This is a genomic window from Mycobacterium sp. (genome assembly GCF_032161845.1).
Classification (GTDB): domain Bacteria; phylum Actinomycetota; class Actinomycetes; order Mycobacteriales; family Mycobacteriaceae; genus Mycobacterium.
In genome coordinates this window covers 1-49810 of sequence record NZ_JAVRQA010000114.1, presented here as the reverse complement: position 1 = coordinate 49810, position 49810 = coordinate 1, and the positions used below count along the sequence as shown (strand labels likewise).

Here is a 49810-nt window from a genome sequence, read left to right as displayed (position 1 = left end):
GCGGTCGAGAAGTTCGACTACACCAAGGGTTACAAGTTCTCGACCTACGCGACGTGGTGGATCCGTCAGGCCATCACGCGCGCCATGGCCGACCAGGCCCGCACCATCCGAATCCCGGTGCACATGGTCGAGGTCATCAACAAGCTCGGCCGCATCCAGCGTGAGCTGCTGCAGGACCTGGGCCGCGAGCCCACGCCAGAAGAGCTCGCCAAGGAAATGGACATCACGCCGGAGAAGGTGCTGGAGATCCAGCAATACGCGCGTGAGCCGATTTCCCTGGACCAGACGATCGGCGACGAGGGCGATAGTCAGCTCGGTGACTTCATCGAGGACTCCGAGGCCGTGGTGGCCGTCGATGCCGTGTCCTTCACGCTGCTGCAGGATCAGCTGCAGTCGGTACTCGAGACGCTCTCGGAGCGCGAAGCCGGCGTCGTGCGGCTGCGGTTCGGGCTCACCGACGGCCAGCCACGCACGCTCGACGAGATCGGGCAGGTGTATGGCGTGACTCGTGAGCGCATCCGTCAGATCGAGTCGAAGACGATGTCGAAGTTGCGCCACCCCAGCCGTTCTCAGGTGCTGCGCGACTACCTCGACTAGCGGCGCGCGCGAACCTTGTAGGTCGCGGGCCACGACTCACGGGACTCGTCGCCCGTCAGGGGCACTCCTGCGGTGCCGAGGCTGACGTCGTAGGCCTCGAGACCGGCACCGACTTCGCGTTCGGCCTTCTCCCTGGCCAGATAGTAGAGCTCGTCGATGGCGAGCTCCCGGAACGCGACGAACGTCGTCCGGCGTACCGCGTCGGGGCTGTTCGCCGCGGCGATCATCCGATCGGTCAGCACGCGCGAGGCGATGGCTGCGCAGCCCAGCAGCAGGAACGGCACCACCCAGTAGCAGACGAACGACAGCGGGGTTCTGGTGTCCAGAATCGTGGCGTCGCCCTGCACGATCGGGGGGATCGCCGACGACACGGTCATGCCCGCGAAGGCCCCGACCCAGATCCACGTCACCAGGGTGGTGATCCGGCCGAAGAGGTCGCTTTCGGTCACCTCGACAGGCTGATCGGCTTCGGCGAACTCGCGCACGAAGGGCCTGCCGAGCAAGACGCCGAGCAGCGCGACGAGCAGGATTCCGACGTTGCTCAGCGGCTGGATCCACCGCTCCATGACCGACTGACTCAGCGCGAACGTCAGCACCGTCAACACCGAAAACGTTCCGATGGCACCGATTTCGAGCGTCTTGCCCGGCCGCCCCCGCACGCGGCCCAGCGCGAACGACAGCACGGCGATGGCAAGCGCTGCCAGCACCGCGGCCGTGAACGGGACGTTGCCGACCAATACCCAATAGACGATCCACGGCGCGAAGCCGGCCAGAATTCCCACGATGGGCAGTTTAGGTAGGCCTTCCCGCTCGCGGGCGCGAACCCCTCCGTCCGGACAGCATTCTGACGGGTCCCGATATGGTCGATCCATGACCGGCACTGCGAAAGCGCCGCCCAGTTGGCTCATCGATGGCTTCGGCCGGGTGCGCAAGGCTCTCGACTTCGCGAGTCGCTCGGCAGTGCCGCCCAACGTCGCACTCTTCGAGATGGCTCAAGGCGCGTGGCTCACCCAGGCGCTTTACGTAGCAGTGAAACTCGGCGTCCCCGACGCACTACGGGACGGGCCGCTGACTGCCGACGAGGTTGCCCAGCGGGTCGGCGCCGATCCCGGGGCGACGTACCGCCTCATGCGCGCACTCGCCAGCATTGGGGTGTTCACACTCCGCAACCTGTTGTCCCGTACAGGTTTTCGCCTGATTCGGGTCATCCCGACCGCGGGCCCCATGTCCTTCGTCGAAGCCATCCCGGCGTCGCCATGACGGCACGTCGAATCAACGTCTCGTCGGGATCGACCTTCGAAGCCGACGTCGGATATTCGCGCGCCGTCCGCATCGGCCCCATGGTCGTCGTCGCAGGAACTACCGCACCCGGCGACGACGTCGAGACTCAGACCCGGGAGGCGTTTCGCCGCATCGAGATTGCGCTGGCCGAGGCGGGCGCCGCCCTGTCCGACGTCATCCGCACCAGGATGTACGTCACCGACATCGCCCGGTGGCGGGAAGTCGGTGCCGTGCACGCGGAGGTGTTCGGCGCCATTGCGCCCGTGGCGACGATGGTCGAGGTATCGGCGCTCATCGCTGCGGACCTGTACGTGGAGATCGAGGTCGACGCCTACGTCTCGCCATGAGTCAATTGGGCGAACCGCCCGTCGGCATCCGGCACGTATGGCGTGACACTCGTCACAGCAGCGACGGGAAGTGGCCCGTACAGATGGGGAAAGGTCATGGCCTCGGGGTCTGACGCCACGCCGGCCTCCCACCGCACCGGGGCGCCCAACAGGTCGGGGTCCAGTCGGAGCACTACCATGTCGCCGCGGCCTGCGAACAGCCGGTTGGCCGGCAGATGCACCTGCTCGGGCGCCGAAAGGTGAACGAAGCCTTCACCGTCCAACGACGGCGGTCGGCGCTCCCCCGCCTCCCTGGCCCGTTCCCACTCGGCCGCCGTGCACAGGTGGATCAGAATTCGCGGCGACGGGATCATGCAGTCAGTGTGCCCGGGCCGCAACTTCGCCCGCGCGTGAGACACGACACACCGGTGAACGACCGGGGAACAAGGCCGGAAGCCAAAACGTCTGACACAGTGGACCTACGCACGCAGCAGATATGGAGGTAGCGCCATGAACGCAACTCTGACCAGTCCTCAGCTGACTCGGGCTGACCGCTGCGACCGATGCGGTGCTGCCGCCCGTGTCGTGGCGAAGTTGCCGTCGGGTGCCGTGCTGCTCTTCTGCCAGCACCACGCCAACGAGCACGAGGCCAAGTTGGTCGAACTCGCCGCCGTGCTGGAGACCAGCTCGATCGAGTCGTAACGACACAACTGAGCGACCACTGCGCGCGCGCCGGCGCATAGTCGTGAATGCTGGTGTGGTCATGAACGACGAGCACTCGCCGGCCAAGCCATCTCGGCATCATCTTTGGCGCATCACCAAACGCACTCTCGCCAAGAGTTGGGACGACTCCATCTTCTCGGAGGCCGCCCAAGCCGCGTTCTGGTGCGCGCTGTCGCTGCCCCCGCTGCTGTTGGGGATGCTCGGCAGCTTGGCCTACATCGCACCGCTGTTCGGTCCGGACACACTGCAGACGATCGAAGACCGCCTGGTCAGCACTGCGGGCAGCTTGTTCTCGAGCAACGTGGTCAACGAGATCATTCAGCCGACGGTGTCCGACATCGTCGCAGGCGCCCGCGGCGAAGTGGTGTCACTCGGGTTCGTCATCTCGCTGTGGGCGGGTTCCTCGGCGGTCTCTGCGTTCGTGGACTCCGTCGTCGAGGCACACGACCAGACCGAACTGCGGCATCCGGTCCGCCAACGCTTCTTCGCCCTCGGCCTGTACGTCGTCGGGCTGGTGTTCGTCATCGCGACGGCTCCGCTTCTTGCGATCGGCCCGATGAAGATCGCCGAGCACATTCCGGAGAGCTGGCAGAACGTCCTGAGCTACGGCTACTACCCGGTGCTGTTCGTCAGTTTGGTGGCCGCGATCAACATCCTGTACCGGGTGGCACTGCCGAATCCGCTTCCCTCGCATCGCCTCGTGTACGGGTCGGTGCTGGCGGCCTTCGTCTTCCTGGTCGCGACCCTGGGCCTGCGGGTGTATCTGACGTGGATCACTGCGACCGGGTACACCTACGGAGCGCTGGCGACGCCGATCGCATTCCTGTTGTTCGCCTTCTTCCTCGGCTTCGCGATCATGATGGGGGCTGAACTCAACGCCGCGATCCAGGAGGAGTGGCCCGCCGCGGATACGCACGCCAAGCGGCTGCGGGGCTGGCTGGAGGACAAGGCCGAGGAACTCAACGGCGACACGGCCCGAGAAGAACCGGTCGCACACCCCGATGCGGGCATGGGCGCCGCCGACGACCGACCGGCGACTACTTCTTGAGCTGCTGGTAGATCCGCTTGCAGTCCGGGCAGACCGGCGATCCGGGCTTTGCCGACTTGGTCACCGGAAACACCTCGCCGCACAGCGCGACGACATGCGTGCCCATGACGGCACTTTGGGCGATCTTGTCCTTCTTCACGTAGTGGAAGAACTTCGGCGCATCGTCGTCGGTCCCGTCGTCGACTTGTTCGTCGGTCTCGGTGCGCTCGATGGTCTGGGTGTCCATGCCGTTCATTGTGCCTGGGATGGCGTCGGTAATAAACAGGACAGCTCCCGGCACGGTTAGACGTGGGCGAGATGTGGAACAGTGGCAAGTATGAAACACGGCCCCGAGCTGAGTTTCGACGACGATGGTCGACCGGTTCTCATCACGCGCGCGGCGCAGCCCTATGACGAGCAGCATCGTGAGCGGGTACGGAAGTACCTCAAGATCATGTCGTGGCGCATTCCTGCGCTCCTCGGAGCCGCCATCGCCTACGGCATCTGGCACAACGGGCTGATCTCGTTGGCGATCCTGGTGGCCTCCATTCCCCTGCCCTGGATCGCCGTCCTGATCGCCAATGATCGACCGCCACGACGAGCCGAAGAGCCCCGGCGATACAAGAGTCAGGGACGCATCCCGCTCTTCCCCACCGCAGAACGCCCCGCCCTGCTGGCCCCTGAGCAGCCTTCGCCGCAACCGGAATCGACGGAACCGAAGCACGACGTTCCGTGATGTGAGAGTTCTTCGCCTATTCTCAGGAGAATCTCAGGTCACGGGCAAATAAGTGCAGGTCAGAAGGTGTGAAACCGGCACCCCGCGGGAACTCTTGGAACAACGCGAGCGTTATAGCTCATGACAGTTCCGCCCACGCAGGAGGCCGTAATGGCAAACGCCACCGCAAGCCGCATCGATTCTGATCTGGACTCCCAGAGCCCAGCCGCAGACCTGGTGCGGGTGTATTTGAACGGCATCGGCAAAACTGCCTTGCTCAATGCGGCAGACGAAGTAGAACTCGCGAAGCGCATCGAAGCTGGGCTTTATGCGCAGCATCTGCTGGCGACGAAGAAGCGACTCGGCGAAAGCCGCAAACACGAACTCGCGGCCGTGGCCCGCGACGGCGAGGCGGCCCGCCGCCACCTGCTCGAGGCCAATCTGCGACTCGTCGTGTCCCTCGCGAAGCGCTACACCGGCCGCGGCATGCCGTTGCTCGACCTGATCCAGGAAGGCAACCTCGGGCTGATTCGCGCGATGGAGAAGTTCGACTACGCCAAGGGATTCAAGTTCTCCACCTACGCCACCTGGTGGATCCGCCAAGCCATCACGCGCGGCATGGCCGATCAGAGCCGTACCATCCGGCTGCCCGTCCACCTCGTCGAGCAGGTCAACAAGCTCGCCAGGATCAAGCGGGAGATGCATCAGAACCTCGGGCGGGACGCCAGCGACGAGGAACTGGCGGAGGAGTCCGGCATCCCCGCCGAGAAGATCGCCGATCTGCTGTCGCACAGCCGCGACCCGGTAAGCCTGGACATGCCGGTCGGCAGCGACGAGGAAGCCCCCCTCGGCGACTTCATCGAGGATGCCGAGGCGATGTCCGCCGAGAACGCGGTGATCTCCGAGCTGCTGCACACCGACATCCGGCACGTGCTGGCCACCCTCGACGAGCGCGAGCAGCAGGTGATCAGACTGCGGTTCGGCCTCGATGACGGCCAGCCCCGCACCCTCGACCAGATCGGCAAGCTCTTCGGGCTGTCGCGGGAACGGGTACGTCAGATCGAGCGCGAGGTGATGGCGAAGCTGCGCCAGGGCGAGCGCGCCGAGCGGCTTCGCTCGTACGCCAGCTAGACCTTCTCCGACCCGCCTCCGAGTGATGCCCGCCGCGACCTGCGGCGGGCATCACCTTTTGGCGGGGCCCGGGCCCATTTGAGCTGAACGGAGCGCCCAGGCAGGATCACACTGCGTCGCCGCGATGTTGCAGCCCAGTTCAAGCGCACTCACCGGTAGACTCGAAACGCAACGGAGGGCTGCGAATGAACGATTTGATCGACACCACCGAGATGTACCTGCGGACGATCTACGACCTTGAAGAAGAGGGCGTCGTACCCCTGCGTGCCCGAATCGCCGAACGCCTCGAGCAGAGCGGCCCGACGGTGAGCCAGACGGTGTCCCGCATGGAGCGGGACGGACTGCTGCACGTGGCGGGCGATCGGCACCTCGAATTGACCGACAAGGGCCGGGCCCTTGCCGTGTCGGTGATGCGCAAGCACCGGTTGGCCGAACGACTCCTCGTCGACGTCATCGGGTTGCCATGGGAAGAGGTCCACGCCGAGGCGTGCCGCTGGGAACACGTCATGAGCGAAGACGTCGAACGACGCCTCGTTCAGGTGCTCGACAATCCGACGACCTCCCCGTTCGGCAATCCCATTCCCGGACTGTCCGACCTCGGCGTCACGCTGTCCGACTCCGATGACGTCAGCCTGGTGCGGCTCACCGAATTGCCGTCCGGCTTCCCCGTCGCCGTCCGCGTGCGTCAGCTCACCGAACACGTCCAGGGCGACGTCGAGCTGATCGCCCGGCTCAAGGACGCGGGCGTGGTGCCCAATGCCCGGGTGACCGTACAGGTCAGCGAGCATGGCGGCGTGATGATCGTGATTCCCGGCCACGAACAGGTCGAGCTTCCCCACCACATGGCGCACGCGGTTCGGGTCGAGAAGGTCTAACCCGCCCGCCGGCCCATACCTTGACGAGGCGGTAGGCGCACCCCGAGGCGTTTGGCCAACCGGTAGCCGGTCTGCGCCAGCTCCCGGATCTGCTCGGGCCGCATGCCGGACTGCAACGCCTGATCCAACATGCGCGCCATGCGATGACCCTGGTCGCCGAGCAACGCCGCTTCCAGCGACACCCCCGCTAGCGGGCCATCACCACGCGCGTAGGCCGAAAACGCAAGCAGCACAAGTGCTTCGGTTCGCCACGGATCTGGCAACGTCCGCGCCAACGACGCCCACAGAGCTTCAGCACGGTCTGCCTCGCTCCCGACCGCGAGCGCGTACAGCGTGTCGCGGACGCGAGGGTCGGTGAAACCGCAACCCAGCCTGGCCAGATCGTCGTCGTCGGGGACCAGCCCCTCGGAGAGTCCGCGGCCCATCGCCAGCGCATGCTCCACGTCGCGCCGGGCATCAGCATCGGGTCGCAGCTCCCCGTCGTGCTCAGCGCGCAGCATCGCTCCGCGCAAGGCCTCCGCGCGCACCGGATCGACCGGCGTGATTACCTCCTGCAGCTCGGCGCGCTTTGCGTACAGCGGGCGCCCGTCGAGTACCGCGGCGGCGGCCAAGGGCGACGACATGGGGTCCTCGATCGTTCCCTCGCCCGGTCGTCCGTCAGCACGGTGCCACCGCCCCCCTGCCACCAATCTGTCGACGACGTAGGCGGCGAGCAGCTCGACGCCCCGTCCATCCAGCTGCTGCTCCAAGACGGCGGCCAGAAATTGATGCTCTTCGAGGCACATGAGGCACGAGGCGCCGTCGTTGTCGACGATCACGGCGACAGCGGCATCGGGCCCGTTCCCCGCGGCGACGTCGGCCATGTGGGCCAGTGAGCCGACGAGCCCCGCCGAGAGGTCCACGCGCATGACACAGCCCAGTTCCCCGTCCTCGAACGTGACGAGCACCAGTGACTTCTCCGGTATGAAACCGAGTACGGCAGGCAGTGCGGCGATCAGCGCGGCGGGCGAGTTCAGGTGGAAGTCGGATGTTCCGAAAGGCGTCATGGGCCGAACTTCGCAGCACCCGCTCACTGAATTGGTCACCACGCGTCGGTGAAACGGCCAGTTGTGGATGAAGCGCGATCTGGGGATGACGGTCGTTGTTCACGCGCTTTTGACGTAGTCGCCATGCACGATGGCGCCAGGCGGCGTACACCTGTTCATCATGGGTTCCATGCAGGAATACGACCTCGTCGTGATCGGCTCCGGTCCCGGCGGCCAGAAGGCTGCCATCGCCGCGGCCAAGCTCGGCAAGTCCGTCGCCGTCATCGAACGCGGGCTCATGCTCGGCGGTGTCTGCGTGAACACCGGCACCATCCCGTCCAAGACGCTCCGCGAGGCAGTCGTCTACCTCACCGGCATGAGCCAGCGTGAGCTCTACGGGGCCAGCTACCGCGTCAAGGACAAGATCACCCCCGCCGACCTCCTGGCCCGCACCCAGCATGTGATCGGCAAGGAGATCGACGTCGTCCGCTCACAGCTGATGCGCAACCGCGTCGAGCTCTACGTCGGCCACGCCCGCTTCATCGACGCACACACCCTGCAGGTGGAGGATCCCAACCGGGCCGAGAGCATCTCCGTCAGCGGCCACAACGTCGTAATCGCAACGGGCACAAAACCGTTGCGACCGGAGGGCGTCGAATTCGACGAGTCGCGGGTACTCGACTCGGACGGCATCCTGGACCTCAAGACCATTCCGACGTCAATGGTGGTCGTCGGGGCGGGGGTGATCGGCATCGAGTACGCGTCGATGTTCGCCGCGCTCGGCACCAAGGTGACCGTCGTCGAGAAGCGCCCCACGATGTTGGACTTCTGCGATCCCGAGATCGTCGAGGCGCTGCGCTTCCATCTCCGCGATCTGGCTGTCACGTTCCGCTTCGGCGAGGAGGTCACGGCCGTCGACGTCGGCGCCTCGGGCACCGTCACCACCCTCGCCAGCGGCAAGCAGATTCCCGCGGACACCGTGATGTACTCCGCAGGCCGCCAGGGCCAGACCGAGAAACTCGACCTCGAAGCGGCTGGACTGGAGGCCGACAACCGCGGTCGGATCTTCGTCGACGACAACTATCAGACCAAGGTCGACCACATCTACGCCGTCGGTGACGTCATTGGATTCCCAGCACTGGCCGCCACGTCGATGGACCAGGGCAGGCTGGCGGCCTATCACGCATTCGGCGAACCCTGTAAGGGCATGACCGAATTGCAGCCGATCGGCATCTACTCGATCCCCGAGGTGTCCTACGTCGGAGCGAGCGAGGTCGACCTCACCAAGGATTCGATTCCCTACGAGGTGGGAGTGTCACGCTACCGAGAGCTGGCGCGGGGCCAGATCGCCGGCGACTCCTACGGAATGCTCAAGCTTCTCGTTTCCACCGAGGATCTGAAGCTGCTTGGCGTCCACATCTTCGGCACGAACGCCACCGAGATGGTGCACATCGGCCAGGCCGTGATGGGCTGCGGTGGCACGGTTGAATACCTCGTCGACGCGGTCTTCAACTACCCGACGTTCTCCGAGGCCTACAAGGTCGCGGCACTGGACGTGATGAACAAGTTGCGCGCGCTGAGCCAGTTCAAGGCGTGATCAGCAGTCGTCCTCGAAGGCGGACGGTGCGTCGTCACCCGGCCCGCGTGCCTCGGCCCGCTCGATCAACTGCTTGATTGCGTCGCCGAAGGGCGGCGTATAGGAGACGTTCTCCTCGCAGCCACCGCCCTCCAGTCCGCCTGTGATCCCGACCACCGTCGAGGCGGACAGCCACGGCGCCCCGCTGGTGCCGTCGACGAGGCCGGCACACCGAATCGAGGGATACCCGCGCTCGAGAGCGGCCATGTGCGCCGTACATCCGACGGGCGGTCCCCCCACGCCAAGGGCATAACCCGTCACGACGACGTCCGTCCCGACCGGTGGACTCGATCCGATCGTCAATCCCCCGCCCACCGCGGCCTCGACCGAGCCACCGTCGGGACGACTGACCCTGGCGACGGCGAAGTCGGCAAGCGGACTTTGGGTCGCCACCCAGCGAGGATCCAAATACACCGCGTCGATGTGCCAAAAGTCCTGCGGCTCAGCACTTTCGGCGAACGCCGGCACGAATGATGCGTCGATGCCGTCAGCCATGCAGTGCGCCGCGGTGAGGATGAGATCGCCCGTCGTCGAATGAAGCACCGAACCGGTGCACGCATGCAACGACTGCCCGCCGAGAAAGATCGCACCGACCCGAGGATCCGGGGCCACCGGGACTGCCGTCACCGTTGCCGTTGCGGTCACCTTGGCCGCCGCGGTCACCGATGAGGATGACGAGGACGGGGCCACGGACTTCTGTCCCGACCCAGCGGGCCCGGTGCACGACGGTGCGACGGCCGCGCAGGCGGCGAGCAGAAGGTACCCGGCGCGGCGCATGAGCACCGATCTTGCCCGAAGAATCCGGGTGCGGCAGCGTGCGGCGGAATGCACCGGTGGCGGCGGGTTGTTCCAACGATGCGTGGGGCCGTGCTGGCAGGAACCTCGAAGTGCGGGACACTAGACGTCAAGAGGAGGTGAGGCAGCATGGCTGATTACCCAGAGAACCCGGGGCAGCACTACCAACCCGAACAGACCGGGATCTACGAGCTGGAGTTCCCCGCACCCCAGTTGTCGTCGGAGGACGGCCGCGGCCCGGTGATGATTCATGCCCTTGAGGGGTTCTCCGACGCGGGGCACGTCATCAAGATCGCCGCCACGCATCTGAAGGACACGCTGGACACCGAACTGGTGGCATCCTTCGCGATCGACGAGCTGCTCGACTACCGGTCCCGGCGACCCCTGATGACCTTCAAGACCGACCACTTCACGCATTACGACGATCCCGTACTCAACCTGTACGCGCTGCACGACAGCGTCGGCACTCCGTTTCTCCTGCTGGCGGGGCTGGAACCCGACCTTCGGTGGGAACGGTTCATTACCGCCGTGCGACTGCTGGCCGAGCGACTCGGTGTCCGTCAGGTGATCGGGCTCGGCACCATTCCGATGGCGGTGCCGCACACCCGCCCCGTCACCATGACGGCGCATTCCAGCGACAAGGAACTGATCGCCGACCACCAACCCTGGGTGGGCGAGGTGCAGGTGCCCGCCAGCGTGTCGAATCTGCTGGAGTACCGGATGACGCAGCACGGCCACGATGCGGTCGGCTACACCGTTCACGTGCCTCACTACCTGGCTCAGACCGACTATCCGCCAGCCGCGGAGGCGCTGCTGGAGCAGGTTGCCAAAACGGGCTCTCTGCGACTTCCCCTCGATCAACTCGCCGAAGCGGGCATGGCAGTCCACACGAAGATCAACGAGCAGGTCGCCTCCAGTGACGAGGTCGCTCAAGTGGTGACGGCACTGGAGCGACAGTACGATGCGTTCGTTGCTGCTCAAGAGAATCGATCCCTGCTGGCGCGTGACGAGGATTTGCCAAGTGGCGATGAACTCGGCGCCGAATTCGAGAGATTTCTCGCCGAGCAAACCGGAGACGACTCCGCAGGCGGGGGCGGCAGCGCAGGGTCTTAATTGGCCGCCCGACCACTTTGGCCGGGCCGGCCCCGACGACGAAGTTGGTGATCGTGACGGAGCGAAAGCCCAATCTGCGACCCGTGCGCGAGCTCACCCCGACGCTGCACTACCGGACCATCCATGGATATCGGCGCGCGTTCCGGATCGCTGGATCCGGGCCGGCCATCCTGCTGATCCACGGCATCGGTGACAACTCCACGACGTGGAGCACCGTGCAGTCCAAGCTGGCCCAGCGATTCACCGTCATCGCCCCGGACCTCCTCGGCCACGGCAAGTCCGACAAGCCACGCGCCGATTACTCGGTCGCTGCCTATGCCAACGGGATGCGGGATCTTCTCAGCGTCCTCGACATCGAACACGTCACCGTCGTCGGCCACTCGCTCGGCGGCGGGGTCGCCATGCAATTCGCCTACCAGTTCCCACAATTGGTGGACCGGCTGATCCTCGTCGGCGCCGGCGGGGTGACCAAGGACGTCAACGTCGCACTGCGGATCGCGTCGATGCCTCTGGGCACCGAGGCGCTGGCCCTCTTGCGGCTGCCCCTGCTCCTGCCCGCCCTGCAGCTGGTGGGGCGCGTCGGCGGCACGTTGTTCGGTTCCACCGGGGTCGGCCGCGACATTCCGGACATGCTGCGGATCCTTGCTGACCTCCCCGAGCCCACGGCGTCCGCAGCGTTCGCCCGGACGCTGCGCGCAGTGGTCGACTGGCGCGGCCAGGTGGTCACCATGCTCGACCGATGTTATTTGACCGAATCCGTTCCCGTGCAATTGATCTGGGGTTCTCAGGACTCGGTGATCCCGGTCAGTCATGCGCGCATGGCCCACGCTGCGATGCCGGGCGCGCAACTCGAAGTCTTCGAAGGATCCGGCCACTTCCCCTTCCACGACGATCCCGATCGCTTCGTCGAGATCCTCGAGAAGTTCATCGGATCGACCGACCCGGCCATCTACGACCAGGAGGCGCTGCGCAATCTGCTGCGCAACGGCGTTAGCGAGAACGGCCTGACGGGAACGATCGACGACCGCGTCGCGGTGCTCGACGCGATGGGAGCCGACGAACGCAGCGCTACCTGACCGTCCGCGGCGGCCTCGACGTAGCATCGGCTGATGGCCTTGGACGTGACGGTGTTGCGCGTGTTCACCAATTCCGATGGCGACTACGGGAATCCCCTCGGCGTCGTTGACGCCAGCCTGGTGGCACGTGCCGATCGGCAGCGGGTCGCCACCGAATTGGGTTACAGCGAAACGATTTTCATCGACCTACCCGACTCGGGTGCCAGCACCACCACGGCGCACATCTTCACGCCAACGGTGGAGCTGCCGTTCGCCGGGCACCCGACAGTCGGTGCATCGTGGTGGCTCAAGGATCGCGGCACGCCCGTCAACACCCTCCACGTGCCTGCCGGCATCGTGCAGGTCTCCTACGACCAGTATCCCGACGGCGAATTCACGGTGATCAGCGCGCGGGCCGAGTGGGCGCCCGACTTCTCGATCTATGACCTGGATTCCGTCGAACGTGTGCTCGCCGCCGATCCAGACGATTACGGCGATGCCGTCGAACACTACGTCTGGGCGTGGATCGACAAGGCCGAGGGAACCATCCGGTCGCGCATGTTCGCCAACGAGCTGGGCATTCCGGAGGACGAGGCGACGGGAGCGGGAGCCGTCCGCATCACCGAGTACTTGAGTCGCGACCTCGCGATCACACAGGGCAAGGGTTCTGAGCTTCGCACGACTTGGAGTGCGGACGGTTGGGTGAAGGTCGCTGGACGCGTCGTCGACGATGGTGTTCGGCGACTCGACTGATCCGTCAGTTCGACGACACGCCGCGGTGCGCGCGTAGCGCCTCGATCTCGCGTTCGAAGTCGGCGGCCGACGAGAATGACCGGTACACCGACGCGAACCGCAGGTAGGCGACCTCGTCCAGATCGCGCAGCGGACCCAGAATGGCCAAGCCAACCTCGTTACTGGGCACCTCGGGTGAGCCTGCCGCCCGCACGGCGTCCTCCACCTGCTGCGCCAACAGGTTCAGGGCGTCGTCGTCGACGTCGCGGCCCTGGCAGGCCCGGCGGACACCCTTGATGACCTTCTCGCGACTAAAGGGTTCGGTGACACCGCTTCGCTTCACGACGGCGAGCACGGCGGTCTCCACGGTGGTGAACCTGCGTCCGCACTCCGGGCACGATCGGCGGCGTCGAATCGCCTGACCCTCATCGGCTTCACGGGAGTCGACGACCCGCGAATCGGGATTACGACAGAACGGGCAATGCATCTCCGCTCCTTCGCCGCAGGCACCTACTCCGGTCGCACCCGAGCGTACCGTTGCACGGCAGCGAATCTCACTGCGCATGCCGCGGCTCAGCCAACCGGCGCGATGAGCGTCTGCCCGGCGTCGACCGCGGCCGAGTCCAACTCGTTGAGATGACGGATCTGATCGACCACCGACCCGACGGACGCATCCGGCGCGATCCGCTGCGCCAACTGCTCCAACGACTCGCCCGCCTGTACCTGGACCACGGCCAGCCGGGCCGGCGCGGGAGTGACCGGATCCGGGGCGCCCAACTGCGCCACCAGGCCGAGCCACACCGTGATGGCCGCTGCGACGAGCGCCAGCACGACGGTGGCCAACGGGGTCACCGGCTTGCGCCGGTGCGATGCGCGAGACATCAGCACGCCGGTGCCGCCGTAGCTGAGCGGCGCTCCTGCGGGTCGGTGGGGCCGGGGACGGCGCCGTGCCGCGGACGTCGAGCGTCGTACCGGACGCATGGGGCGCACGACGAGGTCGGTGGGGTCTTCTCGGGTGATGATGGTCATCTCGCGGGCCTTTCCTGTCATGCCGATTCGCTCTTGTGTTCGAATACTAATCGCTCAGGTGTTCGATGACTAGAACATGTGATCGAACTGTTGCAAACGCTAACGCGACCCACCGACAAGTTCCCTCGACCGCAGATCCCGGCGACACGCGTCGAACACATGTTTGATTCTGTCCCCCCAGAGGACTACATTCGGCGCCATGAGCGACAGCAGCGAGACGGTCCTTACCGAACGCCAGCGCACCATCCTGGACGTCATCCGCACCTCGGTCGCGTCGCGTGGATATCCCCCGAGCATCCGTGAGATCGGTGACGCCGTCGGCCTGACCTCGACGTCCTCCGTCGCGCACCAGTTGCGCACGCTCGAGCGCAAGGGCTATCTGCGTCGCGATCCGAACCGACCGCGTGCGGTCGACGTCCGGGCAGCCGATGATCCGGCCCGGCAGCTGGCGCACGCCGTCACGACGGACGTCGCCGGGTCGGATGCATTGCCCGTGCCGACCTTCGTCCCAGTACTAGGGCGCATCGCGGCCGGCGGCCCGATCCTGGCCGAAGAGGCCGTCGAGGACGTGTTCCCGCTGCCGAAGGAACTCGTCGGCGAGGGCTCACTGTTCCTGCTGAAGGTCGTCGGCGAGTCGATGGTGGACGCCGCCATCTGCGACGGTGACTGGGTGGTGATCCGTCAGCAGAACGTCGCCGACAACGGCGACATCGTCGCGGCGATGATCGACGGCGAAGCCACCGTCAAGACGTTCAAGCGCACCGACGGTCAGGTGTGGCTGATGCCCCACAACCCGGCGTTCGACCCGATCCCCGGCAATGACGCCGCCATCCTCGGCAAGGTCGTCACCGTCATCCGCAAGATCTAGCACCGCGGAGTAGCGGCCGGCTTAGCCCTTGGTGAAACCATTGGTCAACGCGAATTCTTCGCTGGCGAACCAAATTTCGGCGCGGGCATCGTCGTATCGAGCGCTTCCCGGCGTCCAATACAGTCCGGACTTGGTATCGGCCTTCACCGGAAATCCCTTCGGTGCCCGCAGCGGATCTTCGTTCGCCAGCCGCAACGATGGCTCCACGACGGCAGGCTCTTCGAGCTGAATCGCTGCGTGCCGACCGCTTGGGGGCCCGCTATCGTGTTCCGGTTCCGGTTCCAGCTCGGGTTCTGGTGCTGATTCCGGTTCGTGCTCCCCCTCGAATTCGTCGTCGAAGTCGTGGTGCGAATCGGAATCTTCCGCCGGCTCATCGAGTTCCGAGAACCACGGGCGCTCGGGTTCGGCGGCCGCTGCCGAAACGATCGGCGTCGGTGCGGTAGCGATCGCGTCCTGATCGGTGGACAGGTCGGCGACGAAACCGTCGGGTGCGCCCGTCGGGTCAGGTCGGGGAAGGTCACCGTGCTCGTCGGCGGGCATCGCCCAGCTGCTCCGCTGGGGGCTCACCTCCTCGCGGTCGTCGTCGTAGTCGCGCGACGCGTTCGGCCCGGAATCGTAGTCGCGGTCGTGATCGTCATCGTGACCGTGACCGTGACCCTCGTAGTCGTCGTCGTCGTCGAAGCCGCTCAGTGGCGCGCGGTCATCGCGCTTGCGCCGATTCAGCAGAACCGCAGCCGCCACGACGCCGACGAGCACGACAACGGGCACGATGCCGAGCAGCCACCACGCGGTCGGCTGGAACCACTTCGAGCCCCCGTCCGACGTCGTGTCGGCGGCAGGCGGCGCCTGGGGCCGGTCGCCCCCAGGCACCGCGAGCCCCTTGAGCTGCGATTGCAGGCTGGCTGGCTCGGTGGTGAATTCGCTGGCCTTGTTCCAGGAGATCGCGCCACCGCTGAACTTCTGCGTGATGACGTCATTGCTCTCGGTCTGGTCGGCAGTCGGGGCGCCGAGTTCACCGGTCGCGCCGCCGAGTTTCGTCCACGCCGCGTTCATCGCGCCGCGCACGATCACCGCACCGAAGTCGGGGGTCCAGAAGATCACTGGCTGATCGGCCGCCGCGAAGCTCGCGATCATGCTCATCGGGGCGAGGCCGCCGTCGTTCTCGTTGCTGGTCGGGAAGCCGAGATCACCCTCGGGACCGCCGACACTCTCGTACTTGGCCAACACCTGGCCGGTCAGCACGTTGGCGCCGCCGGCAGGACTGTAGAAGATCTTGCCGCCCGCATAGTTCTGCCCGGCTCCGTCGGACCCGATGGCGTACTGCCCACCGTCGGCAGCACCGAGCGGTCCGAGCGGCCCACCCGCTGCGCGGCGCGCCGCGGCGATGGCGGTGGTCACGTCGCCGGGAATCTCGAGGTTCACCAGCTGGTCCGCCAGCTCCGGCGGAGTCGTGCTGAACGCCTTGGTCTTCCGGTCCCACGCGAGCTGACCGCCCGAGAAGGTCTGGCTGATTCGATCGCCGCTGTGCGCCTCGTCGTCGGTGGGCACGCCGAGCACGCCCGCCGAACCGCCGAGCCTGTCCCACGCCGCGTTGATCGCTCCCCGCACCACGCGCGCGCCGGTGTCGGGTGTCCAGAAGATCACCGGCCGGTCAGCCGCGCTGAAGGTCGTATTGCGACTACCCGGCGCCTTGCCGTCGCCCTCGTCGATCGTCGGAAAGCCGAGGTCGCCATCGGCCGGGCCGCCCAACGACTGGTACTCGTCGAGGATCGCGCCGCGCATCGCGTGGGCGCCGGTCTCGGGCGTGAAGAAGATCTTGCCGCCCGCGAAGTTCTGGCCGAAGCCCGTCCCCGCCGGGTAGACCCCGCCGTCCTTGATGCCGAGAGGTCCCGTTGGCCCTCCACCCGCATCCCACGCCTGGGTGATCGCGGCGTCGGCGTCCCCCTCGGGCGTCGCCGCCGCCAGCGGTGCCACCAGCAGCGCGGCAGCCATCGCCGCGACGACTCCAACGCCCGCACGTCCGATCGTCCTGCCCAGCCGGGTTCGAAGCCCCGTCATTGCGTCCTTCCAGCGAGCTGCACCGGACTCCCTTGAGTTCCGCGCTCGTCAACTTTGCGTCAGTCGACGTCCATCTTGAGGGATATCCAACCCGTCCGAGGAATGTGTCGCGCGAAGGGGCCAGCCGGAGCCCGCATCGTGGGGCCGACTAGACGCCGAGGCTCCGGCCGATGATCTCCTTCATGATCTCGGTCGTTCCGCCGTAAATCGTCTGGATGCGTGAGTCCAGGAAGGCGCGCGCGACGGGGTACTCGCGCATGTATCCGTAGCCGCCATGCAGCTGCAGGCAGCGGTCGTTCAAGCGCACCTGGGCCTCGGTCGAGTACCACTTCGCCATCGCTGCCTGCTCGACGGTGAGCTTCTCCTCGAGATGCAGTTTGATGAACTCATCGACCATCATGCGCACCACGGTGGCTTCGGTGGCGAGTTCGGCGAGGGTGAACCGGCTGTTCTGGAAGCTGCCGATCGGCTTGCCGAACGCCTTGCGGTCCTTGGTGTACTGCAACGTCTGCTCAAGGACGCCCTCCATGCCCGCCGCGGCCATCACGGCGATGCTGATCCGTTCCTGAGGCAGGTTCTGCATCAGGTAGACGAACCCCGATCCCTCTTCGCCAAGCAGGTTCTCGGCGGGCACCAACACGTCAGTGAAGGACAGTTCGGCGGTGTCCTGGGCGTCCAGGCCGATCTTGTCGAGGTGGCGGCCGCGTTCGAACCCCTCCATGCCGCGCTCGACGACGAGGAGCGAGAACCCGAGCGCACCCTTTTCGGGGTCGGTGCACGCCACGACGATGACCAGATCGGCGTGAATGCCGTTGGTGATGAACGTCTTCGAGCCGTTGAGCACCCAGCTGCCGTCCTCCTGCTTGAGCGCGCGGGCCTTGATGCCCTGCAGGTCACTGCCGGTGCCCGGTTCGGTCATCGCGATCGCGGTGATCAGTTCTCCTGAACAGAATCCCGGCAGCCACCGCTGTTTCTGCTCCTCGGTGGCCAGGCGCAGCAGGTAGGGCGCGATGACGTCGTTCTGCAGCGGAAAGCCGAGTCCGCTGTAGCGGCCGGCCGAGGTCTCTTCGGTGACGATGACGTTGTAGCGGAAGTCGGGCTCGCCGCCGCCGCCGTACTCCTCCGGCACGGCCATGCCGATGAAGCCCTGCTTGCCCGCGTCTAGCCAAACCGCACGGTCGACGATCTTGTCCTTCTCCCCCTTCTCTTGGAACGGCGCGACGTGGCGTTCCAGGAAGCCACGGTAGGACTCGCGAAACAAGTCGTGCTCGGGCTCGAAGAGGGTGCGGTCGTACTTGATGGCGCCCATGGGTGACCTCCGGATCGGCGAAACGGGATTTGGTGACGACGATATACCACCCAACCGGATGGTTGAGACCGGCGGTACCGGTGCGACGCCGTGGCTGCCCCCGATGGACCCCACGGACCTAAGATCGGCGCAATGGCGAAAGATCCGACGTCACTCACGCACTGGGGTGCCTTCACCGCCGAGGTCAGCGGCGGCGACATCGCCTCGGTTCGCCCCTTCGACGACGACGCCGATCCGTCGCCTCTTCTCGGCAACCTGGCCGGCTCGATTCGCCACCGGTCACGGGTCGCGGCGCCCGCCGTCCGCCGCGGATGGCTCGAGGACGGCCCGGGTCCGACGACGCGGCGCGGGGCCGACGAGTTCGTCGCCGTGTCGTGGGACGAGCTCACCGAGCTGCTGGCCGACGAGTTGCGCCGCATCGTCGACACCCATGGCAACGAGGCGATCTACGGCGGTTCCTACGGCTGGGCCAGTGCAGGGCGATTCCATCACGCCCAGAGTCAGGTGCACCGATTCCTGAAACTCCTTGGTGGATATACCTTTTCCCGCCACTCGTACAGCCTGGGCGCCACCGGGGTCATCATGCCACGCGTGGTCGGCACCCACGATGACCTCTTCAAACGCTCAACGGCATGGCACGTCATCGCCGAGAACACCGAGTTGCTGGTGAGTTTCGGCGGCGTCGGCGTGAAGAACGCAGCCGTCAACGCCGGCGGCGCCACCGAACACCCGACCCGCGGTGCGTTACAGAGCTTGCGCGACCGGGGCGGACGGATCGTGTCGATCAGTCCCGTGCGCGACGACACCACCGGCGAGTGCGAGTGGTTGGCGCCAGTCCCGGGCACTGACGTGGCGATCATGTTGGCGCTGGCCTACGTGCTGGCCACCGAGGGACTCGCCGACCGCGCGTTCCTCGACACCCATTGCACCGGATACCCACGGTTCGAGCGTTATCTGCTCGGCGCCGACGACGGGGTGGCGAAGTCGCCCGAGTGGGCGGCGAGCATCTGCGGCCTGCCCGCCGACTCCTTGACCACACTGGCCAGGAGGATGGCCGCGAAGCGCACCATCGTGATGGTGAGCTGGTCGCTTCAGCGTGTCCGTTACGGCGAACAGGCGCCCTGGATGGGGCTGACCCTGGCGGCCATGCTCGGTCAAATCGGAGTGCCCGGTGGCGGTTTCGGCCACGGCTACGGGTCGCAGAACGAGGTCGGCATGGCGCCGATCCGCTGCCCGCTACCCACGTTCCCCCAGGGTCTCAATCCCGTGCGGGCGTTCATTCCGGTCGCGGCGATCAGCGACATGCTGCTGCACCCCGGCGAGCAGTTCACCTACAACGGCAGAACGCTGACCTACCCCGACATCAAGTGCGTGTACTGGGCTGGCGGCAATCCCTTCCATCATCACCAGAACCTTCCGCGGTTGCGGAGGGCGCTCGGTCGGGTCGACACGGTGGTCGTCCACGATCCGTACTGGACGGCGATGGCCAAACATGCCGACATCGTCGTGCCGTCGACGACCCCGTTCGAACGCGAGGACTACTCCGGCTCGAAGAACGACCCACTGTTGGTCGCCATGCCCGCATTGGCTGAGCCATATGAGGATTCGCGCGACGACTACCGCACGTTCGCGGCACTCTCGGACCGGCTCGGCTTCGGCGACAAGTTCACCGAGGGCCGCGACGCGCGGGAGTGGCTCGTCCACATGTACGAGAAGTGGTCTGCCGGACTCGATTTCGAGGTGCCGACCTTCGCCGAGTTCTGGGCGGCGGGCCAACTGCGATTGCCGACCGAAACCGGGTTGTCACTGCTGGCCGACTTCCGTGTCGACCCGGTCGCCCATCGACTGGCCACCCCGAGCGGGCGGATCGAGATCTTCTCGCACGACATCGACGGGTTCGGCTACGACGACTGCGCGGGTCATCCGAAGTGGTTCGAGCCGGACGAGTGGCTGGGTGGCGCTCGCGCCGCGGCCTACCCGCTGCACCTGTTGGCCAATCAGCCCGCCAAGAGGTTGCACAGCCAGTTGGACGGTGGCAAGGCCAGCTTGGACTCCAAAGTCCAAGGGCGCGAGCCGATCCGCATGCATCCCCAAGATGCCCGAAGCCGCGGGCTCACCTCGGGCGAGGTGGTACGCGTCTTCAATGACCGCGGCTCTTGCCTGGCAGGCCTCGTCGTCGACGACGGCCTTCGAGACGGCGTGGTGCAGTTGTCGACCGGCGCGTGGTACGACCCCGAGAACCCCGAGGACCTCAACGCCATGTGCGTACACGGCAACCCCAACGTGCTGACTGCCGACACCGGCACGTCGTCACTGGCCAAGGGGTGCACCGGTGCGCACGTGCTGGTGGAGGTCGAGAAGTTCGACGGCCCGCTGCCGCCGGTGCGGGCGCACCAGCCGCCGACGATCGTCGAACGCTAGGAGCTCGTCTGCGCTCGACCTGAGCCGGACCTGGGGCGACGAGGTCCGCCGCCGCGGCGAGCGCCGCCACTTGAGGCGCCTGTCCGGCCACCGGCGGCATTGCCGCGGAACGGAGCACCGTTGCCGCGGCCCGATCCACCGGCGCCACGGTTGCCACCACGCGACGACGGAGGAGTGGCCGGGCGGACCGGCGGCTCGCGGTGCGGAGCGATTTCGCCGACGAGCTCGAGAACGCTCTCCGAGTCGGCCCGCACCTGTTGCGGCTGAGCCGTGATGCCTGCCTTGCGCAGCAGCTGCTGAGTGTCGCGACGCTGCTCGGGCAGCACCACGGTCACGACGTCGCCCGCGCTGCCTGCGCGTGCCGTCCGACCGGAGCGGTGGAGGTAGGCCTTGTGCTCGACGGGCGGGTCCACGTGCACGACCAGTTCGACGTCGTCGACGTGGACACCGCGGGCGGCGATGTCGGTGGCGACGAGCACGCGGGCGTCACCCGAGCTGAACGCCGCGAGGTTGCGGTCGCGGGCCGGCTGCGAAAGGTTGCCGTGCAGATCGACCGAAGGCACTCCGGCGTCGGTGAGCTGCTTGGCGAGCTTGCGGGCCTGGTGCTTGGTGCGCATGAACAGGATTCGGCGGCCGGTGCCCGACGCGAGCCGGTGCACGAGCTGTGTCTTCTCCTGAGCGCCCGATACGTGGTACACGTGGTGCGTCATGGCCACCGGCGGCGCGTCGATCTCGTCAACCGAATGCGTGATGGGGTTGCGCAGGAAGCGCTGAACCAGCTTGTCGACCCCGTTGTCCAGCGTCGCCGAGAACAGCAAGCGCTGGCCGCCAGCGGGCGTCGCGGCGAGAATGCGTGTCACGCCGGGAAGGAAGCCGAGGTCGGCCATGTGGTCGGCCTCGTCGAGGACGGTGATCTGCACGGCGTCGAGGGCGATGTGGCGTTGCTTCATCAGGTCTTCGAGGCGACCGGGGCAGGCGACCACGATGTCGACGCCAGCCCGCAGTGCGGACACCTGACGGCTCTGCGACACGCCACCGAAGATCGTGGTGACGTTCATGCCGAGCGCCGCTGCGAGCGGCTCGATGACGGCCGTGATCTGCGTGGCGAGCTCGCGGGTGGGCGCCAGCACCAGGCCGGTCGGCTTGGACGGACGTCGGTGCCCTCCGGCGAGACGCGCGACCAGCGGGATGGAGAAGGCCAGTGTCTTTCCGCTGCCGGTCTTTCCGCGACCGAGCACGTCGCGGCCGCCGAGCGTGTCGGGCAGGGTGCCGATCTGGATTGGGAACGGACTACCGATGCCCTGGCCGGCGAGCACGCGGGTGAGGGCGTCCGGCACGCCGAGGGATTCGAAAGTGGGTTCTACAGTCATTGTGTGCGATGCCTTTCGGGCATGGGTGCGGCCGCGTCTGCGCTAGACAGAATGGGTCAGGCGAATACGTGGCTCGATGGGCGAGATTGCCGGTGGGCAATATCGATCGCCGCGAGAAGAGCTAGTGCTATGCACTGATCGCCAGAATGCGGTGAGCCACGTCACTGTGGCTGAAAGCATCTCGGGATGATCGAGCGTTCCACGACGTGTTGACGGCGCGAGGCGACACCAACATTGCCTCGAACTCTACCGCACTGCGGTGCCGTTCCCGCCTCGGCGGCCTAGAACGTGACGAAGTCGCCAAGGGCGGCGGCAAGCGCCGCAGGTACCCGCGCCTTTATCCGCGTACCGGTTTCGGTGTGTTCGGTGGCATCGACGCGACCCTCGGCATGCATGCGCGCGATCAATTCGCCACGGCCGTAGGGAATCGTGACGTCGACGGTGACGTCCTTGGGCACCACCATCTCGCTCATCCGGCTGCGAAGGCGGTTCAGACCGTCGCCGGTGTGAGCCGACACGAACACAGCGTCAGGCAAGGCGCGACGCAACTGAGCCAGCCCGAGACCCGTTGCGGCATCGGTCTTGTTGACCACCAACAACTCCGGCGGTGCGGGGATGTCGTATTCCTGCATGACTTCGTTGATCACCTTGCGCACCGCGTTGACTTGCGCCAGTGGGTTGACGTCGGAACCGTCGATCACGTGGATCAGCAGTTCGGCATCGACGACTTCTTCAAGCGTCGATCGGAAGGCTTCGACCAATTGGGTCGGCAGATGGCGGACGAATCCGACGGTGTCAGTCAGCACGAAGGGTCTGCCGTCGTCGAAATGGCCTCGGCGGGTGGTGGGTTCGAGGGTGGCGAACAGCGCATTCTCGACGAGGACCCCCGCCCCGGTGAGCGAGTTGAGCAGGCTGGACTTGCCAGCGTTGGTGTAGCCGACGATCGCGATCGATGCCACGTCGCTGCGCAGCCGGCGTCCGCGCTGTGTGTCGCGGATCTTCTTCATGTCCTTGATTTCACGGCGCAGCTTGGACATTCGCTCGCGGATCCGGCGCCGGTCGGTCTCGATCTTGGTCTCACCAGGACCACGCGTGCCAACTCCGCCGCCGCTGCCGCCTGCGCCGCCACCTTGGCGCGACATCGACTCACCCCAGCCGCGAAGTCTGGGCAGCATGTACTCCATCTGCGCGAAGGCGACCTGCGCCTTGCCCTCTGCGGAAGTGGCGTGCTGGGCGAAGATGTCGAGGATCAGCGCGGTGCGGTCGATGACCTTGACCTTGACGGCCTTTTCGAGCGCGTTCAGCTGGCCGGGAGTCAGTTCGCCATCGCAGATGACGGTGTCGGCACCGGTGGCCACTACGACGTCGCGCAACTCCTTGGCCTTGCCCGACCCGATATAGGTTCCCGCGTCGGGTTTGTCCCGCCGCTGCACCATGCCCTCGAGCACCTCGGAACCTGCTGTCTCGGCCAGTGCGGCGAGCTCCGCCATGCTGGCGTCGGCGTCGGCCGCAGTGCCGTCGGTCCACACGCCGACGAGCACGACCCGTTCGAGCCGCAGCTGCCGGTACTCGACTTCGGTGACGTCGGCGAGTTCGGTAGATAGACCGGCGACTCGGCGGAGCGCCGAACGGTCTTCGAGATCGAGTTCGCCCGTACTGGGCAGCCTGGGATGAGTCATGTAGTTAGAGATGTTGCCCTTCTAAATGTCGTCGCGCATCCGAATTTCACTGCTGAGCACGCCACCAGTCGTCGGACAGCTCGCCTTGAGCCACCAGCACCGACGGTCCCCGCAGGTAACTGGTCGTGTCGGTGATCGTCACCGTCACCTCGCCGCCGGGAATTCGGACCGTCATGGTGCCCGTCTCGGCGCCCTGATGGCGCAGCGCCGCAACCGCGGCGGCAACGGTTCCCGTTCCGCACGAACGGGTTTCGCCCACTCCGCGTTCGTGCACCCGCATCCTGACGGCGCCGTCGACGGGAGCCATCAGCACTTCGACGTTGACCCCTCCCGGGAATTGCGCTGCGTCGAACCACACCGGCGCGGCGACGTCGAGGTCGGCCAGCTCCGCGGCGGTGAGGGACGCGTCGACGCAGGCAAGGTGGGGATTTCCGACGTCGACCGCGATTCCTCCGAACCGCCGTCCGCCCACGACGGCCGAGCCGTGGCCGAACTGATTGGCCTTGCCCATGTCCACCGTCACGTCGGCGGACAAGGCATCCACGTCACGCAGTACCACCGGGCGCGGCCCGGCCAGCGAGCCAACGACGAACTCGTCACGCCGTTCGAGGCCGCTGGCCCGAAGGTAGTGCGCGAATACGCGCACGCCGTTGCCGCACATCTGGGCGATGGAGCCGTCCGCGTTGCGGTAGTCCATGTACCAGTCGTCTGCGCCCACACCCTCGGGAATCCGGTCGAAAACGCCCGCTGCCAGCGCGGCGTCGGCCGTCGTCACCCGCAGCACGCCGTCGGCGCCGAGGCCGCGGCGGCGGTCGCAGAGCGCTGACACTGCGGCCGGGGTGAGCTCCAGCTGGGCGCCGACGTCGGGCAGCACGACGAAGTCGTTCTCCGTACCGTGCCCCTTCGCGAACATCACTGGTTCAGGATACGTTGCTGACGAATTCGAGCACCGCGTCCACGTTGCCAGGATCCGACCCGTCGAGCCAGTGAATGCGGTGGTCACGGCGGAACCACGAGCGCTGTCTGCGCACGTAGCGCCTCGTTCCGATGAAGGTCCGCTCCCGTGCCTCGGCGATCGGCTCGGGGCCTCCCCCGTCGCCGAGAGCCGCGAGCACCTGCGCATAGCCGAGCGCACGCGACGCCGTCACCCCCTCGCGTAGGCCCCGACCCTGCAAGGCCCGGACCTCGTCGACCAGACCGTCGTCGAACATCGCGTCGGTACGGAGCCGTAGTCGCTCGTCGAGAAGTTCGGTGTCCCAGTCCAATCCGATGATCACCGTGCCCCAGCGGGGTTCGCCGATCGTTGGCGCACTCGCCGCGAACGGCCGCCCCGTCAACTCCACCACCTCGAGGGCTCGCACGATGCGACGGCCGTCGGTGGGCAGGATCGACGCCGCGGCATCGGCGTCGACCAGCGCCAATTCCGCATGCAAGGCCGCCACGCCGACGTCGGCGAGCTTGGCTTCCCAGCGGGCCCGCACCTGCGGATCGGTGGCCGGAAAGGCCCAGTCATCGAGCAGGGACTGCACGTACAGCATCGATCCGCCGACGATCACCGGCACCGCTCCGCGGCCAGCTATCGTCTCGATGTCGCTGGTGGCGCGGCTTTGGTACCGGCCGACCGTCGCGGTCTCCGTGACGTCGAGCACGTCGAGTTGGTGATGCGGAATCCCCCGGCGCTCGGCGGGCGGCAGTTTGGCGGTGCCGATGTCCATCCCGCGATACAGCTGCATCGCGTCGGCGTTGACGATCTCGCCGCCGAGACGCTCCGCGACGTCGAGCGCCAGTGCGCTCTTCCCGGTCCCGGTGGGCCCGATGATGGCGATCGGGCGAATCGGTACCAAATCCCCGGTGGCTTCGCTCTCCCCCGCAAGCGGGGGGACCCCCAGCGCCGTCACGGCTTCCACACGCCGACGGAGTATCCGACACCGTAGGGGGCGCCTCGGTACAGCTCCCGCGCCGAGGACGGCGACGGCCCGGTCAGCCCGGCCAGCACCTGATAGGCGACCCGCCCGACGATTGTGTCGGGAAGCCGGGTCAACGCCTCGGCGTCACCGACCGCCAGAGCGTCGTCCAGCGCCGCCTGCACCGCTGGTGAATCCGGGTCGTAGCCCCCCGGAGCCGACGCGGTGAGCGTGTTGGCACCGTCGGCGACCACCAGCACCCCGACGGGCTCCGCGATGGCGTCGACCTCGGCCCGCAGGGCCCGCCCCCTGGCAAGGGCGGCGTCGACCCCGTGGTCGGCCGCGTACACCCACACCTCGGCACTGGCGCCCGCAGCGCTCGAGGTCCGCACCCAGCCCGCGACGAGCGCGCACAGCGGCAGCGGCTTCGGCTCGCCAACGGCGTGTGGGGACAGGGCCACGCGGACGTCGACGCCATAGCCACCGAAGGTCCCGACCGTGCCTGGTCCGATCACGTTGTCGGCAATACCGACGCCGACCACGAACCAGCGGTCGGGCAGCTCGGCGGCGGCAACGGACACCGCCGCCGCGAGATCCTGCAGCTCAGAGGTGGCGCCGGTGGCGAGTTCGGGCACCATCACGGGGGCCGATGGGACCAGGGCGATGGCGTTGAGCACGCCATCACGCTAGCCAGCCTCGCAAAGGCGTGGGCACGCGACAGTCCGACCTGTTTCAATATCCACTAGACATCCACTGGCACGAGCCACTGGAACGAGCCATACGAGCACCGCTAACAGGCGCCGCGTCGCGCGGCAGGAGCGTGGGTCACCCACGCGGAGGGCAAGAGGTTCAGGACATGACGACCAGTGAGTCAAGCGGAGCACCCAAGCCGACGCCGAGGCCAGGCCCTCCGCGCCCCGCTCCGCGACCCGGCGGCGCCGCACCGACGGTGGTCGTTCCACCCTCGGCCGATCCACATCGCTTTGGTCGCGTCGACGACGACGGCACCGTGTGGCTGGTCACCTCCGATGGCGAACGGGTCATCGGTTCCTGGCAGGCGGGCGAACACGAGGCGGCCTACGCCCACTTCGGACGTCGCTACGACGACCTGAACACCGAGGTTGCGCTGATGGAGCGCAGGCTGGTGTCGGGCACGGGCGATGCCCGCAAGATCAAGGCGGCGGCCGCCGCGCTGGCCGAGACGCTGCCGACCGCATCGGTACTCGGCGACGTCGACGCCCTCGCGGCGCGGCTCCGCGCCATCGGCGAGCAGGCCGACACGCACGCGGCAGAGGACCGCCAGAAGCGCGACGAACACCGCGCTGCCCAGACTGCACGCAAGGAGTTATTGGCCGCCGAGGCCGAGGACATCGCGGCGAATTCGACGCAATGGAAGTCCGCGGGCGACCGGTTGCGCGAGATCCTCGACGAGTGGCGCACCATCACGGGCCTAGACCGCAAGACCGACGACGCGCTGTGGAAGCGCTACTCCGCGGCCCGCGAGACGTTCAACCGGCGCCGCGGCTCGCACTTCGCCGAGTTGGACCGCGAACGCGTTGGCACCCGCCAGGCCAAGGAGGCGCTGTGCGAGCGGGCCGAGCAGTTGGCCGACTCGACCGACTGGGCGGGCACCGCGGCGACGTTCCGCGACATGCTGACGCAGTGGAAGGCCGCGGGCCGCGCCGCGAAGGACGTCGACGACGCCCTCTGGAAGCGGTTCAAGGCCGCCCAGGACACGTTCTTCAAGGCCCGCAACGCGGTCAACGCCGAGCGGGACGCGGAGCTCGAGACGAACGCCGCCGCAAAGGAGGCGATCCTCGTCGAGGCCGAGGCCATCGACGTGGCCGACGCCGACGCCGCCCGTTCCGCGTTGCGCACCATCGGCGCCAAGTGGGATGCCATCGGCAAGGTGCCCCGCGAGCGGGCACCGGACTTCGAACGCCGGATGAAGGCCGTCGAGAAGAAGATCCGCGACACCGCGTCCACCGGAGGAACGGACCCGGAGGCGCAGGCCAGAGCCGATCAGTTCAGGGTTCGCGCCGAGCAATACGAACTGCAGGCCGCGAAGGCCGAGGCAGCAGGTCGCACCAAGGACGCCGAACAGGCCAGGGCCAACGCCACCCAGTGGCGGGAGTGGGCCGAAGCCGCGGTGCACGCGCTCGGCAAGAAGCGTTAGGAACCTGCGGGGTGGGTCGGTCGCTCCCCCGGGTCGGAACCGTCGTCGAGGTCCAGTAGCCCCTTGCTCTGCCGTTGGGCGGCCAGCCTGCGGCGCTCCTCTTCGGCTGCCAGCTGGACCGCGGTGCGCGACCACACCACCCTGGCCCAGTGGAATGCCAACAGAATCACCGCAATCCAGGCGATGATCAGCCCGATACCCGGTCCCGGGTGCGGCTCGGCGACCGTTTGACGGGACCACACCGCCAGCATCCCGATGGGGCACGCCACCGCTGAACCGGCGAGCGCGATCCACGCCACCCCCCAGCGCCGGGTGAGCAGGGCGAGGATGGAGAACCCAATGCTGAAGACCAGCAGCAACCAGGTGAACACCCGCGACGGCAGGGCGATCGCTTCGTGGATGGCTGCGTCGTCGCCGACGAGCACGTCGAGGCCTCGGGCACTGCCGGTGTGCGGAAGCACGAACGACAGCAGAAGGACGAAGACCAGGATCGCGACCACCAAAGCCCTTGCGCCGGGATCGATCTCGCGAGCAACGCGTCGTTCGGCGTCCTCGATGTCGCCCTTGAACTCGTCGAAGCCCGCTCCGCCGCGGCTCATCGGCTGCACCCCGTCGTCACCGGCCGCGCGGGTGGCATGCCGATGCCGGGCAGCCCGAGACCGACGGCCTTCGCCTCACCCGTCTTCACCTGGCGGCCGGCCTCGTGGGCGTCCCCGGCCCTGGTGCGGCGGTGTTCGATGACCGCGGCGTCGGCGATGAGATGGTGTGGGGCGGCGTTGGTCACCGTGGTGGTGACGACGTCGCCGGGGCGGATCGCGCGCTCACCGGGCGCAAAGTGCACCAGCCGCCCGTCGCGGGCCCTTCCTGACATCCGCGTGGTGCTGGCGTCCTTGCGTCCCTCTCCGGTCGCCACCAACAGTTCGACGACCGTGCCGACCTGGGCGGCGTTCTCCTCGAGCGAGATTCGCTCCTGGAGTTCGACGAGTCGCATGTATCTTTCCTGCACAACGGCTTTCGGTAGCTGGTCGGGAAGCTCGGCGGCAGGGGTACCCGGCCGCTTGGAGTACTGGAACGTGAACGCGCTGGCGAACCGGGCCCGTTCGACCACGTCGAGGGTGGCAGCGAAGTCCTCTTCGGTCTCGCCGGGGAACCCGACGATCAGGTCGGTGGTGATGGCGGCGTGCGGGATGGCGGACCGCACGCGGTCGATGATGCCAAGGTAGCGCTCGGCACGGTAGGACCGGCGCATCGCCTTGAGGATGCGGTCCGAGCCGGACTGCAGCGGCATGTGCAACGTGGGGCACACGTTCGGGGTGGCGGCCATCGCCTCGATGACGTCGTCGGTGAACTCGGCCGGGTGGGGGGACGTGAAGCGCACCCGCTCCAGACCCTCGATGCGCCCACAGGCACGCAACAGCTTCCCGAAGGCGCCGCGATCGCTGGGGACCTCAGGATCGGCGAACGAAACGCCGTAGGCATTGACGTTCTGTCCGAGCAGGGTGATCTCCAGGACGCCCTGCTCGACCAGTGAGTGCGCCTCGGCGAGGACGTCGGCCGGACTGCGGTCGGTCTCCTTGCCCCGCAAGGACGGAACGATGCAGAACGTGCACGTGTTGTTGCAGCCGACCGATATCGAAACCCAAGCGGCGTAAGCCGATTCGCGCGATGCAGGCAGCGTGGAGGGGAACTCCTTCAGCGATTCGACGATCTCGACCTGGGCCACCCTGTTGTGCCTGGCGCGCTCCAGCAGCGTCGGCAAGGACCCGATGTTGTGGGTGCCGAAGACCACGTCGACCCACGGTGCCCGTTTCAGCACGGCGTCACGGTCCTTCTGCGCCAGACATCCGCCGACGGCGATCTGCATGTCGGGGTTGGCTTCCTTGCGCGGCACCAGGTGGCTGATGTTGCCGTACAACTTGTTGTCCGCGTTCTCGCGCACCGCGCATGTGTTGAACACGACGACGTCGGCGTCGACACCGTCGGCGGCGCGTTGATAGCCCGCCTCCTCGAGCAGGCCGGTGAGCCGCTCGGAGTCGTGCACGTTCATCTGGCAGCCGTAGGTGCGGACCTGGAAGGTGCGCACGCCCCCGGCGGCACCAGCAACCGCCACGTCAGGCGTCACCATCGAAGTCACGTACCAATGGTACGGGCGTGCCCGCCGCATCCAAATTTCCCGGATTCCCAAGAGCCGGGCGAGCTGGACATTCCCTGGGTAAGGTCTGTGCGCATGGAGACCGACCAGTCGGAGGCGGACGCCAGCAAGCCGACTCCGACGTCCGCGCCGATGATCTCAATGAAGGGTGTCAACAAGCATTTCGGCAGCCTCCACGTGCTCAAGGACATCAACCTCGAGGTGGACCGCGGCCAGGTCGTGGTGGTGCTCGGTCCGTCCGGATCGGGCAAGTCGACGTTGTGCCGCACCATCAATCGACTCGAGCCGATCGACTCGGGCACCATCGCGATCGACGGCGAGACTCTCCCCGAGGAGGGCCGCAAGTTGGCCCAGCTCCGGTCGGACGTCGGCATGCTGTTCCAGTCATTCAACCTGTTCGCGCACAAGACGATTCTGCAGAACGTCACGCTCGCGCCGATGAAGGTGCGCAAGGAATCCAAGGACAAGGCGCACGCCAGCGCGATGTCGCTCTTGGAGCGCGTCGGCATCGCCAACCAGGCCGACAAGTATCCCGCCCAGCTGTCCGGCGGGCAGCAGCAGCGAGTGGCGATCGCCCGCTCGCTGGCGATGAACCCCAAGGTGATGTTGTTCGACGAGCCCACCAGCGCACTCGATCCGGAGATGATCAACGAAGTGCTGGCCGTGATGACCTCGCTCGCCGAGGAGGGCATGACGATGGTGGTGGTGACCCACGAGATGGGCTTCGCCCGCCGCGCGTCGAACCGGATCATCTTCATGGCCGACGGTGCCGTCGTCGAAGACGCCGAACCCGAAGAGTTCTTCTCCAATCCGAAATCCGACCGCGCCAAGGACTTCCTCGGCAAGATCCTCAACCACTGAAACGCTCCGCCGAAAGGAATACTGCTGTGCCCTCCTCAAGCAAGCCGTCTCTGCGATTCCGGGTAGCCGCCGCTTTGGCGCTTGCCGTTGCCCTCCCGCTCACCGTCGTCGCCTGTGGCGGCGGCGGTTCCGGGGGTGACGACGGAAAGATCGTCATCGGTACGAAGTTCGATCAACCAGGTCTCGGGTTGAAGAACCCGGACGGAACGATGAGCGGTTTCGACGTCGACGTCGCCACCTATGTGGCCGGCCAGCTCGGATTCACGCCCGACAAGATCGAGTGGAAGGAGTCACCGTCGGCGCAGCGCGAGACGCTGATCCAGAACGATCAGGTCAAGTTCATCGCCGCGACCTACTCGATCACCGACGCACGCAAGGAGAAGGTGTCCTTCGCCGGGCCGTACCTGGTGACCGGTCAGAGCCTTCTGGTCAAGGCCGACAACACCGACATCACGGGCCCGGATTCGTTGCAGAACAACAAGAAGCTCTGCTCGGTGTCGGGCTCGACGCCCGCGCAGCGCATCAAGGACAAGTACCCCGGCGTGCAGCTACAGCAGTACGACACGTATTCGGCCTGCGTCGAGGCGCTGAAGTACGGCGCGATCGATGCGGTCACGACCGACGAGGTCATCCTCGCCGGCTACGCGGCCCAGAGCCCGGGGACCTTCAAGATCGTCGGCCAGCCCTTCTCCGAGGAGAACTACGGCATCGGCCTGAAGAAGGGCGACACCGAACTGCAGACGAAGATCAACGACGCGATCACCAAGATGGAGAAGGACGGCGATTGGGCGAAGGCGTTCGAGAAGAACCTCGGACCCGCAGGCATCGCGACGCCGGCGCCGCCGGCGCTCGACAAGTGACCTAGAGCCCTAGCGCAGCGGAGTACACGTGGAGATCTTCTCCGAGTATCAGGACCAGATCTTCGAGGCATTCTGGACCACGATTCAGTTGACGGTGTTCTCCGCCGTCGGAGCGCTGGTCCTCGGCACGGCGCTGGCCGCGATGCGGCTGGCACCGGTGCCGATGCTCAACTGGATCGGCACCACCTACGTCAACGTGATCCGCAATACCCCGCTGACCCTGATCATCCTGTTCTGCTCGTTCGGCCTCGCGCAGACACTGGGCATCACGTTGGTCGACTCCCAGTCCATTACGTCGATCGAGGACAGCAACTTTCGTTTGGCGGTACTCGGCCTGACGGTCTACACCGCGGCATTCGTGTGTGAGACGGTGCGAGCCGGCGTGAACACCGTCCCACTCGGACAGGCCGAGGCCGCCAGGTCGCTGGGGCTGACGTTTGGCCAGAACCTGCGAATGGTGATGCTGCCCCAGGCTTTTCGTGCGGTGATCATTCCGTTGGGTTCGGTGTTGATCGCCTTGACGAAGAACACGACGATCGCCTCGGCCATCGGGGTCGCCGAGGCTGCATTGCTGATGAAGGAGATGATCGAGAACACGGCGGCGCTGGCCACCATTGGAGCCATCTTCGCGCTGGGCTTCATCATCCTGACGCTGCCGTTGGGATTGTTCTTCGGTTGGCTCGGCAAGCGATTGGCGGTGGCGCGGTGATGAGCGGCGATGAGCGCTTGCGCGAAGAGCAGATTGCCACGGCCGCGAAGAACGGAGCACTTGAGTGAGCGGCGCATCGGTTCTCTTCGACGCTCCGGGGCCACGCGCCCGGATCCGCAATCGGTTGATCACCGCGGTCACCCTGATACTGGTGCTGATCGCGGCCTGGGTGATCTACTCGCGACTCGAGACCAAGGGCCAGTTGACGGCCGCCAAGTGGGAGCCCTTCCTCACGGGGAATCTCTGGAAGACCTATGTCTTGCCGGGTGTTCAGGGCACGTTGACTGCGGCGGCGGTGTCGATCGTGCTGGCCTTGCTGCTTGGTTTCGTGCTCGGCGTGGGCCGCATGTCGCATCACACCGGGATTCGGTGGACGTGCTCGGTGATCGTCGAGTTCTTCCGGGCCGTTCCCGTCCTGGTCATGATGATCTTCGCGTACTTCCTCTATGCGACCTACGACGTCTTCCCGTCGAAGTACCTTGCGTTGGCCGGTGTCATCACGGGGCTGACGCTGTACAACGGCGCGGTAATCGCCGAGATCGTCCGTGCCGGCGTCAACGCGCTGCCCCGCGGGCAGTCCGAGGCCGCCGAGGCGCTGGGTCTGCGTTGGGGTCAGATCATGCGTTCGATCTTGCTGCCGCAGGCGATTACGTCGATGCTGCCGGTACTGGTGTCTCAGATGGTGGTGGTACTCAAGGACACCGCCATCGGCTACCAGATCACGTTCCTCGAGATGGTGCGACAGGGCACGCAGGTCGGTTCTGCGTACGGCAACTACGTTCCCGCTCTGATCGTGATCGCGATCCTGATGATCTGCGTGAACTTCGCCCTTGGTTCCTTCGCGACGTGGCTCGAGGGTCGACTGCGCCGTTCGACGCGCACCCCGGAACCGATGCACGTGGCGCCGGTTACCCAGGGCTCGTTCGGCGCAGGTGCCGGCGGCACCATCTAGACCCGGCCGCGAAGAGGATGCTCATCGCGGGGATCGCTTGACTGACAGTCGATTGCTGAGCGGTCGAGAAATCGAATGCTTCTATGAGCTGATCGACGACCCCACGTTCTCCGTGAACTCGTATCCACTGGTCAGCGGAAGCGGCAGACGACCTCTTTCCGACGAGACGTCGCACGCGTAGGCTGCCCGTATTCGTAGCTGAATCCGTCGCACCGGGGGGCGTCGTGACCATGGCATCGTTGTTGTTTGCGCGGGTAGGTGCCGTCGTGGGGTCGGCCGTGTTGCTGGTCGGCTGCGGAGGTGGCGAAGAGTCAGCAGCCGGCTCAGCGCAATCATCCGGCCCTTCGGTAGCAGAGTCGACGTCAGCGCCGGCACGGGATACGACGGCCGCATGCTCGGCGCGCATTCGGCTCAACGCCAAGATCCCACCGGGCGCCGACCCCGGGGAACCGGACCCCGCGCCGCAGGCGATGAAGGACTGGGCTGCGTCGGTTTCGCCGGATTTTGAGATCCTCGCGGCGAACCTACCGGCCGACCTCGCACCCCAAGTGGACACTCAGCGCGCCGATCTAGAGAAGGCGCGGCGGGGTGAGCGCATCGACGGCATCTCTCCGGCGACCATGAAGTCCTCCAACGCGATTGATGAATTCGTGTTCGACAAATGTGGGCTCCCCCAGCTCGACGTGATCAGCACCGAGGGGAAGTACGGGCCGATTCCTGCGACCCTGAATGCAGGCCCGACGGCGATCAGATTTGCTGCCACCGGCGCGGATTCGCGCGCTGCGTGCGTGCTGCTGGTCGCCCGCGTCAGGGACGGCCAGACGGTGTCGCTACAGGATCTCACCGCGGAGAAGGTCGAGCTCGAAAGCATCGCGGAGGTCACGGCGGCTGTATTGCCCGACCACGGACAACCTGGCTACGCCACCGCGGACCTGAAGACCGGGCACTACATCTTGGAGACTCCACTTGGAGTGCTCCCCGATTGCTCTGGTGGCGTCACAGAGGCTGAGTTCACCGTTCCGTAGCAATGTTTGGTTTCCGCGGCCTAGACCCGTCTGCGTTCCCGCTCGCTGGCCAGCGCCACCTTGACCACGTCGAATGCCATCGATTGGCCGTATCCACGGCGCGCGAGCATGCCCACCAGTCGGCGCGCGATCTTGGTGTCGTCAGATTCGTCGTTCAGGCGCTCGCGCCGGAGCTTGTCGGCGACGAGTTGTTCGGCGCGGGTCCGTTCGGCGTCGGCGTCGACGTCAGCCAGCGCGTCGGCGATCACGTCGTCGTCAACGCCCTTGGTACGCAATTCGGCGGCCAAGGCCCGCTTTCCCTTGCCGGCGTTGAGGTGACGCGAGCGTACCCACTGCTCGGCGAAGTCCTGGTCGTCGATTAGCCCGACGTCGGTCAGCCGGTCCAGCACCCGCCCGCTGACGTCGTCGGGATAACCCCGCTTCGTCAGCGCGGCGGCGAGCTGGGCTCGGGTCCGCGCCCGTGCGGTGAGCAAACGCAGGCACACGTTTCGTGCTTGCTCCTCGCGTTCACGAGGATCCTGCGTCTGCTCATCGCCCGACTCAGAAGTCGACTGGGACGGGCAGGGCTTCGACATTGCTGGCGTCGTCGGTCAACACGGCACCGATGCCGAGCTTTTCCTTGATCTTCTTCTCGATCTCGTCGGCCACTTCACGATTCTCGAGCAGGAAGTTGCGGGCGTTCTCCTTGCCCTGTCCGAGTTGCTCACCCTCATAGGTGAACCAGGAGCCGGACTTGCGGACGAAGCCATGCTCGACGCCCATGTCGATGAGCGAGCCCTCCTTGGAGATGCCCTTGCCGTAGAGGATGTCGAACTCGGCCTGCTTGAAGGGCGGCGCCATCTTGTTCTTGACGACCTTGCAGCGGGTGCGGTTGCCGACGGCGTCGGTGCCGTCCTTGAGCGTCTCGATGCGGCGCACGTCCAGCCGGATGGAGGCGTAGAACTTCAATGCCTTTCCGCCCGTGGTGGTTTCGGGTGATCCGAACATGACGCCGATCTTCTCGCGAAGCTGGTTGATGAAGATCGCCGTGGTGTTCGAGTTGCTCAGGGCGCCGGTGATCTTGCGCAGCGCCTGGCTCATCAGCCGGGCCTGTAGACCGACGTGGCTGTCGCCCATCTCGCCCTCGATCTCGGCGCGGGGCACCAGTGCGGCCACCGAGTCGATCACCAGGATGTCCAGCGCGCCGGACCGGATCAGCATGTCGGCGATCTCGAGCGCCTGCTCACCGGTGTCCGGCTGCGACACCAGCAACGAGTCGGTGTCTACGCCGAGCCGCTTGGCGTAGTCGGGATCCAACGCGTGCTCGGCGTCGATGAACGCCGCGATGCCACCTGCGGCCTGCGCGTTGGCTACCGCGTGCAGCGCGACGGTGGTCTTACCCGAGGACTCCGGGCCGTAGATCTCGACGACACGGCCACGGGGCAACCCGCCAATGCCGAGCGCCACGTCCAGCGCGATCGATCCCGTCGGGATGACCGAGATCGGCTGGCGCACCTCTTCGCCGAGCCGCATCACCGAGCCCTTGCCGTGACTCTTCTCGATCTGGGCGAGAGCAAGCTCGAGGGCCTTCTCGCGATCTGGGGCTTGCGCCATGGTGGTCTCCGTCCTCATTGGGTGTCCGGTGATCGAGGTGTTCGATCAGTTGGCGGTGACGGTAGAGGTCGGTACCGACAAGTCGGCTTGACCGGTGGTTTCCCGTCGAACACCGCCCACATTAGACGAACACCTGTTCGATTCAAGTAGACACGCCGCGCACTGGGCAAGACGCAAAATTCCGCTGCCGCTGCTGCATGACGATTCCAGCGTCTGCTCCCCCCGCGGCGCACGTCGACCTATCGTGGGGTCATCGGGTCCCGGAGTTGGGGCGGACATGCATGAAATGGCGTTGACGCAGAGTCTTGTCGAAGCGGTGTGCGAGCACGCCGCGGGCCGACACGTGCACAGCGTGAGGTTGGAAGTCGGCGCATTGTGTGCCGTCGTGCCCGATGCGATGACGTTCTGCTTCGAGCTGGCGACCGAGGGCACCATCGCCGATGGCGCCCGCCTCGACATCGACCTTCGCCCCGGCACGGCTCATTGCCGCAGCTGTGCCGCGCACTTCGAACTAACCGATCCGATCCTGTTGTGTCCCTGCGGAAGTGCCGACGTCGAGGTCTTGACGGGTCGGGACCTGAAGATTCTTTCAATGGAAGTGAGCTGATCATGTGTGCGACTTGCGGCTGCGGTGAAGACGGAGCGACCATCACCCTCGCCGGCGAGGCCCACGCGCACCCGCACGACCACTCACACCCGCACCCGCACGACCACCCGCACCCGCACCCGCACGAAACGATCACGCTCGAGCAGAAGGTCCTGGCGAAGAACGACGAGCTCGCCACACGGAACCGGGAGTGGCTCACCCAACGCGACATCGCGGCCTTCAACCTCACCAGCTCACCGGGAGCGGGCAAGACCACGCTCCTGGAACGGACCATCCGGGCGCTCGGCGGAGATCGACCCGTTGCCGTCATCGAAGGCGATCAAGAGACGCTGCTCGACGCCGAACGCATCCGGGCCGCCGGGTGTCGGGCGGTCCAGGTCAATACGGGTGCCGGATGTCATCTCGACGCAGACATGGTCGGCCGTGCGTTGCACACGCTCGAGCCCGAACCAGGAAGCCTGTTGTTCATCGAGAACGTCGGAAACCTCGTCTGCCCGGCGATGTTCGATCTCGGTGAGCGCAACATGGTGGTCGTCATCTCGGTCACCGAGGGTGCGGACAAGCCGCTGAAGTACCCGCACATGTTCGCCGCGGCCGAACTCGTCCTGATCAACAAGATCGATTTGTTGCCCTACGTGGACTTCGATCTCGACGTCTGCGTCGCGAACGCCAGGGCAGTCCACCCCGACGTGACCGTTCTGGCGGTGTCCGCCACCACCGGCGAGGGCATGGATGCCTGGTATCAGTGGATTGACCCCTCCGTCAAGCTTTAATTGTAATGAGGAATGTCACAAACTTCCGTTGACAAGACAATCTGGTGCGCGTAAACCGAGAACCAGCGACGCGCAAGTGGGCCGAGGGGCGACTCCTGCGCCGCAGGGACCCCAGCCCGGTCCCGGGAAGCAGCAGCATGCCATCCGAAGCTGCCATCAAAGCGGAAGAAACACTGATTCACGTCCTGTGGATCAACGCCGGTCTCAGTTGTGACGGCGATTCCGTGGCATTGACAGGCGCCACCCAACCGAGCATCGAAGAGATCGCGCTCGGTGCGCTACCAGGATTACCCCAAATCGCAGTCCACTGGCCGCTAATCGACTTCGAGTGTGGACCGAACGGTGGGGCCGACGACTTCCTTGAATGGTTCTTCAAGGCAGATCGGGGCGAGTTGGAACCGTTCGTTCTCGTCGTCGAGGGATCCATTCCCAACGAGAACCTGCACGAGGAGGGGTACTGGTGCGGGTTCGGCAATGACCCAGCCACCAATCAGCCGATCACCACCAGTGAGTGGTTGGATCGGTTGACGCCCAAGGCAACCGCGGTCGTCGCAGTGGGTACCTGCGCCACCTACGGTGGCATCCACGCGATGGCAGGCAATCCGACCGGGGCAATGGGAGTGCCCGACTATCTCGGCTGGGATTGGAAGAGCAAGGCAGGCATACCGATCGTCTGTGTGCCCGGTTGCCCGATCCAAGGCGACAACCTCTCCGAGACGCTGACGTACCTGCTCTACATGGCGACCGGTCAGGCACCGATGATTCCGCTGGACGACGCGCTGCGTCCGCAATGGCTGTTCGGGAACACGGTGCACGAGGGGTGTGACCGAGCCGGCTACTACGAGCAGGGCGACTTCGCCACCGAGTACGGCTCGCCGAAATGCATTGTGAAACTTGGCTGCTGGGGTCCAGTCGTCAAGTGCAACGTGCCCAAGCGCGGCTGGATCAACGGTGTCGGCGGCTGCCCGAACGTGGGCGGTATCTGCATCGGCTGCACGATGCCCGGCTTCCCGGACAAGTTCATGCCATTCATGGACGAACCACCGGGGGGCAAGATCTCGACCACCGCGTCGGGCCTCTACGGCTCCGTAATCCGAAACCTGCGTCACGTCACCGGGCGCACCGTCGACAAAGAGCCCAAATGGCGGCACCCGGGCAAGGAACTGACGACAGGAGCGACTCGCACCTGGTAGGTGCGAGTCGAAGAGAGGTCAAGAGCAATGACGACAACCGTTCCCGGACCGCAACACACCAAGTCGGACCCCAAACAACTCGTCGAGATGGCGTGGGATCCGATCACCCGCATCGTCGGCAGCCTAGGCATCTACACCAAGATCGACTTCGAGAACCGCGAAGTCGTGGAGTGCCACAGCACGTCGTCGATCTTCCGTGGCTACTCGATCTTCATGAAGGGCAAGGACCCGCGCGACGCACACTTCATCACCAGTCGCATCTGCGGGATCTGCGGCGACAACCACGCGACCTGCTCCTGTTACGCGCAGAACATGGCGTACGGGGTCAAGCCGCCAAACCTCGGCGAGTGGATCGTCAACCTCGGCGAGGCCGCCGAGTACATGTTCGACCACAACATCTTTCAGGAGAATCTGGTCGGGGTCGACTACTGCGAGAAGATGGTCGCCGAGACCAATCCCAGCGTGCTGGCCAAGGCCGAGAACACCCGCTGCCCGAATGAGGAGGCGCACGGCTACAAGACCATCGCCGACATCATGCGCTCGCTGAATCCGTTCACTGGCGAGTTCTACCGGGAGGCGCTGCAGGTCAGCCGGTGGACGCGCGAGATGTTCTGCCTGATGGAGGGCAAGCACGTTCACCCATCGACGCTGTATCCCGGCGGAGTCGGGACGGTCGCCACCATCCAGTTGATGACCGACTACATCACCCGGCTGATGCGTTACGTCGAGTTCATGAAGAAGGTCGTGCCGATGCACGACGACCTCTTCGACTTCTTCTACGAAGCGCTACCCGGTTACGAGATGGTCGGTCTGCGCCGCACGCTGCTCGGCTGCTGGGGCTCGTTCCAGGATCCGGAGTACTGCAACTTCTCCTACAAGGACATGGAGATGTGGGGCAACAAGATGTTCGTCACGCCCGGCGTGGTGATCGACGGCAAGTTGCACACCCACTCCCTGGTCGACATCAACCTTGGCATCAGAATCCTCTTGGGCAGTTCGTATTACGACGACTGGACCGACCAGGAGATGTTCGTCAAGAACGATCCGCTTGGCAATCCGGTCGATCGCAGGCACCCGTGGAATCAGCACACGAACCCACGACCGCAGAAGCGGGACATGGACGACAAGTACAGCTGGGTGATGTCGCCACGTTGGTTCGACGGCAAGGACCATCTGGCGCTGGACACCGGCGGCGGGCCGTTGGCGCGGTTGTGGTCGACGGCGCTCGCTGGCCTGGTCGACGCGGGCGGTTACGTGGTGTCCACGGGCCACAGCGTGCAGATCAATCTGCCGAAGACCGCGCTGAAGGGGCCGGTTTCATTGGAGTGGAAGATCCCGGCGGTCGGCAGCAACACGATTGAACGCAACCGGGCCAGGACGTACTTCCAGGCCTACGCGGCGGGCTGCGCACTGCACTTCGCCGAGCAGGCGCTGATCGAGATCCGCGCCGGACGCACCAAGACGTGGGAGAAGTTCACGGTGCCCGACGAGGCCATCGGCTGTGGCTTCACCGAAGCGGTGCGCGGTGTGCTCAGTCATCACATGGTGATCCGCGACGGCAAGATCGCGAACTACCACCCGTACCCGCCGACGCCGTGGAACGCCAACCCGCGCGACAGCTATGGGACTCCTGGCCCGTACGAGGATGCCGTGCAGGGGCAACCGATCTTCGAGGAGAACGATCGGGAGCATTTCAAGGGCATCGACATCATGAGGACTGTCCGCAGTTTCGACCCGTGCCTGCCATGCGGGGTACACATGTATCTCGGAAACGGGAAGTCGATCGAACGACTGCACTCGCCAACACAATCCGTCACCGGAGAGTGACACATGGCCCAGCCAGAAGGACGGGGCCCGGCAGAACCAGACGACAACGACACAGACGCGCAGTGGCGCTCCGCGGGCGATCGGATCCAGGCCCTGCTCGACGCCACTGCGATAGGTGGCCCGGTTGCGCGCGAGCGCGCCGAGTCGCTGCTCGGTGAGCTCACCGACCTCTACGGAGCGGGCATGCACCGGATGATGTCGATCGCTGCCGCGGCCGACCCGGCGTTGATCGAGCGGTTCGCCTCCGACGATCTGGTCGCGAGCTTGATGCTGGTGCACGACCTGCACCCGCATGGGATCGAACGCCGCATCGAGGATGCCCTCGACAGCGTCCGGCCCTACCTGGGTTCGCATGGCGGCGACGTGGCGCTGCTCGACGTGGTCGAGGGTCAGGACGGGCCCGTGGTGCGTCTCTCGTTCGCCGGGAGCTGCAAGAGCTGTCCATCGTCGGCGGTGACCCTCGAACTGACCGTCGAGGACGCGGTGCGAGCCGCTGCGCCAGAGATCAACTCGATCGAAGTCGTTGCAGCCGAATCCGACTCGAGTCCCAGCGTGATTCCGATCGAGTCACTGATGAGCCGCGTGCACACCAAGGACCGTCCCGGCGCCACATGGCACTCCGTGCCGGACATCGCAGATCTCGCGTCCGGTGAGGTCGGCGGCTTCATGGTGGCGGGGTTGACGGTGCTTGCCTGTCGCGTCGGGGACGACCTGTTCGCCTACCGGGACCGGTGTGGCGCGTGCGGGGAGTCGCTGGCGGGCGCGGTGCTGCACAGACGGATGGGAGCCAAGATCGGCGAGGCGGTGTTGCGGTGCCCGCAGTGCCACGCGCACTTCGACGCGGTCCACGCGGGTGCCAGCCTCGACGACGAGGCGGGACCCGAGGTTCACCTCGAACCGCTCCCTCTGCTGGTACGCGATGGCGTGTTGGCACTGGCAGTGTTCGCCGAAACGACCGGGGTGACCTGATGGCTCAGGGCGCATACGACGTCATCTCCCGCATCCGGGCCAACCGACAGGCGCCCCAACCGGCAGGCGAGCGATGCGAAATGTGCGCCGAGCCGATAGCCGACGAGCACCAGCACGTCGTCAACGTGGCTGGCAGACAACTGATGTGCACGTGCCGAGGCTGCTATCTGTTGTTCTCCGATCCGCACGCCGAACTGAAGTACCGCGCAGTGCCCGATCGCTACCTACGCTTTCCCAACTTCGCACTGGATCGCCGGGGCTGGGAATCGCTACAGATCCCAGTGGGTCTGGCGTTCTTCTTTAGAAATTCGGCGCTGGGCAAGACGGTTGCCTTCTATCCTGGGCCAGCCGGAGCCACCGAGTCCGAACTGGACATGGACGCCTGGGATTCCATCAGCGGTGCCGACGCCAGCCTGGACATGCTGGCCCATGACGTCGAGGCGCTGCTGATCCGGGTGCCCGACCGAGAACACGCCGATCCGGGTGATGAGAACGCACCCGCGGAGTGCTTCCTTGTGCCGATCGATGCCTGCTACGAGTTCGTCGGACGGCTCCGCTTGCTGTGGCACGGCTTCGACGGTGGCCACGAAGTGCGTCAGTTCGTCGACGAGTTCTTCGAGGGCATCACAGCGCGCAGCAAGGTGGCCGCCTCGTGACGGACATGACGTACACCGTGTTGGACGTGGCGCCGGAATCCTATTCGCTCACGCCACGCCTCTCCGCCCGTGTTGGCATCGCGACCAGCGATGACGAGCCAATCCGGGCCATCGCGCTGCGCTGCCAGGTGCGCATCGAACCGCTGCGGCGCAACTACACCGACAACGAAGCGGCCGGACTGACCGACCTCTTCGGGCCACGTGAACGCTGGGCGAACACACAGCGCACCTTCCTCTGGCAGCACAGCACCGCGATGGTCACTGGTTTCACCAACGTCACCGAAGTATCGATGCCCTTGGAATGCACGTACGACTTCGAGGTCGCCGGGTCGAAGTATCTACACGCATTGCGCGACGGCTCGATTCCGTTGCAGTTCCTGTTCAGCGGAACGGTTTTCGGCACTGGTGACGGGCTCGCCGTGCAACTGGTGTCCTGGGAGAGCGAGGCCCGTTACGACCTGCCAGTCACCGTGTGGCGGGATCTGGTCAAGCTCCACTATCCCAACGCCGGATGGGTCCGCCTCGGACACGACACGGTCACCGCGCTTGCGGCCTATAAGTCCGCCCGGGGAATGCTCGACTTCGACGAGGCGATCAACACGCTGCTCGCCGACGCGCCGCAGTACTCGGTTCCGACATCCCAGCGCGAGGAGGTCCGATGACAGCCAGCTGGGACCGGGTTCGCACCATCGCCGACGCGGTCCTCTACGAGGGCTACCTCCTCTACCCCTATCGCTCAACGTCGAGCAAGAATCAATCCCGGTGGCAGTTCGGGGTTCTCGGGCCGCAAGGCGCCGCCGAAGCCGGCCTCGGCGAGGATGACACCTTGGCCGCGCAGTTCATCGTCGACGGTGATGGCGAACTCTCGGTGGTGGTGCGGTTCCTGCAGCTACAGCACCGCCGAGCTGAACGCGAGGTCGGCGAAGGGCGCTTCGAGCGAGTGGACGAGTTCACCAGCGGGTCCCGAACGTGGGTGACCTGGGACGAGGCGGTGGAGCGCGAACTATCCTTCGGGCCATTCGATCTCGCGGCGCTGGAAACGATGCGCACGCTGCTCGTCGAGGTTCCCGCGGGCACCGACGTCGAGGATGTCGACGGCGGCAGGCTCATCCGGACACGGGCGGCGATCGCAGGGGTATTGGAGATCTCGACCGAAACCGATGACGGCCTGTTCCATGTCGAACTCTCGGTCCGCAACACCGGCGCGGCGGTCAGCGACAAGGACAGCGCGATCGCCACCTCGATGATCGGTACCCACGTGATCGCCGAAATCGTTGGCGGTGAGTTCGTCTCACTGCTCGAGCCACCCGAGGCGGCGGAGGCCGCGGTCGCGCGGTGCCACCAACATCGGTGTTTTCCCGTACTGGCGGGCAAGCCGGGCGAGCGCGATCTCCTGCTCGCGTCGCCGATCATCCTGTACGACCACCCCGAGATCGCCGAACAGAGCGAGGGTTCGCTCTACGACTCCACCGAGATCGACGAGATCCTGACGCTGCGCGTCATGACGATGACCGATGAAGAGAAGGCGCAAGCGAGGGCGACCGACCCGCTGGCCGCCCAGATCATCGACCGCTGCGATTCAATGTCGCCCGAGTCGATGCAGCAGCTGCACGGCATACTGCGCAACCCGCACGCGGACACGTCCGCCGGGCTGGTTCCCGAGATTCCCGAAGGCATCGACTGGTGGGACCCGTTGGCCGACACGGCGGTACGCCCCGAAGTCGATGCGGTGCTGATCAACGGTATTCGCGTGGCGGCGGGCAGTCGGGTCCGGCTGCGGCCAAGTCGGCGCGCCGATGCCCAGGACATCTTCTTCGCGGGACGAACCGCCCGCGTCACGTCGGTACACGAGGACGTCGATGGTGAGCGGCACGTCGGGGTCATCGTCGAGGCCGACGCCGAGGCCGAGATGCCCGACGACTATGGCCGCTACCTGTACTTCGCGCCGGACGAGATCGAGCCGCTCGGCACCGAGGATGTCAGCCCGACAAGCACCGAGAGAAGGAGTTCGACATGGACGTAGTGGGTTGGGTGGCGACCGGCGTGGTGGCTGTCGTCGTCGTCACTGGAGTCGCCGTCACCCTCAGTTCGATCCCGGACATCAGGCGTTACCTCCGCATCAGGAACATGTGACGGCCGGATCAGAGGCGATATCACGTCCCGAATACTGGTAGCCGGCATCGGCAACATCTTCCTCGGAGACGACGGTTTCGGACCCGAGGTGATGCGTCACGTCGGTGGGTGGCCCCCCGAGGCCGAGGTGCATCCGGTCGACTACGGAATCAGGGGTATGCATCTCGCCTACGACCTTCTCGAGGAGTGGCGCGCATTGATACTCGTCGATGCCGTTCCAAGTCGCGGAGCCCCCGGAACGCTGCACGTCTTCGAAGCCGATCACGGAAGCCTCTCCGCCACAGCGGGTCTCGAAGCGCACAGCATGGATCCAGCGGCCGTTTTCGCCACGTTGACCGCATTGGGCGGAACCGCGCCACGCACCTTCGTGGTCGGGTGTGAGGTGGAGAACGTCGACGAGGGCATGGGCTTGTCCGAACCAGTGGCCGCCGCCGTGCCAGGCGCCGTTGCGGCCATCAACGACGTGGTGGCCAACCTGGCCGCTGCGGTCACGACATCGGCGGAGGGCTGAGCCATGTGCCTGGGGATCCCCGGTCAGGTCGTCGGAATGCTCGAGGGCTACGGCGATCAACTCTGCCTCGTCGACGTCGCCGGCGAACACCGCAAGGTGAACATTGGCATGTTGCCCGAAGAGACGTTCAGCGCGGGCGACTGGGTGATCATCCACATGGGCTTCGCCGTCGAGAAGACCGACAGGGCGGGGGCCGACGAAGCCATGGCCGGCCTGAAGCTGATGGGCAGGGGTGACGACCCCGGGGCCGTCCCATGACCGATCGGCGCAGGCTCCGGATATGCGTGAACGGGGTCGTTCAGGGCGTCGGCTTTCGGCCGTTCGTCTACACGACCGCGGCCGCCCTCGGGCTCGCCGGTTCGGTGCGCAACGACAGTTCGGGCGCGATCATCGAAGTCGAGGGCAACGGCACCGACATCGACGAATTCCTCGCCACGTTGACCGATGCTCCCCCGCCGCTCGCGGTGCTCGAAACCATCGAGAAACAGAGCATTCCCACCGTCGGCGGAACGGAATTCACGATTGCCGACACGTCGAGGTCGGACGGCGGGCGCACGCTAGCCTCGCCCGATGTCGCGATGTGCGCCGACTGTGCGAGCGAACAACGCGATCCGCATAACCGACGCTATCGGCACGCCTTCGTCAACTGCACCAACTGCGGTCCACGATTCACGATCATCGCTTCACTCCCCTATGACCGGTCTGCCACGACGATGGCCAACTTCCCCATGTGCGTCGACTGCGACCGCGAATACCACGACCCCGCCAACCGTCGATTCCACGCCCAACCAGTGTGCTGCAACAACTGCGGACCGGCGCTGACCTACCGACACCGCAACGGCGACACGACGGAAGGCGAGGCAGGTCTTCGCGACGCCCGAAGCCTGCTTCGTGACGGCGGGATCCTCGCCGTCAAGGGCATCGGCGGCTACCACCTCGCCTGCGACGCCAGCAACGAAGACGCAGTCGCAGAACTGCGCACGCGAAAGCGCCGGGGCGACAAGCCGTTCGCCGTGATGGTGCCGGATCTGCGGACCGCACGCGGCATCGTCGACGCCGACGAGCCGTCGGCGCGGATGCTGACCGGGCCGCAACGGCCGATCGTGTTGATGCCGCGGCTGCCCGACGCCACGATCGCCGGATCGGTGGCGCCGCACAACCCCGACCTCGGCGTCATGGTCGCGTATGCACCAGTGCATGCCTTGTTGTTCGGGCTGGCTGACGATGAGCCGGGTCCGCAGATCCTGATCATGACGTCGGGCAACCTCGGTGGTGAGCCGATCTGCTTCACCGATGATGATGCGTTCCAACGACTTTCTCGTCTCGCCGACGGCTGGCTGATCCACGATAGGGCCATCCTGGTCCCGTGCGACGACTCCGTCCTGCGAATGGTCTGCGTCGGCGGAGCCGACAATCCTGGCGAAGGCGTCGAGTTGCCGATCCGGCGCTCCCGCGGGTATGCGCCGCTGCCCATCGCACTTCCCATCCCCGTACCGCCGACTCTCGCCGTCGGAGCCGACCTGAAGAACACCATGGCCGTCGCCGAGGGTAAGTACGCGTGGCTGAGCCAGCACATCGGCGACATGGATGACTTGGCGACCCTGTCCGCCTTCGATGCGGCACAGCACCACCTGCGGGAGTTGACCGGTGTCGCTCCAGAACTTCTGGTGGCCGATGCCCATCCGCTCTACCGCTCGGCCGCTTGGGCGCACCGCAATGCCGCGGGGCGGCCGGTCCACACGGTGCAGCACCATCACGCCCACATTGCGGCGGTGATGGCCGAACACGGTCTGGACGGATCTGAGCGCGTGCTCGGCTTCGCCTTCGACGGAACGGGTTACGGCCATGACGGAGCGGTTTGGGGAGGCGAGGTCCTGCTCGCCGACTACAAGGGTGCTCAGCGGCTCGCTCGGCTGAAGTACGTGCCGCTGGCCGGCGGGGACGTCAGCGTGCTGCGTCCGTACCGGATGGCGCTGTCCCAGCTGTGGGCAGCCGGCCTGCCCTGGGACGCCGACCTGCCACCGGTGTCGGCATGTCCCGCCGACGAAAGTCGGGCGCTGAGGCATCAGCTGGAGACGGGTAACGGCTGTGTCCCCACCTCCAGCATGGGCCGACTGTTCGACGCCGTGGCGGCCTTGATCGGCATCCGGCAGGTCGTTGCGTACGAGGCGCAGGCAGCCATCGAACTGGAGGGGCTCTCGCGTCATGCCGACCGGGGTACGACGACGTATGCCTTCGACATCGACACGAGCGCCTCCCCCTCGGTCATCGACCCCGCTCCCGTGCTCGCGGCCGTCATCAGTGATCAACGCGCCGGTGTCGCCGCCGGGGTGATCGGCTCCCGGTTCCACCAGGCGGTCGCCGACCTGATCGTCGAAATCGCCGTCAAGGAGCAAGACGGCGCGCAGACCGTCGCTCTGTCCGGCGGGGTATTTCAGAACGTGCTGTTACTGCAGCTCTCGTTGAAGGGATTGCGAAACAAGGGCTTCCACGTCATCACCCACCGCCGGGTGCCGCCAAATGACGGCGGCATCGCACTGGGTCAGCTCTTGATCGGGAACTCGCTATGAGCGCAGCCCCGATGTCCACCGGCTCGGAAATGTTCGCGCAGTACGCGTACCCGCCGAACGAGCTCGGATACTGCGGACCGTCAGACGGCGACGGCCCGTCCGAACTCGCCGGGCACGCTAGGGAATTCGACGGCGCATGGCCCTACCTGATGGAGCTCGCCAAGGTTCTCGGAGACTCCGATCCGCTCGACGAGGAGGTGGTGCGCAGTTATTGGATCGGCGGACCGTCGCTGGCGAAGGTCGATGCGGACCTGCTGCTCGCCGAACTCAGGACGGTGTTCAAGGGTCAGGTAAGCGGGCTACTCAGCGAGCTGCCCACTGCGACCGGGGTGTTGGCGCACCACAGTTTTCACGTCTTCGCGGTGTACCCCTGGGTGAAGTTCCTGGATCGCGACCCGACCACCTCGGTCCGCGTCATGCAGGACTGCCGAATCCGCTGGGGAACGGTCGAATCGCTGGCGGGCGAGCAGGTGGTGATTGCGTCACGGCCGCTGCGTTTCGAGTCTGGCAGGCTCGAGCTCGGTGAACCCGAGACCGAACGGGTGAACTGGCGAAAGGGCGAGCTGGCCTTGGCCCCGTCGCCGGCGCTCGGCGCCACGGTCTCGGCGCACTGGGACTGGGTCTGCGGAACTCTCACCGACGACGAAGCCGCCGCGCTGGCAAGCGCAACGCAGACCACGCTCGATCTCGTCAACGCAACCCGTGCCGAAAGTGCTTCGGTACTCGCGACATCGGAGCACACTGGTGAGTGACCGAGCGCTTGCGCGACGAGCAGATGGCGCTGAGGGGAGCTGGGCCCATGACGACTGACGTACAGCCCGGCGGAACCATGATCGACGCCGACTTGTCGGCCGACTTGGCCGCCGCCGCGCTCGCCGTGGCCCGCCGCTTTCACGACGGGGCCACGCTCTGGGTGATCTCGCCGCAATGGGAACCGCACGCCCATCACGTCGCCGTCGAATTCGTCCATCCCGTGATCGTCGGAAAGCGTGCCCTTCCTTCGGTCGCACTCGTCGACCCCGACCCCGTAGCGCAGGCCAGGGTGGCCAGCCAGCCGGGTGACCTGTTGCTCGCCGTCTCGTCGGCCGGCGAACCCGCGGTGGCAGAGGCGATGCGCCGCGCGCAGGCGTGGGGCGTGCTGACGCTGTGGATCGGTTCGGGCCCCAGACCGCGGGCGGGCGCCGCCGACCACATTCTGTGGATCGACTCCGAAGACCCGATGGTGCCGGCCACCGGCGCATTCGTGTTGATGTATCACCTGCTGTGGGAGCTCACCCACGTCTGTTTTGAACATCCCGGGTTGTTGAAGCCCAGCGCCGACGAATGCACCGACGAAGTCTGCGTGACGTGTAGCGACGAGGGACGTCTCGGAGAGGTGGTTCTGGAGGCGCCCGACGCCACCGGTCAGGCGCTGGTCCGCACGGCCAAGGGCGAGGAGTGGATAGACGTCTCGATGGTCAGCCCAGACTTTCCCCACGTCGCCCCCGACGACCTCGTCCTGATCCATGCGGGAGCGGCGATCACCCGGCTCGAGAGCGAGGTGGGGCGGTGACCACACGCGAGCCCGAGAACACCAGCTTCCTGTATCCGTTCATCGACTCGGAGGAGACCGACGCCGCCAGCCTGCTCGACGACCTCGCTGCGTCGGCCAGGGGCAAGGCCGCCGAAAGCGCGCAGCTGCAACGCGCATCGTTGGACGAGTACGCCGACGAGTTGACCGCGGCGGGAACCGAGATGGCCGATCGCTTCCGCCGCGGCGGCCGGCTCTACACGCTCGGCAACGGGGGCAGTTCCACCGACGCCGCAACGCTCGCTTCGCTCTTCAGCCGACCATCGCGCGGCCGTCCGGTGGCCGCGTGGTCACTGGCCGCCGACGAGGCGGTCGTGACCGCGCTGGGCAACGACGTCGGATTCGATCTGATCTTCAAGCGGCAGATCATCGCTCACGCGCGTGATCGTGACATCGCGATCGCGCTGTCGACGTCGGGCAATTCCGAGGACCTGATGTCGGCCATCACCGAGGCGAAGCAGCGGGGCCTGCTGACGATCGGATTCTCGGGCCACGACGGCGGGCGCATGTCGGTCGCCGACGACCTCGATTTCTGCTTCACGGTGCACTCTCAGAGCATTCACCGCATCCAGGAAAGCCACGCCATTCTTGGGTATCGGCTCTGGGCGGTCGCCCAGGAGCAGATCGCCTTTCCAACCAATGGAGTACAAGCTTCATGACGACTGAACCCATGACCGCCGCCCAGCGCGAAGACCGCATGCTCGAACGGATCGACAAGTTCCGGCAGCGGCGCCCTCGGCTGCTCGAAGAAGTGGTGACACTCGCCCACGGCGCGGGCGGCAAGTCGTCGGCGGCGCTCGTCGATGCGGTGTTCCTCGAGGCGTTCCGCAACGACGAACTCGAACAACTCGGCGATGCGGCGGTGCTACGCACGCCGGCGGGTGACCGGCTGGCGTTCTCCACCGACTCGTATGTCGTTTCGCCGCGCCGCTTCCCAGGCGGATCCATCGGCCACGTCGCGGTGCACGGCACCATCAACGATCTCGCGGTATCGGGCGCTCGCC

Annotated in this window: 54 protein-coding genes; 36 read left to right on the top strand and 18 right to left on the bottom strand. The window is 66.1% G+C overall.

Annotated features, from left to right (window positions below; genetic code table 11):
- Positions 1-597: RNA polymerase sigma factor (locus QOD90_RS07265; protein WP_325675778.1), on the top strand; the 597-nt coding region annotated here is incomplete at its 5' end.
- Here QOD90_RS07265 and QOD90_RS07260 read toward each other — a convergent pair.
- Positions 594-1379 carry a hypothetical protein gene (locus tag QOD90_RS07260; RefSeq protein WP_526348116.1) on the bottom strand — a complete coding sequence of 262 codons (786 nt, stop codon included), beginning with the start codon at positions 1377-1379 and terminating at the stop codon, positions 594-596. The genes QOD90_RS07265 and QOD90_RS07260 overlap by 4 nt on opposite strands.
- Positions 1380-1467: 88 nt before the next feature.
- On the opposite strand from QOD90_RS07260, the gene QOD90_RS07255 reads away from it, so the two are divergent.
- Entirely contained in the window at positions 1468-1857 is a 390-nt protein-coding gene (locus QOD90_RS07255) for a methyltransferase family protein (protein ID WP_526348114.1), read from the top strand.
- A complete protein-coding gene (locus QOD90_RS07250; protein WP_526348112.1) occupies positions 1854-2225 on the top strand; it encodes a RidA family protein in 372 nt (123 codons plus the stop codon). Before QOD90_RS07255 ends, QOD90_RS07250 begins: the two co-directional genes overlap by 4 nt.
- Here QOD90_RS07250 and QOD90_RS07245 read toward each other — a convergent pair.
- The gene (locus QOD90_RS07245) at positions 2210-2578 is read right to left on the bottom strand and encodes a DUF952 domain-containing protein (protein WP_526348110.1); all 369 of its coding nucleotides are present in this window, start codon (positions 2576-2578) and stop codon (positions 2210-2212) included. The two genes, QOD90_RS07250 and QOD90_RS07245, sit on opposite strands and share 16 nt — an antisense overlap.
- A gap of 136 nt (positions 2579-2714) precedes the next feature.
- On the opposite strand from QOD90_RS07245, the gene QOD90_RS07240 reads away from it, so the two are divergent.
- Together QOD90_RS07240 and QOD90_RS07235 are read left to right on the top strand one after the other, a co-directional pair.
- Positions 2715-2906: a DUF7455 domain-containing protein gene (locus QOD90_RS07240; protein ID WP_526348108.1), complete on the top strand. Its 192-nt coding sequence runs from the start codon at positions 2715-2717 to the stop codon at positions 2904-2906.
- A 61-nt stretch (positions 2907-2967) separates the two neighbouring features.
- Complete coding sequence (locus QOD90_RS07235) at positions 2968-3975, top strand: YhjD/YihY/BrkB family envelope integrity protein (protein WP_526348106.1); 1008 nt, start codon at positions 2968-2970, stop codon at positions 3973-3975.
- On the opposite strand, the gene QOD90_RS07230 is transcribed toward QOD90_RS07235, so the two are convergent.
- Positions 3965-4201, bottom strand: coding sequence for a DUF3039 domain-containing protein (locus tag QOD90_RS07230; protein WP_526348104.1), 237 nt, complete (start codon positions 4199-4201; stop codon positions 3965-3967). The genes QOD90_RS07235 and QOD90_RS07230 overlap by 11 nt on opposite strands.
- A 90-nt stretch (positions 4202-4291) precedes the next feature.
- On the opposite strand from QOD90_RS07230, the gene QOD90_RS07225 reads away from it, so the two are divergent.
- From QOD90_RS07225 to QOD90_RS07215, 3 genes are all read left to right on the top strand, one after another.
- Complete coding sequence (locus QOD90_RS07225) at positions 4292-4690, top strand: DUF3099 domain-containing protein (RefSeq protein ID WP_526348102.1); 399 nt, start codon at positions 4292-4294, stop codon at positions 4688-4690.
- Between the two features lie 150 nt (positions 4691-4840).
- Complete coding sequence (locus tag QOD90_RS07220) at positions 4841-5800, top strand: sigma-70 family RNA polymerase sigma factor (RefSeq protein WP_526348127.1); 960 nt, start codon at positions 4841-4843, stop codon at positions 5798-5800.
- A 185-nt stretch (positions 5801-5985) separates the two neighbouring features.
- Positions 5986-6675: an iron-dependent transcriptional repressor DtxR gene (locus QOD90_RS07215; RefSeq protein ID WP_526348100.1), complete on the top strand. Its 690-nt coding sequence runs from the start codon at positions 5986-5988 to the stop codon at positions 6673-6675.
- Here the strand turns inward: QOD90_RS07215 and QOD90_RS07210 are convergent.
- Positions 6672-7721 carry a DUF4192 family protein gene (locus tag QOD90_RS07210; protein WP_526348098.1) on the bottom strand — a complete coding sequence of 350 codons (1050 nt, stop codon included), beginning with the start codon at positions 7719-7721 and terminating at the stop codon, positions 6672-6674. The genes QOD90_RS07215 and QOD90_RS07210 overlap by 4 nt on opposite strands.
- Before the next feature lie 169 nt (positions 7722-7890).
- Between QOD90_RS07210 and sthA the strand changes: the two genes are divergently transcribed.
- Positions 7891-9297, top strand: a complete 1407-nt coding sequence (gene sthA / locus QOD90_RS07205; protein WP_526348096.1) for a Si-specific NAD(P)(+) transhydrogenase — start codon at positions 7891-7893, stop codon at positions 9295-9297.
- On the opposite strand, the gene QOD90_RS07200 is transcribed toward sthA, so the two are convergent.
- Positions 9298-10113: a trypsin-like serine peptidase gene (locus QOD90_RS07200; protein WP_526348094.1), complete on the bottom strand. Its 816-nt coding sequence runs from the start codon at positions 10111-10113 to the stop codon at positions 9298-9300.
- 147 nt (positions 10114-10260) lie between these two features.
- Between QOD90_RS07200 and QOD90_RS07195 the strand changes: the two genes are divergently transcribed.
- Genes QOD90_RS07195 through QOD90_RS07185 form a run of 3 tightly spaced genes read left to right on the top strand, consistent with a single transcriptional unit; the run spans position 10261 to position 13052 of the window.
- Positions 10261-11244: a proteasome assembly chaperone family protein gene (locus tag QOD90_RS07195; protein WP_526348092.1), complete on the top strand. Its 984-nt coding sequence runs from the start codon at positions 10261-10263 to the stop codon at positions 11242-11244.
- Between the two features lie 53 nt (positions 11245-11297).
- Positions 11298-12320: an alpha/beta fold hydrolase gene (locus QOD90_RS07190; RefSeq protein ID WP_526348090.1), complete on the top strand. Its 1023-nt coding sequence runs from the start codon at positions 11298-11300 to the stop codon at positions 12318-12320.
- A 33-nt stretch (positions 12321-12353) separates the two neighbouring features.
- Positions 12354-13052 (top strand): PhzF family protein, encoded by a 699-nt coding sequence (locus QOD90_RS07185; RefSeq protein WP_526348088.1) that lies wholly within the window; start codon positions 12354-12356, stop codon positions 13050-13052.
- A 4-nt stretch (positions 13053-13056) separates the two neighbouring features.
- Here QOD90_RS07185 and nrdR read toward each other — a convergent pair whose 3' ends face one another.
- Both nrdR and QOD90_RS07175 read right to left on the bottom strand, forming a co-directional pair.
- Positions 13057-13518, bottom strand: coding sequence for a transcriptional regulator NrdR (gene nrdR / locus QOD90_RS07180; RefSeq protein WP_526348086.1), 462 nt, complete (start codon positions 13516-13518; stop codon positions 13057-13059).
- Between the two features lie 86 nt (positions 13519-13604).
- Entirely contained in the window at positions 13605-14081 is a 477-nt protein-coding gene (locus QOD90_RS07175; RefSeq protein WP_526348084.1) for a LysM peptidoglycan-binding domain-containing protein, read from the bottom strand.
- 178 nt (positions 14082-14259) lie between these two features.
- Here QOD90_RS07175 and lexA point away from each other — a divergent pair, with 178 nt between their 5' ends.
- The gene (gene lexA / locus QOD90_RS07170; protein ID WP_526348082.1) at positions 14260-14928 is read left to right on the top strand and encodes a transcriptional repressor LexA; all 669 of its coding nucleotides are present in this window, start codon (positions 14260-14262) and stop codon (positions 14926-14928) included.
- Between the two features lie 21 nt (positions 14929-14949).
- Here lexA and QOD90_RS07165 read toward each other — a convergent pair whose 3' ends face one another.
- A complete protein-coding gene (locus tag QOD90_RS07165) occupies positions 14950-16986 on the bottom strand; it encodes an LGFP repeat-containing protein (protein WP_526348080.1) in 2037 nt (678 codons plus the stop codon).
- Between the two features lie 148 nt (positions 16987-17134).
- Positions 17135-18295 carry an acyl-CoA dehydrogenase family protein gene (locus QOD90_RS07160; protein WP_526348078.1) on the bottom strand — a complete coding sequence of 387 codons (1161 nt, stop codon included), beginning with the start codon at positions 18293-18295 and terminating at the stop codon, positions 17135-17137.
- 132 nt (positions 18296-18427) lie between these two features.
- Here QOD90_RS07160 and QOD90_RS07155 point away from each other — a divergent pair, with 132 nt between their 5' ends.
- Positions 18428-20716: a molybdopterin-dependent oxidoreductase gene (locus QOD90_RS07155; RefSeq protein ID WP_526348076.1), complete on the top strand. Its 2289-nt coding sequence runs from the start codon at positions 18428-18430 to the stop codon at positions 20714-20716.
- On the opposite strand, the gene QOD90_RS07150 is transcribed toward QOD90_RS07155, so the two are convergent.
- The 5 genes from QOD90_RS07150 to QOD90_RS07130 all read right to left on the bottom strand — a co-directional run bounded on the left by QOD90_RS07150 (position 20713) and on the right by QOD90_RS07130 (position 26346).
- Positions 20713-22086: a DEAD/DEAH box helicase gene (locus QOD90_RS07150; protein WP_526348074.1), complete on the bottom strand. Its 1374-nt coding sequence runs from the start codon at positions 22084-22086 to the stop codon at positions 20713-20715. The two genes, QOD90_RS07155 and QOD90_RS07150, sit on opposite strands and share 4 nt — an antisense overlap.
- A gap of 281 nt (positions 22087-22367) precedes the next feature.
- Positions 22368-23765, bottom strand: coding sequence for a GTPase HflX (hflX, locus tag QOD90_RS07145; RefSeq protein WP_526348072.1), 1398 nt, complete (start codon positions 23763-23765; stop codon positions 22368-22370).
- Positions 23766-23811: 46 nt separating this feature from the next.
- Entirely contained in the window at positions 23812-24681 is an 870-nt protein-coding gene (gene dapF / locus QOD90_RS07140) for a diaminopimelate epimerase (protein ID WP_526348070.1), read from the bottom strand.
- Positions 24682-24685: 4 nt separating this feature from the next.
- Positions 24686-25600 carry a tRNA (adenosine(37)-N6)-dimethylallyltransferase MiaA gene (miaA, locus tag QOD90_RS07135; RefSeq protein ID WP_526348125.1) on the bottom strand — a complete coding sequence of 305 codons (915 nt, stop codon included), beginning with the start codon at positions 25598-25600 and terminating at the stop codon, positions 24686-24688.
- Positions 25601-25659: 59 nt separating this feature from the next.
- Positions 25660-26346 carry a class III extradiol ring-cleavage dioxygenase family protein gene (locus tag QOD90_RS07130; protein ID WP_526348068.1) on the bottom strand — a complete coding sequence of 229 codons (687 nt, stop codon included), beginning with the start codon at positions 26344-26346 and terminating at the stop codon, positions 25660-25662.
- Positions 26347-26525: 179 nt separating this feature from the next.
- Here QOD90_RS07130 and QOD90_RS07125 point away from each other — a divergent pair, with 179 nt between their 5' ends.
- Complete coding sequence (locus QOD90_RS07125; protein WP_526348066.1) at positions 26526-27845, top strand: DUF349 domain-containing protein; 1320 nt, start codon at positions 26526-26528, stop codon at positions 27843-27845.
- Here the strand turns inward: QOD90_RS07125 and QOD90_RS07120 are convergent.
- Together QOD90_RS07120 and miaB are read right to left on the bottom strand one after the other, a co-directional pair.
- On the bottom strand, positions 27842-28444 hold the full coding sequence (locus QOD90_RS07120) for an Rv2732c family membrane protein (protein ID WP_526348064.1): 603 nt from the start codon (positions 28442-28444) through the stop codon (positions 27842-27844). The genes QOD90_RS07125 and QOD90_RS07120 overlap by 4 nt on opposite strands.
- Entirely contained in the window at positions 28441-29970 is a 1530-nt protein-coding gene (gene miaB, locus QOD90_RS07115) for a tRNA (N6-isopentenyl adenosine(37)-C2)-methylthiotransferase MiaB (RefSeq protein ID WP_526348123.1), read from the bottom strand. Before miaB ends, QOD90_RS07120 begins: the two co-directional genes overlap by 4 nt.
- A 159-nt stretch (positions 29971-30129) precedes the next feature.
- Here miaB and QOD90_RS07110 point away from each other — a divergent pair, with 159 nt between their 5' ends.
- The 5 genes from QOD90_RS07110 to QOD90_RS07090 all read left to right on the top strand — a co-directional run bounded on the left by QOD90_RS07110 (position 30130) and on the right by QOD90_RS07090 (position 34404).
- The gene (locus QOD90_RS07110) at positions 30130-30858 is read left to right on the top strand and encodes an amino acid ABC transporter ATP-binding protein (protein ID WP_526348121.1); all 729 of its coding nucleotides are present in this window, start codon (positions 30130-30132) and stop codon (positions 30856-30858) included.
- 26 nt (positions 30859-30884) lie between these two features.
- Positions 30885-31718: a glutamate ABC transporter substrate-binding protein gene (locus QOD90_RS07105; RefSeq protein WP_526348062.1), complete on the top strand. Its 834-nt coding sequence runs from the start codon at positions 30885-30887 to the stop codon at positions 31716-31718.
- Positions 31719-31746: 28 nt separating this feature from the next.
- On the top strand, positions 31747-32427 hold the full coding sequence (locus tag QOD90_RS07100) for an amino acid ABC transporter permease (RefSeq protein WP_526348060.1): 681 nt from the start codon (positions 31747-31749) through the stop codon (positions 32425-32427).
- Positions 32428-32491: 64 nt separating this feature from the next.
- Positions 32492-33379 carry an amino acid ABC transporter permease gene (locus QOD90_RS07095; protein WP_526348058.1) on the top strand — a complete coding sequence of 296 codons (888 nt, stop codon included), beginning with the start codon at positions 32492-32494 and terminating at the stop codon, positions 33377-33379.
- Between the two features lie 266 nt (positions 33380-33645).
- Entirely contained in the window at positions 33646-34404 is a 759-nt protein-coding gene (locus tag QOD90_RS07090) for a hypothetical protein (protein WP_526348056.1), read from the top strand.
- A 20-nt stretch (positions 34405-34424) separates the two neighbouring features.
- On the opposite strand, the gene recX is transcribed toward QOD90_RS07090, so the two are convergent.
- Both recX and recA read right to left on the bottom strand, forming a co-directional pair.
- Positions 34425-34979, bottom strand: coding sequence for a recombination regulator RecX (recX, locus tag QOD90_RS07085; RefSeq protein ID WP_526348054.1), 555 nt, complete (start codon positions 34977-34979; stop codon positions 34425-34427).
- The gene (gene recA, locus QOD90_RS07080; protein WP_526348052.1) at positions 34945-35997 is read right to left on the bottom strand and encodes a recombinase RecA; all 1053 of its coding nucleotides are present in this window, start codon (positions 35995-35997) and stop codon (positions 34945-34947) included. The genes recX and recA overlap by 35 nt, the downstream gene beginning before the upstream one ends.
- 277 nt (positions 35998-36274) lie before the next feature.
- Here recA and QOD90_RS07075 point away from each other — a divergent pair, with 277 nt between their 5' ends.
- From QOD90_RS07075 to QOD90_RS07000, 16 genes are all read left to right on the top strand, one after another.
- Positions 36275-36604, top strand: a complete 330-nt coding sequence (locus QOD90_RS07075; RefSeq protein ID WP_526348050.1) for a hydrogenase maturation nickel metallochaperone HypA/HybF — start codon at positions 36275-36277, stop codon at positions 36602-36604.
- 2 nt (positions 36605-36606) lie between these two features.
- Positions 36607-37377, top strand: coding sequence for a hydrogenase nickel incorporation protein HypB (gene hypB, locus QOD90_RS07070; RefSeq protein WP_526348048.1), 771 nt, complete (start codon positions 36607-36609; stop codon positions 37375-37377).
- 137 nt (positions 37378-37514) lie between these two features.
- On the top strand, positions 37515-38570 hold the full coding sequence (locus QOD90_RS07065) for an NADH-quinone oxidoreductase subunit B family protein (RefSeq protein ID WP_526348046.1): 1056 nt from the start codon (positions 37515-37517) through the stop codon (positions 38568-38570).
- Positions 38571-38597: 27 nt separating this feature from the next.
- Positions 38598-40397, top strand: coding sequence for a nickel-dependent hydrogenase large subunit (locus QOD90_RS07060; protein WP_526348044.1), 1800 nt, complete (start codon positions 38598-38600; stop codon positions 40395-40397).
- A gap of 3 nt (positions 40398-40400) precedes the next feature.
- On the top strand, positions 40401-41366 hold the full coding sequence (locus QOD90_RS07055) for a NifU-related iron-sulfur-binding protein (RefSeq protein WP_526348042.1): 966 nt from the start codon (positions 40401-40403) through the stop codon (positions 41364-41366).
- The gene (locus QOD90_RS07050; protein ID WP_526348040.1) at positions 41366-42022 is read left to right on the top strand and encodes a DUF5947 family protein; all 657 of its coding nucleotides are present in this window, start codon (positions 41366-41368) and stop codon (positions 42020-42022) included. The genes QOD90_RS07055 and QOD90_RS07050 overlap by 1 nt, the downstream gene beginning before the upstream one ends.
- Positions 42019-42684 (top strand): DUF6084 family protein, encoded by a 666-nt coding sequence (locus QOD90_RS07045; protein WP_526348038.1) that lies wholly within the window; start codon positions 42019-42021, stop codon positions 42682-42684. The genes QOD90_RS07050 and QOD90_RS07045 overlap by 4 nt, the downstream gene beginning before the upstream one ends.
- The gene (locus QOD90_RS07040; protein ID WP_526348036.1) at positions 42681-44045 is read left to right on the top strand and encodes a hypothetical protein; all 1365 of its coding nucleotides are present in this window, start codon (positions 42681-42683) and stop codon (positions 44043-44045) included. The genes QOD90_RS07045 and QOD90_RS07040 overlap by 4 nt, the downstream gene beginning before the upstream one ends.
- Complete coding sequence (locus tag QOD90_RS07035) at positions 44036-44155, top strand: DUF6893 family small protein (protein WP_526348034.1); 120 nt, start codon at positions 44036-44038, stop codon at positions 44153-44155. Before QOD90_RS07040 ends, QOD90_RS07035 begins: the two co-directional genes overlap by 10 nt.
- A 19-nt stretch (positions 44156-44174) precedes the next feature.
- Positions 44175-44666 (top strand): hydrogenase maturation protease, encoded by a 492-nt coding sequence (locus tag QOD90_RS07030; protein WP_526348119.1) that lies wholly within the window; start codon positions 44175-44177, stop codon positions 44664-44666.
- Positions 44667-44669: 3 nt separating this feature from the next.
- The gene (locus tag QOD90_RS07025) at positions 44670-44924 is read left to right on the top strand and encodes a HypC/HybG/HupF family hydrogenase formation chaperone (RefSeq protein ID WP_526348032.1); all 255 of its coding nucleotides are present in this window, start codon (positions 44670-44672) and stop codon (positions 44922-44924) included.
- The gene (hypF, locus tag QOD90_RS07020) at positions 44921-47236 is read left to right on the top strand and encodes a carbamoyltransferase HypF (protein ID WP_526348030.1); all 2316 of its coding nucleotides are present in this window, start codon (positions 44921-44923) and stop codon (positions 47234-47236) included. Before QOD90_RS07025 ends, hypF begins: the two co-directional genes overlap by 4 nt.
- Positions 47233-47988: a DUF6390 family protein gene (locus QOD90_RS07015; protein WP_526348028.1), complete on the top strand. Its 756-nt coding sequence runs from the start codon at positions 47233-47235 to the stop codon at positions 47986-47988. The genes hypF and QOD90_RS07015 overlap by 4 nt, the downstream gene beginning before the upstream one ends.
- Positions 47989-48035: 47 nt before the next feature.
- Positions 48036-48788: a hydrogenase assembly protein HupF gene (locus QOD90_RS07010; protein ID WP_526348026.1), complete on the top strand. Its 753-nt coding sequence runs from the start codon at positions 48036-48038 to the stop codon at positions 48786-48788.
- Positions 48785-49465 (top strand): D-sedoheptulose-7-phosphate isomerase, encoded by a 681-nt coding sequence (locus QOD90_RS07005; RefSeq protein WP_526348024.1) that lies wholly within the window; start codon positions 48785-48787, stop codon positions 49463-49465. The genes QOD90_RS07010 and QOD90_RS07005 overlap by 4 nt, the downstream gene beginning before the upstream one ends.
- Positions 49462-49810 (top strand): AIR synthase related protein (locus QOD90_RS07000; RefSeq protein ID WP_526348022.1); only part of this gene is annotated, 349 nt, incomplete at its 3' end. The genes QOD90_RS07005 and QOD90_RS07000, both read left to right, overlap by 4 nt.

Bases quoted from the DNA above. Each gene is read 5' to 3' on its own strand.
- QOD90_RS07255 (WP_526348114.1), top strand. From the start codon at position 1,468: ATGACCGGCACTGCGAAAGCGCCGCCCAGTTGGCTCATCGATGGCTTC.
- QOD90_RS07250 (WP_526348112.1), top strand. From the start codon at position 1,854: ATGACGGCACGTCGAATCAACGTCTCGTCGGGATCGACCTTCGAAGCC.
- QOD90_RS07245 (WP_526348110.1), bottom strand. From the start codon at position 2,578: ATGATCCCGTCGCCGCGAATTCTGATCCACCTGTGCACGGCGGCCGAG.
- QOD90_RS07240 (WP_526348108.1), top strand. From the start codon at position 2,715: ATGAACGCAACTCTGACCAGTCCTCAGCTGACTCGGGCTGACCGCTGC.
- QOD90_RS07235 (WP_526348106.1), top strand. From the start codon at position 2,968: ATGAACGACGAGCACTCGCCGGCCAAGCCATCTCGGCATCATCTTTGG.
- QOD90_RS07230 (WP_526348104.1), bottom strand. From the start codon at position 4,201: ATGGACACCCAGACCATCGAGCGCACCGAGACCGACGAACAAGTCGAC.
- QOD90_RS07225 (WP_526348102.1), top strand. From the start codon at position 4,292: ATGAAACACGGCCCCGAGCTGAGTTTCGACGACGATGGTCGACCGGTT.
- QOD90_RS07220 (WP_526348127.1), top strand. From the start codon at position 4,841: ATGGCAAACGCCACCGCAAGCCGCATCGATTCTGATCTGGACTCCCAG.
- QOD90_RS07215 (WP_526348100.1), top strand. From the start codon at position 5,986: ATGAACGATTTGATCGACACCACCGAGATGTACCTGCGGACGATCTAC.
- QOD90_RS07210 (WP_526348098.1), bottom strand. From the start codon at position 7,721: ATGACGCCTTTCGGAACATCCGACTTCCACCTGAACTCGCCCGCCGCG.
- sthA (WP_526348096.1), top strand. From the start codon at position 7,891: ATGCAGGAATACGACCTCGTCGTGATCGGCTCCGGTCCCGGCGGCCAG.
- QOD90_RS07200 (WP_526348094.1), bottom strand. From the start codon at position 10,113: ATGCGCCGCGCCGGGTACCTTCTGCTCGCCGCCTGCGCGGCCGTCGCA.
- QOD90_RS07195 (WP_526348092.1), top strand. From the start codon at position 10,261: ATGGCTGATTACCCAGAGAACCCGGGGCAGCACTACCAACCCGAACAG.
- QOD90_RS07185 (WP_526348088.1), top strand. From the start codon at position 12,354: ATGGCCTTGGACGTGACGGTGTTGCGCGTGTTCACCAATTCCGATGGC.
- nrdR (WP_526348086.1), bottom strand. From the start codon at position 13,518: ATGCATTGCCCGTTCTGTCGTAATCCCGATTCGCGGGTCGTCGACTCC.
- QOD90_RS07175 (WP_526348084.1), bottom strand. From the start codon at position 14,081: ATGACAGGAAAGGCCCGCGAGATGACCATCATCACCCGAGAAGACCCC.
- lexA (WP_526348082.1), top strand. From the start codon at position 14,260: ATGAGCGACAGCAGCGAGACGGTCCTTACCGAACGCCAGCGCACCATC.
- QOD90_RS07165 (WP_526348080.1), bottom strand. From the start codon at position 16,986: ATGACGGGGCTTCGAACCCGGCTGGGCAGGACGATCGGACGTGCGGGC.
- QOD90_RS07160 (WP_526348078.1), bottom strand. From the start codon at position 18,295: ATGGGCGCCATCAAGTACGACCGCACCCTCTTCGAGCCCGAGCACGAC.
- QOD90_RS07155 (WP_526348076.1), top strand. From the start codon at position 18,428: ATGGCGAAAGATCCGACGTCACTCACGCACTGGGGTGCCTTCACCGCC.
- QOD90_RS07150 (WP_526348074.1), bottom strand. From the start codon at position 22,086: ATGACTGTAGAACCCACTTTCGAATCCCTCGGCGTGCCGGACGCCCTC.
- hflX (WP_526348072.1), bottom strand. From the start codon at position 23,765: ATGACTCATCCCAGGCTGCCCAGTACGGGCGAACTCGATCTCGAAGAC.
- QOD90_RS07125 (WP_526348066.1), top strand. From the start codon at position 26,526: ATGACGACCAGTGAGTCAAGCGGAGCACCCAAGCCGACGCCGAGGCCA.
- QOD90_RS07120 (WP_526348064.1), bottom strand. From the start codon at position 28,444: ATGAGCCGCGGCGGAGCGGGCTTCGACGAGTTCAAGGGCGACATCGAG.
- miaB (WP_526348123.1), bottom strand. From the start codon at position 29,970: ATGGTGACGCCTGACGTGGCGGTTGCTGGTGCCGCCGGGGGCGTGCGC.
- QOD90_RS07110 (WP_526348121.1), top strand. From the start codon at position 30,130: ATGATCTCAATGAAGGGTGTCAACAAGCATTTCGGCAGCCTCCACGTG.
- recX (WP_526348054.1), bottom strand. From the start codon at position 34,979: ATGTCGAAGCCCTGCCCGTCCCAGTCGACTTCTGAGTCGGGCGATGAG.
- recA (WP_526348052.1), bottom strand. From the start codon at position 35,997: ATGGCGCAAGCCCCAGATCGCGAGAAGGCCCTCGAGCTTGCTCTCGCC.
- QOD90_RS07075 (WP_526348050.1), top strand. From the start codon at position 36,275: ATGCATGAAATGGCGTTGACGCAGAGTCTTGTCGAAGCGGTGTGCGAG.
- hypB (WP_526348048.1), top strand. From the start codon at position 36,607: ATGTGTGCGACTTGCGGCTGCGGTGAAGACGGAGCGACCATCACCCTC.
- QOD90_RS07065 (WP_526348046.1), top strand. From the start codon at position 37,515: ATGCCATCCGAAGCTGCCATCAAAGCGGAAGAAACACTGATTCACGTC.
- QOD90_RS07060 (WP_526348044.1), top strand. From the start codon at position 38,598: ATGACGACAACCGTTCCCGGACCGCAACACACCAAGTCGGACCCCAAA.
- QOD90_RS07055 (WP_526348042.1), top strand. From the start codon at position 40,401: ATGGCCCAGCCAGAAGGACGGGGCCCGGCAGAACCAGACGACAACGAC.
- QOD90_RS07050 (WP_526348040.1), top strand. From the start codon at position 41,366: ATGGCTCAGGGCGCATACGACGTCATCTCCCGCATCCGGGCCAACCGA.
- QOD90_RS07040 (WP_526348036.1), top strand. From the start codon at position 42,681: ATGACAGCCAGCTGGGACCGGGTTCGCACCATCGCCGACGCGGTCCTC.
- QOD90_RS07035 (WP_526348034.1), top strand. From the start codon at position 44,036: ATGGACGTAGTGGGTTGGGTGGCGACCGGCGTGGTGGCTGTCGTCGTC.
- QOD90_RS07025 (WP_526348032.1), top strand. From the start codon at position 44,670: ATGTGCCTGGGGATCCCCGGTCAGGTCGTCGGAATGCTCGAGGGCTAC.
- hypF (WP_526348030.1), top strand. From the start codon at position 44,921: ATGACCGATCGGCGCAGGCTCCGGATATGCGTGAACGGGGTCGTTCAG.
- QOD90_RS07015 (WP_526348028.1), top strand. From the start codon at position 47,233: ATGAGCGCAGCCCCGATGTCCACCGGCTCGGAAATGTTCGCGCAGTAC.
- QOD90_RS07010 (WP_526348026.1), top strand. From the start codon at position 48,036: ATGACGACTGACGTACAGCCCGGCGGAACCATGATCGACGCCGACTTG.